Origin of the sequence: Bacteroides cellulosilyticus, from assembly GCF_020091405.1 — a bacterium.
In the GTDB taxonomy this organism is placed as follows: domain Bacteria; phylum Bacteroidota; class Bacteroidia; order Bacteroidales; family Bacteroidaceae; genus Bacteroides.
In genome coordinates, this window is sequence record NZ_CP081903.1 from 3,577,611 (window position 1) to 3,635,281 (window position 57,671).

The 57,671-nt window shown below is 39.4% G+C and carries 56 protein-coding genes (2 of these 56 cut by a window edge); 34 read left to right on the top strand and 22 right to left on the bottom strand.

The genetic code is table 11. The annotated features are described in order from the left end of the window. The 21 genes from K6V21_RS12865 to K6V21_RS12965 form a co-directional block, all read left to right on the top strand. A protein-coding gene (locus K6V21_RS12865) for a UpxZ family transcription anti-terminator antagonist (protein ID WP_224318829.1) crosses the window boundary here: on the top strand, positions 1 to 66 show its final stretch. 375 nt of this gene lie to the left of the window's left edge; the window shows 66 of its 441 coding nt (coding positions 376–441); its start codon lies beyond the left edge, outside the window; it ends in the stop codon at positions 64 to 66. 110 nt (positions 67 to 176) lie between these two features. Continuing rightward, the gene (locus tag K6V21_RS12870; protein ID WP_224318831.1) at positions 177 to 1,457 is read left to right on the top strand and encodes a lipopolysaccharide biosynthesis protein; all 1,281 of its coding nucleotides are present in this window, start codon (positions 177 to 179) and stop codon (positions 1,455 to 1,457) included. A 4-nt stretch (positions 1,458 to 1,461) separates the two neighbouring features. After that, complete coding sequence (locus K6V21_RS12875; protein ID WP_224318833.1) at positions 1,462 to 2,754, top strand: hypothetical protein; 1,293 nt, start codon at positions 1,462 to 1,464, stop codon at positions 2,752 to 2,754. Between the two features lie 52 nt (positions 2,755 to 2,806). Then, positions 2,807 to 4,147, top strand: a complete 1,341-nt coding sequence (locus K6V21_RS12880) for a nucleotide sugar dehydrogenase (protein WP_224318836.1) — start codon at positions 2,807 to 2,809, stop codon at positions 4,145 to 4,147. A gap of 170 nt (positions 4,148 to 4,317) precedes the next feature. Then, the gene (locus K6V21_RS12885; RefSeq protein ID WP_224318839.1) at positions 4,318 to 5,517 is read left to right on the top strand and encodes a glycosyltransferase; all 1,200 of its coding nucleotides are present in this window, start codon (positions 4,318 to 4,320) and stop codon (positions 5,515 to 5,517) included. Between the two features lie 121 nt (positions 5,518 to 5,638). After that, positions 5,639 to 6,055 carry a sugar 3,4-ketoisomerase gene (locus K6V21_RS12890; RefSeq protein ID WP_224318843.1) on the top strand — a complete coding sequence of 139 codons (417 nt, stop codon included), beginning with the start codon at positions 5,639 to 5,641 and terminating at the stop codon, positions 6,053 to 6,055. Beyond that, complete coding sequence (locus tag K6V21_RS12895; protein ID WP_022208050.1) at positions 6,042 to 6,488, top strand: sugar 3,4-ketoisomerase; 447 nt, start codon at positions 6,042 to 6,044, stop codon at positions 6,486 to 6,488. The genes K6V21_RS12890 and K6V21_RS12895 overlap by 14 nt, the downstream gene beginning before the upstream one ends. Next, complete coding sequence (locus K6V21_RS12900) at positions 6,463 to 6,924, top strand: acyltransferase (RefSeq protein ID WP_224318845.1); 462 nt, start codon at positions 6,463 to 6,465, stop codon at positions 6,922 to 6,924. Before K6V21_RS12895 ends, K6V21_RS12900 begins: the two co-directional genes overlap by 26 nt. 11 nt (positions 6,925 to 6,935) lie before the next feature. After that, the gene (locus K6V21_RS12905; protein WP_224318849.1) at positions 6,936 to 8,045 is read left to right on the top strand and encodes a DegT/DnrJ/EryC1/StrS family aminotransferase; all 1,110 of its coding nucleotides are present in this window, start codon (positions 6,936 to 6,938) and stop codon (positions 8,043 to 8,045) included. A gap of 156 nt (positions 8,046 to 8,201) precedes the next feature. Continuing rightward, positions 8,202 to 9,458, top strand: a complete 1,257-nt coding sequence (locus K6V21_RS12910) for a glycosyltransferase family 4 protein (RefSeq protein ID WP_224318852.1) — start codon at positions 8,202 to 8,204, stop codon at positions 9,456 to 9,458. A gap of 2 nt (positions 9,459 to 9,460) precedes the next feature. Next, complete coding sequence (locus tag K6V21_RS12915) at positions 9,461 to 10,108, top strand: hypothetical protein (protein ID WP_022208045.1); 648 nt, start codon at positions 9,461 to 9,463, stop codon at positions 10,106 to 10,108. Positions 10,109 to 10,117: 9 nt separating this feature from the next. Next, on the top strand, positions 10,118 to 11,230 hold the full coding sequence (locus tag K6V21_RS12920) for a 3-oxoacyl-ACP synthase III family protein (RefSeq protein WP_224318856.1): 1,113 nt from the start codon (positions 10,118 to 10,120) through the stop codon (positions 11,228 to 11,230). Next, positions 11,227 to 12,750 carry an amino acid adenylation domain-containing protein gene (locus tag K6V21_RS12925; protein ID WP_224318859.1) on the top strand — a complete coding sequence of 508 codons (1,524 nt, stop codon included), beginning with the start codon at positions 11,227 to 11,229 and terminating at the stop codon, positions 12,748 to 12,750. Before K6V21_RS12920 ends, K6V21_RS12925 begins: the two co-directional genes overlap by 4 nt. Next, on the top strand, positions 12,737 to 13,546 hold the full coding sequence (locus K6V21_RS12930; protein ID WP_224318860.1) for a GNAT family N-acetyltransferase: 810 nt from the start codon (positions 12,737 to 12,739) through the stop codon (positions 13,544 to 13,546). The genes K6V21_RS12925 and K6V21_RS12930 overlap by 14 nt, the downstream gene beginning before the upstream one ends. An 11-nt stretch (positions 13,547 to 13,557) precedes the next feature. Beyond that, complete coding sequence (locus K6V21_RS12935; RefSeq protein ID WP_224318861.1) at positions 13,558 to 13,800, top strand: acyl carrier protein; 243 nt, start codon at positions 13,558 to 13,560, stop codon at positions 13,798 to 13,800. A gap of 8 nt (positions 13,801 to 13,808) precedes the next feature. Next, positions 13,809 to 14,477, top strand: coding sequence for an SDR family oxidoreductase (locus tag K6V21_RS12940; RefSeq protein WP_224318862.1), 669 nt, complete (start codon positions 13,809 to 13,811; stop codon positions 14,475 to 14,477). After that, entirely contained in the window at positions 14,474 to 15,235 is a 762-nt protein-coding gene (locus K6V21_RS12945) for an SDR family NAD(P)-dependent oxidoreductase (RefSeq protein WP_224318863.1), read from the top strand. The genes K6V21_RS12940 and K6V21_RS12945 overlap by 4 nt, the downstream gene beginning before the upstream one ends. Before the next feature lie 57 nt (positions 15,236 to 15,292). Then, complete coding sequence (locus K6V21_RS12950) at positions 15,293 to 15,475, top strand: acyl carrier protein (RefSeq protein ID WP_224318864.1); 183 nt, start codon at positions 15,293 to 15,295, stop codon at positions 15,473 to 15,475. Then, entirely contained in the window at positions 15,475 to 16,074 is a 600-nt protein-coding gene (locus tag K6V21_RS12955) for an MBL fold metallo-hydrolase (protein WP_224322040.1), read from the top strand. The genes K6V21_RS12950 and K6V21_RS12955 overlap by 1 nt, the downstream gene beginning before the upstream one ends. 128 nt (positions 16,075 to 16,202) lie before the next feature. Then, the gene (locus tag K6V21_RS12960; RefSeq protein ID WP_224318865.1) at positions 16,203 to 17,423 is read left to right on the top strand and encodes a DegT/DnrJ/EryC1/StrS family aminotransferase; all 1,221 of its coding nucleotides are present in this window, start codon (positions 16,203 to 16,205) and stop codon (positions 17,421 to 17,423) included. Next, the gene (locus K6V21_RS12965; protein WP_224318866.1) at positions 17,423 to 18,010 is read left to right on the top strand and encodes a sugar transferase; all 588 of its coding nucleotides are present in this window, start codon (positions 17,423 to 17,425) and stop codon (positions 18,008 to 18,010) included. Before K6V21_RS12960 ends, K6V21_RS12965 begins: the two co-directional genes overlap by 1 nt. 122 nt (positions 18,011 to 18,132) lie before the next feature. Here the strand turns inward: K6V21_RS12965 and K6V21_RS12970 are convergent, their stop codons facing one another. Together K6V21_RS12970 and K6V21_RS12975 are read right to left on the bottom strand one after the other, a co-directional pair. Continuing rightward, complete coding sequence (locus tag K6V21_RS12970) at positions 18,133 to 19,452, bottom strand: ATP-binding protein (protein ID WP_224318867.1); 1,320 nt, start codon at positions 19,450 to 19,452, stop codon at positions 18,133 to 18,135. 116 nt (positions 19,453 to 19,568) lie between these two features. Then, positions 19,569 to 20,966 (bottom strand): MFS transporter, encoded by a 1,398-nt coding sequence (locus K6V21_RS12975; protein ID WP_217716342.1) that lies wholly within the window; start codon positions 20,964 to 20,966, stop codon positions 19,569 to 19,571. Between the two features lie 169 nt (positions 20,967 to 21,135). On the opposite strand from K6V21_RS12975, the gene K6V21_RS12980 reads away from it, so the two are divergent. The 3 genes from K6V21_RS12980 (at position 21,136) to gcvT (ending at position 25,033) form a co-directional block, all read left to right on the top strand. Next, entirely contained in the window at positions 21,136 to 22,548 is a 1,413-nt protein-coding gene (locus K6V21_RS12980; RefSeq protein WP_224318868.1) for an amidophosphoribosyltransferase, read from the top strand. Between the two features lie 159 nt (positions 22,549 to 22,707). Continuing rightward, positions 22,708 to 23,931: a peptidase T gene (gene pepT / locus K6V21_RS12985; protein WP_118295127.1), complete on the top strand. Its 1,224-nt coding sequence runs from the start codon at positions 22,708 to 22,710 to the stop codon at positions 23,929 to 23,931. A gap of 16 nt (positions 23,932 to 23,947) precedes the next feature. Continuing rightward, entirely contained in the window at positions 23,948 to 25,033 is a 1,086-nt protein-coding gene (gene gcvT, locus K6V21_RS12990; RefSeq protein WP_217716346.1) for a glycine cleavage system aminomethyltransferase GcvT, read from the top strand. 85 nt (positions 25,034 to 25,118) lie between these two features. Here the strand turns inward: gcvT and K6V21_RS12995 are convergent, their stop codons facing one another. The 3 genes from K6V21_RS12995 to K6V21_RS13005 form a co-directional block, all read right to left on the bottom strand. Continuing rightward, positions 25,119 to 26,639 carry a M48 family metallopeptidase gene (locus K6V21_RS12995; protein ID WP_118295125.1) on the bottom strand — a complete coding sequence of 507 codons (1,521 nt, stop codon included), beginning with the start codon at positions 26,637 to 26,639 and terminating at the stop codon, positions 25,119 to 25,121. Positions 26,640 to 26,771: 132 nt separating this feature from the next. Next, the gene (locus K6V21_RS13000) at positions 26,772 to 28,751 is read right to left on the bottom strand and encodes a sensor histidine kinase (protein ID WP_224318869.1); all 1,980 of its coding nucleotides are present in this window, start codon (positions 28,749 to 28,751) and stop codon (positions 26,772 to 26,774) included. Positions 28,752 to 28,891: 140 nt separating this feature from the next. Then, on the bottom strand, positions 28,892 to 29,146 hold the full coding sequence (locus tag K6V21_RS13005) for a type B 50S ribosomal protein L31 (RefSeq protein ID WP_007212861.1): 255 nt from the start codon (positions 29,144 to 29,146) through the stop codon (positions 28,892 to 28,894). Positions 29,147 to 29,405: 259 nt separating this feature from the next. On the opposite strand from K6V21_RS13005, the gene K6V21_RS13010 reads away from it, so the two are divergent. Together K6V21_RS13010 and K6V21_RS13015 are read left to right on the top strand one after the other, a co-directional pair. After that, entirely contained in the window at positions 29,406 to 30,413 is a 1,008-nt protein-coding gene (locus K6V21_RS13010) for an endonuclease/exonuclease/phosphatase family protein (protein WP_118295123.1), read from the top strand. A 281-nt stretch (positions 30,414 to 30,694) separates the two neighbouring features. Then, positions 30,695 to 31,699, top strand: a complete 1,005-nt coding sequence (locus tag K6V21_RS13015; RefSeq protein ID WP_007212863.1) for a class II fructose-bisphosphate aldolase — start codon at positions 30,695 to 30,697, stop codon at positions 31,697 to 31,699. A 72-nt stretch (positions 31,700 to 31,771) separates the two neighbouring features. On the opposite strand, the gene K6V21_RS13020 is transcribed toward K6V21_RS13015, so the two are convergent. From K6V21_RS13020 to K6V21_RS13050, 7 genes are all read right to left on the bottom strand, one after another. Beyond that, positions 31,772 to 33,268 (bottom strand): radical SAM protein, encoded by a 1,497-nt coding sequence (locus K6V21_RS13020; protein ID WP_309493904.1) that lies wholly within the window; start codon positions 33,266 to 33,268, stop codon positions 31,772 to 31,774. Continuing rightward, entirely contained in the window at positions 33,261 to 33,473 is a 213-nt protein-coding gene (locus K6V21_RS13025) for a hypothetical protein (RefSeq protein WP_118295121.1), read from the bottom strand. Before K6V21_RS13025 ends, K6V21_RS13020 begins: the two co-directional genes overlap by 8 nt. A 25-nt stretch (positions 33,474 to 33,498) precedes the next feature. Further along, a complete protein-coding gene (locus K6V21_RS13030; RefSeq protein ID WP_217716352.1) occupies positions 33,499 to 34,653 on the bottom strand; it encodes an HlyD family efflux transporter periplasmic adaptor subunit in 1,155 nt (384 codons plus the stop codon). Positions 34,654 to 34,674: 21 nt separating this feature from the next. Beyond that, positions 34,675 to 36,873 (bottom strand): peptidase domain-containing ABC transporter, encoded by a 2,199-nt coding sequence (locus K6V21_RS13035; protein ID WP_044264613.1) that lies wholly within the window; start codon positions 36,871 to 36,873, stop codon positions 34,675 to 34,677. 12 nt (positions 36,874 to 36,885) lie between these two features. Then, entirely contained in the window at positions 36,886 to 37,149 is a 264-nt protein-coding gene (locus K6V21_RS13040; RefSeq protein ID WP_044264615.1) for a hypothetical protein, read from the bottom strand. A gap of 80 nt (positions 37,150 to 37,229) precedes the next feature. Continuing rightward, the gene (locus tag K6V21_RS13045; RefSeq protein WP_224318871.1) at positions 37,230 to 37,622 is read right to left on the bottom strand and encodes a DUF3244 domain-containing protein; all 393 of its coding nucleotides are present in this window, start codon (positions 37,620 to 37,622) and stop codon (positions 37,230 to 37,232) included. A 148-nt stretch (positions 37,623 to 37,770) separates the two neighbouring features. Further along, the gene (locus tag K6V21_RS13050) at positions 37,771 to 39,651 is read right to left on the bottom strand and encodes a tetratricopeptide repeat protein (RefSeq protein WP_224318872.1); all 1,881 of its coding nucleotides are present in this window, start codon (positions 39,649 to 39,651) and stop codon (positions 37,771 to 37,773) included. A gap of 201 nt (positions 39,652 to 39,852) precedes the next feature. On the opposite strand from K6V21_RS13050, the gene K6V21_RS13055 reads away from it, so the two are divergent. Further along, complete coding sequence (locus tag K6V21_RS13055; protein ID WP_224318873.1) at positions 39,853 to 40,761, top strand: Rpn family recombination-promoting nuclease/putative transposase; 909 nt, start codon at positions 39,853 to 39,855, stop codon at positions 40,759 to 40,761. Positions 40,762 to 41,386: 625 nt separating this feature from the next. Here K6V21_RS13055 and K6V21_RS13060 read toward each other — a convergent pair. Next, positions 41,387 to 41,956 carry a YdeI/OmpD-associated family protein gene (locus tag K6V21_RS13060; RefSeq protein ID WP_217715924.1) on the bottom strand — a complete coding sequence of 190 codons (570 nt, stop codon included), beginning with the start codon at positions 41,954 to 41,956 and terminating at the stop codon, positions 41,387 to 41,389. 480 nt (positions 41,957 to 42,436) lie between these two features. Between K6V21_RS13060 and K6V21_RS13065 the strand changes: the two genes are divergently transcribed. The 7 genes from K6V21_RS13065 to K6V21_RS13095 all read left to right on the top strand — a co-directional run bounded on the left by K6V21_RS13065 (position 42,437) and on the right by K6V21_RS13095 (position 49,121). After that, a complete protein-coding gene (locus K6V21_RS13065; protein WP_224318874.1) occupies positions 42,437 to 42,634 on the top strand; it encodes a hypothetical protein in 198 nt (65 codons plus the stop codon). Positions 42,635 to 42,689: 55 nt separating this feature from the next. Then, the gene (locus K6V21_RS13070; protein WP_224318875.1) at positions 42,690 to 42,884 is read left to right on the top strand and encodes a hypothetical protein; all 195 of its coding nucleotides are present in this window, start codon (positions 42,690 to 42,692) and stop codon (positions 42,882 to 42,884) included. A 159-nt stretch (positions 42,885 to 43,043) separates the two neighbouring features. Continuing rightward, positions 43,044 to 44,363, top strand: a complete 1,320-nt coding sequence (locus K6V21_RS13075) for a radical SAM/SPASM domain-containing protein (protein WP_224318876.1) — start codon at positions 43,044 to 43,046, stop codon at positions 44,361 to 44,363. Continuing rightward, on the top strand, positions 44,360 to 46,669 hold the full coding sequence (locus K6V21_RS13080; RefSeq protein ID WP_224318877.1) for an outer membrane beta-barrel family protein: 2,310 nt from the start codon (positions 44,360 to 44,362) through the stop codon (positions 46,667 to 46,669). The genes K6V21_RS13075 and K6V21_RS13080 overlap by 4 nt, the downstream gene beginning before the upstream one ends. A 267-nt stretch (positions 46,670 to 46,936) precedes the next feature. Then, positions 46,937 to 47,305 (top strand): carboxypeptidase-like regulatory domain-containing protein, encoded by a 369-nt coding sequence (locus K6V21_RS13085; RefSeq protein ID WP_224318878.1) that lies wholly within the window; start codon positions 46,937 to 46,939, stop codon positions 47,303 to 47,305. 10 nt (positions 47,306 to 47,315) lie between these two features. Further along, on the top strand, positions 47,316 to 47,582 hold the full coding sequence (locus K6V21_RS13090) for a hypothetical protein (RefSeq protein WP_224318879.1): 267 nt from the start codon (positions 47,316 to 47,318) through the stop codon (positions 47,580 to 47,582). Between the two features lie 531 nt (positions 47,583 to 48,113). Further along, on the top strand, positions 48,114 to 49,121 hold the full coding sequence (locus K6V21_RS13095) for a PD-(D/E)XK nuclease domain-containing protein (protein ID WP_224318880.1): 1,008 nt from the start codon (positions 48,114 to 48,116) through the stop codon (positions 49,119 to 49,121). Between the two features lie 4 nt (positions 49,122 to 49,125). Here K6V21_RS13095 and K6V21_RS13100 read toward each other — a convergent pair whose 3' ends face one another. From K6V21_RS13100 to K6V21_RS13140, 9 genes are all read right to left on the bottom strand, one after another. Then, the gene (locus tag K6V21_RS13100) at positions 49,126 to 50,721 is read right to left on the bottom strand and encodes an MFS transporter (protein ID WP_118295112.1); all 1,596 of its coding nucleotides are present in this window, start codon (positions 50,719 to 50,721) and stop codon (positions 49,126 to 49,128) included. A 12-nt stretch (positions 50,722 to 50,733) separates the two neighbouring features. Beyond that, complete coding sequence (locus K6V21_RS13105; RefSeq protein WP_224318881.1) at positions 50,734 to 51,801, bottom strand: HlyD family secretion protein; 1,068 nt, start codon at positions 51,799 to 51,801, stop codon at positions 50,734 to 50,736. Positions 51,802 to 51,839: 38 nt separating this feature from the next. Then, positions 51,840 to 53,165, bottom strand: a complete 1,326-nt coding sequence (locus K6V21_RS13110; RefSeq protein WP_224318882.1) for a TolC family protein — start codon at positions 53,163 to 53,165, stop codon at positions 51,840 to 51,842. Further along, positions 53,143 to 53,583: a MarR family winged helix-turn-helix transcriptional regulator gene (locus tag K6V21_RS13115; protein ID WP_224318883.1), complete on the bottom strand. Its 441-nt coding sequence runs from the start codon at positions 53,581 to 53,583 to the stop codon at positions 53,143 to 53,145. Before K6V21_RS13115 ends, K6V21_RS13110 begins: the two co-directional genes overlap by 23 nt. A gap of 160 nt (positions 53,584 to 53,743) precedes the next feature. Further along, positions 53,744 to 54,091, bottom strand: coding sequence for a helix-turn-helix transcriptional regulator (locus K6V21_RS13120; protein WP_224318884.1), 348 nt, complete (start codon positions 54,089 to 54,091; stop codon positions 53,744 to 53,746). 14 nt (positions 54,092 to 54,105) lie between these two features. Further along, a complete protein-coding gene (locus tag K6V21_RS13125; RefSeq protein WP_224318885.1) occupies positions 54,106 to 55,773 on the bottom strand; it encodes a beta-1,6-N-acetylglucosaminyltransferase in 1,668 nt (555 codons plus the stop codon). A 7-nt stretch (positions 55,774 to 55,780) separates the two neighbouring features. After that, positions 55,781 to 56,434, bottom strand: coding sequence for a galactosyltransferase-related protein (locus tag K6V21_RS13130; protein ID WP_224318886.1), 654 nt, complete (start codon positions 56,432 to 56,434; stop codon positions 55,781 to 55,783). A gap of 124 nt (positions 56,435 to 56,558) precedes the next feature. Continuing rightward, positions 56,559 to 57,503: a hypothetical protein gene (locus K6V21_RS13135; protein WP_224318887.1), complete on the bottom strand. Its 945-nt coding sequence runs from the start codon at positions 57,501 to 57,503 to the stop codon at positions 56,559 to 56,561. Between the two features lie 3 nt (positions 57,504 to 57,506). After that, on the bottom strand, positions 57,507 to 57,671 hold the end of the coding sequence (locus K6V21_RS13140; RefSeq protein ID WP_224318888.1) for an HlyD family efflux transporter periplasmic adaptor subunit. Its footprint extends 813 nt past the window's final position; only the last 165 of its 978 coding nucleotides appear in the window; its start codon lies beyond the right edge, outside the window; it ends in the stop codon at positions 57,507 to 57,509.

Consider the following 57,671-nt stretch of genomic DNA (forward strand, 5'->3'; position numbering starts at 1 on the left):
AGTTGGGATGGCTTGTTCACTAGTGAGCAACAAGAGGTCATCAATGAATTAGATAAAATTGAGTAAGTGTCCCAATTGGTGTATTGCTTTTGAAATTAAGTCTTCTTACCATATATGTTGCTAAAGGCACTTACATATTTGCTCTATAGTGGTATGGAAGAAATTAAGAATTTATAATGAAATTAGTCAAAGGATTTATAAATAGAATTCGTACGTCAGATTATACTAAGTCCTTATTAGTATTAACTGGAGGAACCTTTATAGCACAATTAATCCCAATTATATTTTATCCAATAATAGGACGGCTATTTACACCAGATCAAATAGGAACAGCTGCAATTTTTTCTCAAATAGCGGCAATATTAGCTATCTTAGTTACTGGTGGATATACTTATTCAATTTTTATTTCTAAAAGTAAGGAAGAGGCCTTTAATATTATTGTATTAGTATTGTCATTGTCGATATTTGTGTTAAGTGTTATATGCTTAACTTTTTATTTCCTAAGGGATGAAATTCATTTATTATTAAATGAACCTCTTTTTGTGAAATTGTTTTTTATCCCAATATTGATAGCATTGTTCATTGTTATTTATCAATGTTATAATGAATGGTGTGTTAAAAATAAATATTTCAAACAGTTGTCCGTGAATAAACTAGTAAATAGTTCATCATTATCTATTGCAGAAACACTGTTTGGGTGTATGAATTCATTGGTCTTAGGTAACGGGAAGGTCTATGGCGAATTAATAGGCAGAGGTATCTCTGCATTCTCTTGTTTATTTTCTATGTTTGTGAAAGATAGAAATCTGTATAAAATCGTGTCATTATCTGTTGTTAAGGAATGTTTGACTAAATATATTAGATTTCCAAAATATGTAATGACTGGAAAATTGATTAATAGTGTATCGTGCGCTATACCTCTATTTTATTTAGGTGCGGTTTTTACTAAAGAGGAACTTGGTTTTTTTTCAATGTCGAATACGATAATAGCAGTTCCTATTTCCATTATTACAATAGCTGTTAGTGATGCATATCGGCAGAGGGCGAATGAAGATTATAACAATTATGGTTCATGCAGAAATATACTCGTTAAAACAATAGTTCCTATCTCTATCATTTCTTTAGTGGGATTTTCTATTCTTTTCATAATCTCTCCATTTCTTTTTGAAATTATTTTAGGTTCACAGTGGATAAATGCTGGCATATATACTAGATATTTAATACCTATGGTTGCCATATCATTTGTTACAGAAGTTATTCGTCCTACTTTAATAATTGCAAGTAAACAGTCATATGATTTTATATGGCAACTTTTGTTTTTGTTTTCAATGTTACTTCTTATTGTTATATCTAATTTATATAGAGACATTTATGTTTTCTTGCTTTTTTTTAGTGGAATAAAGTCATTACTTTTTTTGTTGCAGTTTTATTGGTGCTATAGATATTCGGTAAAATGACATTATGAAAATATTTAAGCATCAACGGATATCACTTTTTTTATTTCTTGTATTATACCGTATAGCACAGGAAATGTATTATGCAAAATTCATTGTGCCTATATATAGCTATGCCGGTTATATTAATGATGCATCATTATCCAGATATATTATATCGTGGGCTTTTTTCATAGGCATGGCCTTATTGTTTATAAAGGCAATGTTTGGAAAAGATCGTTTTTGGAGCAATGTTTCATTTGTGCTTCTATTATTGAAATTCACTCCTTTGACTATTCTACTTGGCTATATTAGTTATGAGAAAGCATACATCGTCACAAATTTTATCTTTTGGTTTATGTTTGTAGTGTTATGTAATAATATGCCATCAATAAAAATAGTGAGCAATGATTGTATTGAAAAGCACAATAGATGTTTAAAGAACTTGTTTTATATTGTTATTGGTCTATTTGTTATATCAGTTTTATACATTTCTATAAGATATACTGGTTTTCATCTTCATACCTCGTTATTTGATGTATATGATATTAGATTTGAACAAAGAGAAAATAGCTATCCTACGGTATTTAGGTATATTTTAGCGGCTTCAACACTATTATGCCCGCTAGTTATATGCTATTTGTTGGATAAAAAAAAATATTTTTTGGCATTTGTATTTGCAATAATTATCTATATAGATTTTTCTATTGTGGGATTAAAATCTATAGTTTTTGCAACTGTGATAGGAATTATAATAAGATTGTATTATAAGCAATACTATCTTAGGTATATTCCGTTATTAGCATCGATATTTATTCTTTTAATCTCATTTGTAAAAAATGCAACAATACAGTTAGGTGTTTCTTTTGTTTTTTGGAGAGTGTTTTATGTTCCATCTGGAATGGATTATGAATATTATACTTTTTTCAATCTGTTTGAACCGGATTATTATAGGAATAGCATTTTTAGCAGATTTGGCATGAATTCTCCCTATTCATCAACTAGTGTAGATATTGCTGTGGGGGAATACTTTTCACCAGAAGTGGAAGGCATAAGAGCTAATAATGGATTAATTAGTGAAGCGTATGCTAATTTTGGAAATGAAGGTTGTTTTATATTACCCTTTATATTAGTTGTTTACTTTAAAATTATAAGTTCATGTGCGAAAGGAGTAAATGAGTCATATATATTTTTTATAGCTGTGATATTTTCATATGCGATTATTTCAACTTTCATTCCCGCAACCTTTTTATCTAGTGGAGTTTGGGCTTTATTGATTATTCTTATATCATATAGAACTAATCCCCAAAAAACTTTATGAATATAAATGATTTGTATGATTCTATTCGTTGGTATTAGTAAGAAGTGAAAAAATGAGAAACTTTAAAGATCTTAAAATTGCTGTAGCTGGAACAGGCTATGTGGGCTTGTCGTTGGCTACTTTGCTTGCACAACATCATCAAGTGATAGCTGTTGATGTGGTATCTGAAAAGGTCGAAAAAATCAATAGGCGAATCAGTCCTATTCAGGATGAATATATTGAAAAGTATTTTTCGGAAAAGAAACTGAACCTGACAGCTACGTTGGACGGTGCAACGGCTTATAGTGATGCCGATTTTGTAGTGATTGCAGCTCCTACAAACTACGACCCTCAGAAGAATTTCTTTGATACGCATCATATTGAGGATGTGATTGATTTGGTACTAGAGGTTAATCCCGATGCAACAATGGTAATCAAAAGTACTATTCCGGTTGGTTATTGCCGTTCCTTGTACGTGAAGTATACTGAAAAATTTAAGGAGAAAGGGTGGGACACCACACACAAATTTCGTTTGCTCTTTTCGCCTGAGTTCCTGCGCGAAAGTAAGGCATTATATGACAACTTATATCCTAGTCGCATAATCGTGGGTTATCCCAAAATGATTGGTCAGTTTGATGAGGAGAATAAGGCTATCCATACCATTGGAGGCAATGATCTTGAGGAGGCGGCGCATGTTTTTGCTTCTCTATTGCAGGAAGGGGCTATAAAGAAGGATATTGACACTCTTTTTATGGGTTTGAAGGAGGCGGAAGCTGTGAAGCTTTTTGCCAATACTTATCTGGCTCTTCGTGTCAGTTACTTCAATGAATTAGATACCTATGCTGAAATCAAGGGATTAGATACACAAGCTATTATTCAAGGAGTAGGGCTTGACCCCCGTATTGGTACCCATTACAATAATCCCAGCTTTGGTTATGGCGGTTACTGCCTGCCCAAAGACACGAAACAGTTACTGGCTAATTATAACGATGTACCACAGAATATGATGACTGCTATTGTTGAGAGTAATCGTACCCGTAAGGACTTCATAGCTGACCAAGTTTTGAAAAAAGCGGGCTATTATAGTTACAGTGAACAAAATGGATATGATAAAACACAGGAAAAGGAGTGTGTGATTGGTATTTATCGTCTCACAATGAAAAGTAACTCTGATAATTTTCGTCAAAGTGCTATTCAAGGTATCATGAAACGCATCAAGGCTAAGGGCGCTACAGTGATTATCTATGAACCTGTACTGGAGGATGGTAGTCTTTTCTTTGGGAGTAAGGTAAATAATGATTTGGAGAAATTCAAGTTAATGAGTCATTCCATCATTGCTAATCGTTATGACGATTGTCTGGATGATGTGAAGGAGAAGGTTTATACTAGAGATGTATTTAAACGAGACTCGTAAAAATAATTATAATTATTGGCCCCAATAGACTTTTACTTATTATAAATCAGTTAAATTAATTTACTGAAATCGGTTCTAAAAATATTAATTTGAAGTAAATCGTAGTATTTTCTATGTTTTATAGCTAACGCAAAGCTGTATATACAGGGAATGCGAATTTGCATATGATTATGAATATTCTTCTATTATCAACCATTTACCCGCTTCCTTCAAGGGAAAATAAGGGAACTTCGGTATGTCATTACTTTACAAAGGAGTGGGTAAAAGAAGGTCACAATGTGCGTGTGGTACATTATCAGGCTGTATATCCTTTCTTTTACTATTGGGCAGCTCGGGTAGCGAGAGATTTGATCACTGCGAAAACAGGTGCGGTAGTTTATACAAAACGTGATAAGGGGGCGCAATATGAATGGGATGGTGTGCAAGTATTGAGAATACCATTATTCAAACCAATTCCTCATGGGAGATTTTTATCAATTTCTATCAGAAAATCTATTCAAAAAATAGTTAATAGTAATACTGAAGCTGATTTTATACCTGATATTATAGTAGGGCATTTTCCTAATCCTCAGATAGAGGTGGTTGCGAAGTTGAAAAGTATTTATTCTTCAGCAACAACTGCTATTATAATGCATGAGAATTTTGATCTGGAGGGTGTTTACGGTGAACGATTTAAATGTTTTTATAATAAAATTGATTTGTGGGGGTTCCGTTCAAAGAAATATAGAGAAGATTTCGAAGAGAGATATGGTAAGCTTAAGCATTCTTTTATCTGTTATTCTGGTGTTCCCGCAAGTTATATTACAGAAAGCAATACTCATTCATTTGAGAAGCCATTAAGTAAATTTATCTATGTTGGTGAGATGATTCAACGTAAATATCCGGCTGAAATTATCGAGGCTTTGGTTAATGTTTATGAGGATAAAAATTTTCACATTGACTATGTGGGCAATGGTCATGAATTGGAAACCATAAAATTGAAGATGAAGAAATATCATTTGGAGAGTCAAGTGACTATTTGTGGTAGGATTCCGAGAGATGAAATAAAGGCTAAGTATGACAATGCTGACTGTATGATAATGATTAGTCGTAGGGAAGTTTATGGATTAGTCTATTTGGAGGCTATGGCTCGTGGGTGCATTACTATAGCTTCTAAGAAAGAAGGGTTTGATGGTGTGATAGAAGATGGTGTGAACGGTTTCTTATGTGAAGCGGGTAACATTCAAGAGCTTGCAAATATAATTCGTAAAATTAATAAACTCACTCCGGATGAAAGGTTAGCTGTTTCAGAGAGAGCAATTGAAACTGCTCGTCGTTTGACAGATAAGAATGCCGCTGATTTATATTTGAATAATTTGATTGTTAAATAAAAATCACTTGAACATATAACGATTCCCTGTCTTATTCATCATTGAATTATCAGCATCCACATTTAATGGCTTGTCCATAACAACTGAAATAAAATATCCATATTGTATTCTAAATTATAAAATGTCAATCAAAGATTGTAAAATCATCGAACTCCCCAAATTCTTAGATACGAGGGGGAATCTTTCGTTTGCAGAACAGAACAATCATATTCCATTTGAAATCAAGAGAACATATTGGATTTATGATGTTCCGGGAGGAGAATGCCGTGGAAGTCACGCATTCAGGAATACGGAAGAATTTATAGTTGCACTTTCAGGAGGTTTTGATGTGATAGTGGATGATGGTGATAGGCAGAATAAGTTTACGCTTAATCGTTCTTATTATGGTCTTTATATTCCGAAAGGGTTGTGGAGAAGAATAGATAATTTCTCAACAAATTCTCTTGCATTGGAATTTGCTTCAACTAGTTATATTCCAGATGACTATATTAGAAATTATGACGACTATTTACAGTTAAAGAGCAATGGAGAAATATAGTGTATTTGATTGCTCAATGATTGAGCTGGACAAACATCACAGTGATCGTAAGGGTAACCTGACTGTAGTGCAGAATGGCGATACTCTTCCTTTTGATGTGAAGCGTGTATACTATCTGTATGATGTCCCGGGAGGTGAGTCTCGTGGAGCACACGCGCACAGAGATTTGAGCCAGTTTATGGTTGCCGCATCCGGTTCCTTTCGTGTAACCTTGGATGATGGCAAAGTTAAACGTTCTTTTTTCTTGAATCGTCCTTATCAAGGCCTATATGTAAAACCCGGTATATGGCGTGACTTGGATGATTTTTCTTCTGGTGCTGTTTGCATGGTTTTGGCTTCTGATGTATATAAAAAGGAAGACTATATTCGTAATTATGATGAATTTCTTGAATTTAGGGAGATTAGCAATGATACATCCGTTAAGCGATTGTAAGAATCAAAATGTTCCGACCTCTACTAATATCTGGCAGTACTGCGTAGTATTTCCTGAGGCCAGGATTGGCGAAAAATGCAATATTTGTTCTCATTGTCTGATTGAGAATAATGTGGTGATTGGTAATAATGTTACTATTAAGTGTGGTGTCCAAGTTTGGGATGGTATTGAGTTGGAAGATAATGTAATGGTAGGTGCTAATACGACTTTTACCAATGATATGTATCCAAAGTCGAAGAATGCGGATTGGGTTCTTCTTAAGACAAAGGTGTGCAAGGGTGCATCTATCGGTGCTGGTTCTACGATACTTCCAGGGATAACCATTGGTGAGGATGCCATGATTGGTGCTGGCAGTGTGGTGACAAAGAATGTGCCTGCCGGAGAAATTTGGGTAGGTAATCCAGCGAAATTTCTTAGAAAAATAGCTGATAAATAAAGAAAAACAAAATGATACCTTTTCTTTCATTAAAAGATGTAACCGCTCTTCACGGAGCTGAGATAAATGAGGCTGTAAGCCGTGTGGTTAACGGAGGTTGGTACCTTCAAGGCAAGGAGAACGAACGCTTTGAGGAGAATTACTCACAATTTGTTGGAGTACAATATACAGTTGGTTGTGCCAATGGCTTGGATGCACTGATTTGGATTTTCCGTGCATACATTGAGATGGGTGTAATGCAACCAGGTGATGAGGTTATTGTACCGGCAAATACCTATATTGCAACTATTCTTGCTATCACAGAAAATGGTTTGAAGCCTGTTCTTGTAGAGCCAAGACTGAATACGCTTGAGATTGATGAGGATAAGATAGAGGAAGTTATAACTTCTCGTACAAAAGCTATAGCTCTTGTGCATCTCTATGGTCGTTTGGCTTGGAGTGAGAAAATTGCCAATATTTGCAAAAAATATAATCTGAAGTTAGTAGAGGATAATGCTCAAGCGCATGGCTGTTTGACAGCTGATGGTTGCATGACAGGTTCGTTAGGTGATGCTGCTGGACATAGCTTTTATCCGGGAAAGAATTTAGGTGCATTAGGTGATGGTGGTGCTGTGACAACTAATGATTTGGAACTGGCCATCACTGTGCGTACTTTGGCTAACTATGGTTCACAGAAAAAATATATATTCAAATATAGGGGACGTAATAGTAGACTTGACGAGGTTCAAGCAGCTGTGCTGAATGTGAAATTGAAATATCTTGTTGAAGATAATACATATCGTAAAGAAGTGGCTAAATATTATATTCAAAACATTAAACATCCCTTGGTTTCTTTGCCGGATACATTATCTTATGGAAGTAATGTCTTCCACTTGTTTCCTGTATTGTGTGAAAAGCGTGATGAACTACATGACTATTTGGAGCGGAATGGTGTCGGGACTGTGATTCATTACCCTATACCTCCACATAAACAAGAATGTTACAAAGAGTGGGCCAACCTAAATCTTCCTATTACGGAATACATATCTGAACATGAGCTGAGTATACCAATTGGACCTACGATTTCAATGGAGGAGGTGAAGGACGTTGTGAAGTTGATTAATAATTTTTCAGTAAAGTAACTTTGTATAAATGATTGCATACAATATGGATCATTCTGGTATATTGGTAAGTAAATTTGTATGTAAATATTGTTTATTAGGGGATTTACCCTCCTTTTTTACTCCTTATCGTTGTGAATATAAGTACATCTAGTGATTGTTAATAAGTATTTCTATATGAGTAGCAAAATAAGAACAATTTGGATTGTAAATAAATATGCAATGCCGCCTCAATATGAATCCAGACTGCGTGCTATAAAGTTTGCCTATTATTTGACCGAATTTGGTTACAAGGTGATATTATTTGGATCAAGTGTCATGCATAACATGGATTTAAATATCATTGAAGATAACTCAAAATATATGAGGCGAAAGTATGGCAAGATTGATTTTGTGCATATTAATACGTTAATGTATAGTAAGGCATCTAAAGTAAGGAGAGTATTGAGCGATTATCTTTTCTTTAAGAGATTGGTGAATTTAGCAGATAACTTTGAATGTCCAGATTGTATTATTGCGACAGGAGGACCTCTCTTGACGAACCCATTATTGAAATATGCCCAAAAAAGAGGTGTTTCATATATAAAGGAAAGTCTAGATGTTTGGCCTGATAATTTTGTGGATTTTGGGTTAATTTCTAAATGGAACCCAATAGTGAAGTTGTTATTTGCTCAATCAAAATATAATTGTGCCAAATCAGACGCGCTTGTTTTTTCTTGGTCTGGTTGTTATGACTACCTTAAAAATAAAAGATGGGATGTTGACAACGGTGGTCCTATTGATTTGAAAAAGGTATTTTATATAAATAATGGGGTTGATCTTGACGATTTTGAAAATTTTAAGCAACAATTTATCATTGATGATCCAGATTTACGTTCTTGCCATAAAAAAGTTGTTTATTTAGGTTCATTAAGGCACGTGAATAATGTAATGCAATTGGTCTATGCTGCAGAAATCTTAGAAAATAAGAAAAAAGATGTGAAATTTCTAATTTATGGGGATGGTACAGAACGAGAGAAAATAATATCATATTGTAAAGAACATCAGCTATCTAATATTATTGTTAAAGATAAGTGGATAGATCCAAAATATGTTCCATATGTACTATCCAAAAGTTATCTAAATATATTAAATTACCTGTCATCTGATTTTGCAAAAAATGGTATAAGCTCAAGTAAAATGTTCCAATATATGGCTGCAGGTAAGCCAATCGTTTGTAATATTAATATTTATGATTGCCCTATTTCTAAAAATCGTATTGGTATTGCGAGGGAATATACTTCTTCAGCTGATTATGCAGAAGAGATATTAAAAATTTTAGATTTGCCTGAAGGAGAATATGCGTTAATGTGTGATAGAGCTAGGTTGGCAGCTAAAGAGTTTGACTATAAATTTCTTGCAAAGAAAATGGTTGATGTCATTAATAGTATATAAGAATGAGCAATATTAAATTCAGACTAGCTAAACCTTCTGATGCAAAACAAATAGCGAATGTGCATTGGAATGTAAGAGAAAGATATCAAAAAGGAATTTTTTTATCACTAGGAAAATCTTTTCTTCGATCTTATTATAAAGTGATACTTAATGATCCATACGAAGTTGTCGTTTGTGCAGAAAATAGTCAGAGAAAGATTATTGGTTTCAGCAGTGCAACTTTGGATGCGAAATATCAGGCTTTAACAATAAAGAAAAATATTGTTAGACTTGGATTTTCGGCATTAGGAAGTCTAATATTTCATCCTAGATTGATAATTGAAGTTATTGATCGATATAAGTCATTGGATAAAAAAAATAAAATAAAATTTATACATAATGAAGGCGTTAGAGGAGAGTATTGGTGTTGGTTAAAGAATGAAGATGATGGGGTAAAATCGATAGAAATGGGGCATGTTAAGGAGAATATTATTTATAATTTAGGTTATAGAGAATTGTTTTTTGAAGTGGATAAATTCAATAAGAGGGTATATAAATTTTATACAAAAATAGATAAGTCAGAGGTGGTGGAAGAGATTGTGTTACCAGATGGAAGAGAAAGGGTTTTATTTAAAAAACAACTAAAATCAGATAATGGTTTAGTTTTATAATTGTCTAATATGGCATTTTTTAATTTCAAGAATATTAAAGTTGCAGGAGTGGCATGTGCCGTTCCTAGTAATGAAGTTAAGACAGAAAGCTACAAGCCTTTGTTTGGTGATGTAGAGGTGGATAAGTTTATGGCGATGACGGGTGTAAGAGCCTCACGCCGTACTTCTGAATATCAAACTTGTTCAGATCTTGGTTATAGAGCAGCTAAAGAACTTTTGAAAAAGAATGGTATTAGTTCTGAAGAGATTGGGGCATTGTTGTTTGTATCACATAGTCCAGATTATCGTCGCCCTTCTACCGCTTTTGTATTGCAATATCGTTTAGGAATTCCTAAAGAAGCTGTTTGTTATGATATCAGTTTAGGATGTTCATCATTGGTCGTAGGTATGCAGACTATTGCTTCGATTATGACCACTAGTGACATAAAAAGAGCACTGGTTGTTGTTGGTGACACAGCTGGGAAGTCTGTTTATCCAACTGATAAAAGTTCGGCTATGCTGTTTGGCGAGGCTGGTGCGGTGATGTTGCTGGAAAAGACTGATAATGAATATGATGAAATAACAGCATTGCTTCGTAGTGATGGTTCGGGATATCGATATATGATTGTTCCGGGTGGTGGTTATCGTAACCTTCATGCGAATGAAAAAGTTGTAATGTGCGAAGATGGAAATGAACGTACATTGATGAATAGTTTCATTCAAGGCACTTCAGTGTTTACATTTACGATTTTTGATGTGCCTCGTCTTATTAAGGATTTTTTTACTCAAACGGGAACGACATCTGATAGTTATGATTGCTTTGCTTTTCATCAAGCTAATCTTTATATATTGAAGCAGATAGCAAAGAAATCCAGGATCGATTTTGATAAAATTCCTATCTCACTTGATCGTTATGGAAATACCTCTGGTGCTTCTGCTATCGTGTCGCTTTGTGATCGCTATGGAAATAACAATGAACATAAAGTTATCAAAGTGATGACTTGTGGTTTTGGTATCGGCATTTCTTTGGGTGCCACTTCGTTTGAAATAAATACAGACGATATTTTGCCAATTTTTGAGGATGATGAAATCTTTGAAGAAGGGCTTATTACTAATCCTAACCAATTATACGAAAAGAAATGATAACAAATATTCTTTCCTATCTTGATGCAATGGCACAACGCTTTCCTGATAAAACAGCTATTGCTGATGAAAAGACTTTTTTGACTTTTGCCGAATGGAAATATCAAGCTGAAGTCATTGGAACAGCGTTAGGTATTGCTACAGATAAGCAGATGCGTAGACCTGTACTGGTATTTGTCGATCGTCGGATAGAAGGACTTGTGGGATTTATGGGCGTAGTGGAGAGTGGCAATTTTTATGTACCTATCGACTGTAAGATGCCTGATCAGCGTGTAAAGCTCATCAATGATGTGCTTAATCCGATAGCGGCTATCACTACTACGGTTGCTGATGATAAGATACTTGACTTGATTGAGTTTAAAGGGGTGCGTTTCAATTATGCAGAGGTGATAGATAATGAGGTGGACAAGGCGTATATTGCAGATGTTCGATCTAAAGTGATAGACACTGATCCTCTCTATTCTATCTTTACTAGTGGTTCGACTGGAGTTCCCAAAGGAGTAGTAATTAGTCACCGTGGTGCTATTGATCTTGCAGAGTGGCTTGTCGAAACATTTGGATTTGATGAAACTGATGCACTTGGAAATCAAACTCCATTCTATTTTGACGGTTCGGTGAAGGATATTTATATTTGTTTGAAGTCGGGTGCTACGCTCAACATTATAGCCAAGAAGTATTTCACTTTTACAAAATTGTTGGTGAAGTTCCTTAATGAACGAAAGATTACAACTATCTTATGGGCTACATCTGCTGTAGTGCTAGTTGGTAATAGCCAAATACTAAATGATAGTGTTCCAAAATATATAAAACGTGTATTTTTTGCAGGTGAAGCAATGCCGGCAAAGCAACTGAAAGTTTGGATACATAAATTACCAAATGCTCAATACGTAAATTTGTATGGACCAACCGAAATTACTGTTGACTGTACCTATTATGTAGTGAATCGTGATTTTGATGACGATGAATACATACCTATTGGTAAAGCTTGTCATAATATGGAAGTACTGGTGTTCAATGATCAAGATAAGCTTGTAGGAGTGAATGAGATAGGTGAGTTATGTGTGCGTGGTACCGGTGTAGCTCTTGGTTATTATAACAACGAAATTAAAACTCATGAGGTATTTGTCCAAAATCCGCTTCATAATTTTTATGATGATAAAATCTACCGTACGGGTGATATCGTAAAATATAACAAACATGGAGAGATTGAATTTGTGTCACGTAAGGATTTTCAAATAAAACATATGGGGCATCGCATTGAATTAGAAGAAATAGAAGTCGTTGTTAATTCAATTGCAGATATTTCTAATGCTGCTTGTATCTTTGATCAAGAAAAGGATTCCATTATTCTCTATTATACAACTGTTTCAGGTGAAGAACTGGACATTATTAATTTGATAAAAGATAAACTCCCTAAATATATGTTTCCTAATGAAGTCTTTCACTTGAGAGTGTTGCCTTATAATATGAATGGTAAAATAGATCGTATAGAGTTGAAGAAGAATTATGATGCTCAATAAAATAAATACTATTGAACGATATGTGGAGATAGTTGAACAATATCGAAGTAAAGAAGGGGCTTCCAACGATTATTTGCAAAGAGAAGCGGAGACTTTGATAAATAACGGTGAACTTTTTGAAGTTTGTGATAGGCATAATGCTTTTCTTTTTGTGAAAAAAAATACTGGATTTAGAATGTATTATTATATCAATGATTTTAATGCAAAACCAGATTTTAATGAACTTAAAGATGTAGTGGTTGAAATTTTATATCGTGGAAAAAGTTATTTTCCACAGAAAGAAATAGAATTTCTTGAAAAGGTAGGGTTTAGGGTTAATCTTATTAGAGACCAGTATTTAGGAGTATATAAGGATTTGGAAAGACCAATTAAAATAGAAGGGGTGAAAGTCGAATTTGCAAAAAACTTATGGGAGATAGAAAAAGCTTGTAAGTTATTTAATGATTCATTTGATATTTTGAGTGGCGATTATATAACTTCTGATATGTATGAAAAATTATTGATAAATAATGCTATTTGGATTGCGCATGGCATTGATAATGATGAATTTCTAGGGGCATTGCATCAGACTTTTACAGGTAAAACAGCTTGTATTTCACATGTGGCAGTTATTCCTGAAGGAAGAGGTAGACACGTAGGACAGGTTCTGCTTGATACGTTTATAGAAAATAATATGGAAAATGAGAAACATCGTTATATGCTTTGGGTACAACATCAGAATACTGTAGCTGTTAGTATGTATCAGAAGAAAGGATTTAAGTATACTTTTAAATCGACAATATCATTAATAAAATAAATAATAGAACTATGGAGAAACTATTGGAAATATTGCAGCGTGTTCGACCAGATGTCGATTTCAACAATGAAACATTATTAATTGATGATGGAATTTTGGATTCAATGGATGTCGTGTCTATTATATCTGAGTTAGATGATGAATTTGGCGTACAAGTTCGTATTAATGAACTAATTCCCGATAATTTCAATTCAGTTGAAGCGATTTGGAATTTGATTCAGAACTTGAAAAATCCTAAAGAAAATACTAAATGATAAATCCAATGGATTTGACTGATAAGCGTATATTGCTTATTGGAGGTTCAAATGCTTTAGACGAAGCAATTTTTCGTCAGATCAAAGAACTTGGTGCGAAAGTCGAAGTGTATGAAGAGAGAAATACAGCACACATTGAGCCATATATCAAGCAACTCGTAAAATCCAATGGTGCCTTTGATGGTGTTGTATTTGCTATTGTACACAGTGATTTTAAACCACTTCAATTTGTTAAACCTGGAAATTTGAATGAAATTTTGAATGACAATTTCAATGTTTTTATTGAGGTCGTACGTTCGCTCAGGAAAGCAAAAGGGATGGAAAACGGAGCAAGTATTGTAGCAATGTCCTCTATTAGTAGCATCAAAGCTATGAAAGCAAAGATGGCTTTCTGTTCTTCAAAAGCTGCTTTGGATGCAGCTGTTAGGTGTTTGGCTGTTGAATTTGCCAATGATGGTATTCGAGTGAATTCTGTCCAAAAAGGTGGAGTTGACGCTGATTTTGAAAAAAATCATATTCAGAGTATTAGTGCTATTAATGGCGGTTTAGTACAGCAGCAGATTTTGGGGTTGACAAAAGCTGAAGAGGTAGCAAATGTAATCGCCTTTTTACTTAGTGATGCTACTAAAACGATTACGGGTACATCAGTAGTAATAGATGGAGGATATATATTATGAATAGTGCTATAGATTTTACAAATAAGACTTTTGTTGTGGCTGGTGCTGGTGGCATTGGTGCTGCTACAGCTAAAACACTTAATGCTTATGGTGCTCGAATTCTTTTATTAGATTTCAATGAAAATAATCTCAATAGAACTTTACTAGAACTCAAAGGTGAAGGAAATAAAACATATATATGTGACTTCTCGGCAATCCATACTATTGAACCTTGTGTAAACTCCATTATTGAAGAGAATGGTCCTGTGGACGGATTGGTATTTTGTGTTGGAGTTGGTGTAGTGCGTCCCTTAAAGTTGTCAAAATACGAATTTATGCTGAAAGTGATGAATATTAATTTTTTTTCATTCATAGAGATGATAAGATGTTTTTCTACTCGTAACGCATATAATTTACAAGGTATGAATGTTGTTGGCGTTTCAGCAATTGGTGCTTTTCTTGGAAATTCAACGAAAACTGCATATTGTGCATCTAAGGCTGCTATGAATTCTGCTGTTCGCTGTATTGCAAAAGAATTAGCTCCTAAAAATATTCGTATAAATACAGTTGCACCTGGTGTTACTGATACTCCTATGGCAAGAATGTCTGAAAATTATGGGGGGGATTCTGAGGAATACAAACAGATACTACACCGACAGTATTTAGGCATTTGTCAGCCCGAAGACATTGCAAATACAGTGGTTTATTTAATGAGTGACTTGTCTAAAATGGTTACAGGTAGTTGCATTAGTGTTGATGGCGGTAAATTATCATCATAATAATTAAATCTTTTTTTTACAATGACTATTGAAGAAAAAATTGCAGTTCTAGAAGATATGCTGGAACTAGAGAATGGTACATTGACTGTGGAGACGAAACTTTCTACGGTAGATGAATTTGATTCTATGGCGAAACTTTCGCTTATTGTTATTTCTGATGAAGAATTCGGAAAGAAATTAACAGGTGAACAGCTTCGTGAGTTCAAAACCATAGGTGATATTCTTACATTTTGGGAATAATGCTCAAGGTTAAAAAAATCATTAACGATGCCCCTTCTTCAAATATGTATGTACTATTTGAGGAGGGGCAGAATAATGCTTTTCTTATAGATGTGAGTGATGTAAAAGTGTTGTTTAATGAATTGCCGAAAGATTTGAATATTCGAGGGATTTTTCTTACACATACACACTTCGACCACATTGCAGGCATAAATGAGCTTGTTTCACGATTTCCTAGTTGTAGTATTTATACATCAAAATATGGAGAAGAAGCATTGTATGACGATAGGAAAAATTTTTCGTTTTATTATGAACATTCTACCATATATGAAGGTCAGAATGTGATACTCCTTTCAAGTGGTGATGAAGTTCAATTATTTAATAATGTAATGTTATACGTAATTGAGACACCTGGTCATTGTCCAAGTTGTTTGACTTATTATACGGATAACTATATTTTCACAGGAGATAGTTATATTCCTAATGTTAAAGTTGTAACTAAATTACCGTATGGTGATAAAATAAAAGCAGAGACTTCTATTGAACATATTCTTTGTTTGGCTGAAAGCAGAATTGTTTATGCAGGACATGATGTGGATAAGTGGAAAAGTATTTTGTAGATTATTATCATAAAAATAAGATATGAATCAGCAAATGCCTTTTGGCTCAAACAATGCAATAAAGCGGAAATATTTCTCCTGCGGACTTACATATTTGATTCATTTAAAATAATTCAATATAGTAGATCATGAAAATTCCATTTTCGCCCCCTTATATTGACGAGGCGGTCATCAACGAAGTCGTTGATTCGTTACGTTCCGGCTGGATAACTTCCGGTCCTAAAGTAAAAGCATTGGAAGAAGAAATAAAAGTATTCTCTAATGCAAAAGAAGTGCTTTGTGTAAACTCATGGACTTCGGGAGCTATTATGATGCTTCGTTGGTTGGGAGTAACTGCTGAAGATGAAGTAATTGTGCCGGCGTATACATATAGTGCTACGGCATTAGCAGTCCTTCATGCGGGTGCAAAGCCTGCTATGGTAGATTCCGGAGAGGATTTCAATATCTCTGTGGATGCTATTCGAAAAGCAATTACGCCAAGGACCAAGGCTATTATTCCGGTAGATATTGCAGGCTTCCCTTGTGATTACGACCGTATCATGAGACTCGTTAATGAACCGGAAATACGCAATCTGTTTCAGGCGACGTCATTGGTACAGGAAAAATTAGGACGTATTCTTGTAATGAATGATGCGGCCCATTCTTTGGGAGCTTATTACAGCAAGAATCAGCGTACAGGATGCGAAACGGATATTGCTATCTTCTCTCTTCACGCCGTAAAGAATGTGACGACGGCCGAAGGAGGAGCCATCTGCCTGAATTTGCCCGAACCGTTTGATAATGCGGAACTCTACAAAGAATTGCGTATGATGAGTTTGAATTGTCAAACTAAAGATGCTTTTTCCAAATCCAAAGCCGGTGGTTGGCGTTATGACATAGTCGGTCTGGGAATGAAAATAAATATGGCTGATGTAAATGCAGCTATCGGTTTGGCTCAGATACGGGAATATCCTGAACTACTGAAAGAACGTAAAAGAGTATTCAATACCTATTCTAAAGCATTTGCTGATTGTGACTGGGCTATTTTGCCACCTTCTGAAGATGGAGAAAAAGAAAGCTCATATCATATCTATGCATTGCGTATCAAAGATTTCACAGAGGAACAGCGTGATCGTATGATTGATGAAATCGCGAAAAGTGAGGTTGCCGTGAACGTCCATTTTATCCCGATGCCGATGCTTTCCTTCTTCAGCTCATTGGGATATGATATAAAGAACTATCCACAAGCTTATGAGAATTTTAAAGGTGAAATCTCCTTGCCCATTTATCCACAGTTGGATGAAGAAAAGCTGGACTTTATAATCAAAGCTGTAAAAGATGCATACCTTAAAGTGACTGTTGATAGGTGATGATTCGTTTTTTTGATATTTTATTTTCCTTTCTGGGTATTCTATTCTTATCTCCTGTTTTCCTTTTCCTGTATATTGCTATCCGTCTGGAAAGTAAAGGTGGTGGTTTCTATAAACAGCTACGTGTGGGACGTGGAGGGACGGATTTTTATGTCTATAAGTTCCGCTCAATGCGTATAGGAGCTGATAAGCAAGGTTTGATAACTGTAGGCGGACGAGATCCCCGGATTACCCGTATCGGGTATTTTATCCGCAAATATAAATTAGATGAACTACCTCAGTTATTCAATGTATTGAAGGGTGATATGAGTCTGGTAGGGCCGCGTCCGGAGGTTCGTAAATATGTGGAACTCTACACTGAGGAACAGCGGAGAGTGTTGTCTGTTCGCCCGGGAATTACGGATTATGCATCTATAGAATATGTAGATGAAAATACGATTTTGGGACAGGCTGAGGATGCGGACAAAGCGTATGTAGAGCTGATACTTCCGGATAAGATACGCTACAATATGAAATATATTGGGCATCAGTCTGTAATGGAATATTTCAAGATTATATTTTTGACTATATGGAGCATTGTTCGTTGATGAGACGTACCATTGAGATAATGAAATGGCTATTTGTTCCACATTATGTTTGGAAGAAGTAGTATTGAATTGAATGGTGTAATAAAAAAGGTCGAAACCGATAAAGATTTCGACCTTTTTTATTACATATCCTCCAACGTCAAGCATTTTCCCTCAATCTCATATTTGAAAAGTACTTTTTTATGAATCGCTTCTATCTTGCTTTGGAACAACTCAGGTTTGAAATTCTTTCGCAATCGTTTAACTTCTGCAATAAGTGCTTTTTTCTCAAATAAATAAATCCCCACTATATCTATCTCATTAGCATTACCTTTAGTTTCCCACCAAGAGCCGATATTCAGAAATTCCCCGCTCTCTATCATTTTCTGGCGAAAATAGTCCTCTAACATGAAACCTGAATAAGTAGGATAGTCTCTTTTAATAATACTACTTAATCCACTGAAATTCCGTATCTCCAGCAATGATTGATATTTATCGAAATACCGGAACCAGAAACGTAAAAATGGATCGGATATTTCATACCTTACGGTTTGCGTCCCTTCTTTCGAGAATATAGGGCGCTTTTTGGAAACTATGCTATAATCTTCTTCCAGGCGTTTCAGATATCCGCCTAGGCTGATCCCTAACTTCGCTTCCATTTCAGTAATCGTATTTCTTCCCTCGGCAATAGCTCCTATAATAGAGAAATAATTGCCGTATTTCTTTCCGAATTCTTGTATTAATAAAGTGTTTCCTTCATCTATAAAGGGAGAGTCGGGCTGTACCATGAAGTCAACCATGCTTTCCATTTCAGTTGTTCCGGCATCCATTAATAATTCTATATATTTAGGGACGCCTCCGGTAAATGTGTAGAGTGCCAGTAAGTCATCAGGCGTGTAGTCAGGTTTGTAATCATGTAGTATTTGTTTGATAACATCAGTGGTAAAGGGATACAATTTCAAAACTCTGTCACTCCTTCCATATAATGGTTCTTTGGCATTCTTGAATATCTGCTCCATTAATGTGTATACAGAGCCACTGACGATGAGGTTGACATTTGTTCGGGTACGGAAACGGTCCCAAATGTCCTGCATGCCACTGTAAACGGAGGGATTGATATTATAGAATTCCTGAAACTCATCGATAACTAAATTGAATTTATTCCGGATGCCCTGTTCCATAACAAACTCAAAGAGTTCAGTGAAGTTGTATATCTTTCCGGGAATAGTTATATTTAAAACTAGGGCAACGGTTTCTGCAAACTTAGAGCACAAATCGGCCTCATTGCTTCGTTTGACGAACCAATAAAGAGTAGGAGTGTTTTCGCAACTCTTAAATATCAGGCTTGTTTTGCCTATGCGTCGACGCCCTGTCAAAACTGTTAGCTTTGAATGTTCTGAAAAAGCTAACTCACGCACTTTTTGCAGTTCGTCCAATTCTTTCTCGCGGTTGTAGAATTTCATAATGAGTTTCCTATTGTAACGATGGTTAATTTCACGGTGGTTAAATTAACCGTGGTTACAAAAATAGGAGATTTTATGGAAACATACAAGATTACACCTCTGTTTCTGATATTTTTTTATTCTTTCAACACCGATGCTTGTGACAACCTCAAACTACTCACCACCGCCGCAATCAGTGCAAATACACTCCCTGTTATCAAGCATACTTCCGTACTTTTGCTTCCTACCACCCAACTGAATAGAAGTGCTACAAGCGTAGTTCCGAATGTCTGCCCCATGAGCCGTGCCATTCCCATCATTCCACTGGCTCCACCGGAACGCTGTTTGGGTGCGGAAGCAATCATTGTACTGTTATTCGGTGTCTGAAAGAGTCCGAATCCGACTCCACAAAGAGCTAACCGTAAACAGATACTGACAATCGATGATTCTGCGTCCAACATCGAAAGCGAGTAAAGACCTATACAGAATATTCCCATCCCGATACTTCCCAATATTCCCGGGTGAATACGTTCTACCAAGTAGCCGGCGGCCGGTGCAGCAAACAGTGTGGCGAGAGGCCAAGGAGTCAGTAGGAGTCCCGTCATGACTTCGCTATGTCCCAATGTGTTTTGCAGAAAGAAGGGCAGCGAAATCATAGCCAGCATCTGCGCGGTGAATGAACAGATGGAAGTCAGAATCGAGAGCCTGAAAATGGGGATTCTCAGTAAGTCTAACGGCAACAGGGGGGACTCTTGCCCCAACTGCCGACGTACATAATATGTTCCTACGACAATCAATATCACTGACTGGATTATCAGATAATCATAGCGTTCATGATGCGCAAAACCATCCAATGTATAAATCAATAATCCGAAGGTAATAGCATTAGCCACCGCACTGATAACGTCAAACTTACGTTTCGATAGTTCCTTTTGCTCAGGAAGATACTTGATTCCCAATATCAGGGCAATGATCCCCAATGGCAGATTTATCGCAAATAACCAGTGCCAGGAAGCTATTGACAAAATACCACTGGCAACAGAAGGACCTGCCGCCGCTGATATGGCAATTACCATTGCATTAATCCCCATTCCACGTCCTATCTGTTTTTTCGGATAGATAAGACGAAGCTGGGCTGTATTTACACTGGTGATAGCTGATGCACTGAATCCCTGGAAAATACGGGCGGTTGTCAGAGTCCAGAAGGAATCGGATAAGGCACATATAAGTGATGTCACACAAAATAAAGCAATGCCGGAGAGGAATACCTTACGATATCCGAAGATTTCGCCCAATGCAGAAAAAGAAAGTAATGACACTACAATAGCCAATTGATAACCATTGACAATCCAGGTAATCACAGAGTCCGAAGTTCCAAAATCATGTGCGAGGGTAGGGAGGATTACAGTACTGATGTTGATATCGAGCACTGACATGCAGAGAGCGAATCCAATGGCCACTACCGCCCATATTCGTTGCGGAAATGGCAGCCCGTCCGTTTCGTCTATTTCCTGTGATTTTCCATCCTGAACCATATAATTTCTTTTATCTGCGAATTAAACAAAACGTTCAATCAGCTGTTCGGAAACCTGCATAAAAATAAGTTTTTTTAGAAATTGTCTCGTAGGAAAGTAACGTGGAGAAGAAACTTCTTTGTACCTTTGTGCCCGTCAATACTAAAATCAATAATAAATAATAGGATTTATGGGAGGATTTTTCGGGACAGTCTCCAAAGCGAGCTGTGTGACGGATTTATTTTACGGTACAGATTATAATTCACATTTAGGAACTAAGCGGGGCGGACTTGCCACGTATGATGCAGAAGAGGGCATGTTTGCCCGATCCATTCATAACCTGGAGAGCACTTATTTCCGAACCAAGTTTGAAGACGAACTGGATAAGTTTAAAGGAAATGTCGGAATAGGAATCATCAGCGACACAGACCCGCAACCCATCATCATTAACTCCCACCTCGGACGCTTCGCCATTGTAACAGTAGCCAAAATTGTGAATCTGGAAGAAATAGAAGCAGAGCTACTTTCCAAAAATATGCATTTCGCCGAACTGAGTTCAGGCAATACCAATCAAACCGAGCTTATCTCACTACTCATCATACAAGGAAAAACTTTCGTAGAAGGTATAGAAAATGTTTACCGCCGTGTCAAAGGTTCTTGCTCTATGCTGCTGTTATCAGAAGATGGCAGTATCATTGCAGCTCGTGACAAGTGGGGACGCACTCCGATTGTAATTGGCCGGAAAGAAGGGGCATATGCTGCAACCAGTGAGTCAAGCAGTTTCCCGAATCTGGATTATGAAATAGACCGCTATCTCGGTCCGGGAGAGATTGTTCGTTTGACTGCCGATGGAGTGGAACAACTGCGGAAGCCGGAGGAAAAGATGCAGATTTGTTCTTTCCTGTGGGTATATTACGGTTTTCCTACTTCCTGCTATGAAGGTCGCAATGTAGAGGAGGTACGTTTTACCAGTGGTTTGAAGATGGGACAGAGCGATGATTCTGAAGTAGATTGTGCTTGCGGTATTCCTGATTCCGGTGTAGGTATGGCTTTGGGCTATGCCGAAGGAAAAGGAGTTCCTTATCATCGTGCCATTTCTAAATATACACCGACATGGCCGCGCAGCTTCACTCCCAGTAAGCAGGAGATGCGCTCATTAGTGGCGAAGATGAAACTGATACCGAACCGTGCCATGCTGGAAGGTAAGCGCTTATTGTTCTGTGACGACTCCATAGTACGGGGCACACAATTACGGGATAATGTGAAGGTACTGTATGAATATGGTGCCAAAGAAGTACATATCCGCATTGCTTGTCCACCGTTGATTTATGCTTGTCCGTTTGTAGGTTTCACGGCATCCAAGAGCCCGTTGGAATTGATTACACGCCGTATTATCGCAGAACTGGAGGGAGATGCAGACAAGAATCTGGAGAAATATGCCACTACCGGTTCTCCGGAATATGAGAAGATGGTCAGCATTATTGCCGAACGCTTTGGCCTTACAACTTTGAAGTTTAATACTCTGGAAACTCTCATCGAGTCCATCGGATTGCCGAAATGTAAGGTTTGTACACATTGTTTTGATGGAAGTAGTTGCTTTTAAGTAACTCTAAATACTAACATTTTGTAAAAAGGGGCGTGAATTGCTTGGCAGTTCACGCCCCTTTTTCTACCTTTACGGCAGAACTATTGACTACTGTTGATAGATAATTGGTAGTTTATGTTCTCGATCATAAATCATAAATCGTAAATCATAAATAATATGGCTTTAGTAGAACGTTTTTTGAAGTATGTAAGCTTCGACACCCAGTCCAGTGAAGAGACAGAGGTGACTCCAAGTACTCCGGGGCAAATGGTATTTGCCAAATATCTGAAAGAAGAATTAGAGTCTTTAGGTTTGGAAGACATAACGTTGGATGAGCATGGCTATTTGTTTGCCACACTTCCGGCAAATATCGATAAGCCGGTACCTACTATTGGTTTTATCGCCCACATGGACACCAGTCCCGATATGAGTGGCAAAGATGTATCTCCCCGCATTGTTCAAAACTATGACGGTTCGGACATCGTGCTCTGTGCGGAAGAAAATGTAGTTCTTTCTCCGTCTCAGTTCCCCGAGCTGCTGGATCATAAAGGTGAAGACCTGATCGTGACCAATGGCAAGACATTGTTGGGAGCAGATGATAAAGCAGGTATTGCCGAAATCGTTTCTGCGATAGTGTATTTGAAAGAGCATCCTGAAATCAAGCATGGCAAGATTCGTATTGGTTTCAATCCGGATGAGGAAATAGGATTGGGCGCACATAAATTCGATGTGGAGAAGTTCGGTTGCGACTGGGCTTACACAATGGATGGCGGTGAAGTAGGAGAGTTGGAGTTTGAAAACTTCAATGCGGCATCTGCTAAAATCACCTTCAAAGGTCGCAATGTGCATCCGGGTTATGCCAAAAATAAGATGATTAATTCAATTCGTGTAGCCAACCGTTTCTGTGCGATGTTACCTGCTCATGAAACGCCCGAACATACTGAAGGTTACGAGGGTTTCTACCATCTCATCAGTTTCAACGGCGATGTAGAGCAGACTACAGTGGCTTATATTATCCGTGATCATGACCGTGCACGTTTCGAGAGCCGCAAGAAGAAAATAGAACGCTTTGTCAGTGAAATCAATGCTGAATATGGTGAAGGTACGGCAACGCTTGAACTCCGTGACCAATACTATAATATGCGTGAGAAGATTGAACCGGTAATGCATATCATTGATACGGCTTTTGCCGCAATGGAGGCTGTAGGTGTGAAACCGAATGTGAAACCTATCCGTGGTGGTACGGATGGCGCGCAGCTTTCTTTCAAAGGTTTGCCTTGCCCCAATATCTTTGCAGGTGGTCTGAACTTCCATGGACGATATGAATTCGCTCCTATCCAGAATATGGAGAAAGCGATGAAGGTCATCGTGAAGATTGCCGAACTTGTTGCTATAAAATAATTTAATACCTTAAGACATGAAAACCACTCCGTTTACAGAAAAACATATCTCGCTGGGTGCTAAGATGCATGAGTTTGCGGGATATAATATGCCGATAGAATATTCCGGTATCATTGATGAACACCTCACAGTTTGTAACGCTGTGGGTGTATTCGACGTTTCCCACATGGGAGAATTCTGGGTGAAAGGCCCCAATGCATTGGCTTTTCTTCAGAAAGTGACTTCCAATAATGTGGCTGCCCTGATTCCGGGCAAGGTGCAATATACCTGTTTTCCCAACGAAGAAGGCGGTATTGTAGATGACTTGCTGGTTTATCATTATGAACCGGAGAAATATCTGTTGGTAGTGAATGCCTCGAATATAGAAAAAGACTGGAACTGGTGCGTTTCGCACAATACGGAAGGCGCTGAACTGGAAAATGCTTCCGACCACATGGCTCAACTTGCCGTGCAGGGCCCGAAGGCCATTCTTGCTTTGCAGAAGCTGACGAGCATAAACTTGTCGGAACTGCCGTATTACACCTTTACGCATGGTGAGTTTGCCGGTGAGAAAGATGTGATTATTTCCAATACCGGCTATACCGGTGCAGGAGGTTTTGAGCTTTACTTCTATCCCGAAGCTGCCATGAAGATTTGGAATGCCGTGTTTGAAGCAGGTGAAGAATTTGGTATCAAGCCGATTGGCTTGGGTGCACGCGATACGCTTCGTCTGGAAATGGGCTTCTGCCTGTATGGCAATGATCTGGATGATACGACATCTCCTATTGAAGCTGGTTTGGGATGGATTACCAAGTTTGCTGAAGGTAAGAACTTTATCAATCGTCCGATGCTTGAAAAGCAGAAAGCGGAAGGTACTGTCCGTAAGTTGGTCGGTTTTGAAATGGTGGACCGTGGAATTCCCCGTCATGGATATGAGCTGTTCAATACAGAAGGCGAAGCTATCGGAGTAGTAACTTCAGGTACAATGTCACCTACTCGTAAGATTGGTATCGGTATGGGCTATGTGAAACCGGAGTATAGTAAAATAGGTACGGAAATTTGCATTGATATGCGTGGACGTAAGCTGAAAGCAGTAGTGGTTCGCCCGCCATTCCGTAAATAAGATGAGTCTTTCTCACCACAGAATTCCAAGATTTGCGCAAGTCTTGGAATTCTGTGGTGAGAAAGACTTTATAACATTCTTTTCTTTATAGTCTGCTGATCTTATCTAATAATTGATTAGCCCAAGCTATTTCTTTGCTTGTCCATTCTTCCTCTTCTCCTTGCATTCCTTGTTCCTGATACCGGGAAAGTAATTCCAGATATTCCTTCAATGTGCCGGCGGCTTTAGCCTGTTTATTCATGCGCATTAGCAATAGAATTTCCTGTTTATATATGTCAAGATTCGGACTGTCTCCTGCTAATTCTTTGGCTTTCCAAAGCAGGGTGGCACATTCTTCGTTTACCTCTTCTGTGTTGTAAAGCGCCATCCGTGATTTTGCTAAGATAACGTAATCATGGTCGGTGGCCAGATTGTTATTGATATTCTTCTGTATTAATCTTCCGGCTTCTTCATACCGTTGGTCTGCCATATTCATGGCTGCGTTGAAAGTTACTACGTCCGATGTCGCTTTGAGATAAGGATGACTGATTTGATTTTCCGCTTGGTCGGCTTTGTCTATTCGCTTTTTCAGGTTGTCGATGCTGCCGTAGCGAAGCAGCTTATGACCGCGTTGCTGTATATTATAGTACCCGATGACTTTGGAAAGTGCAGACGCCAATCCATCGGGATTCATCCCCTTGAATTCCAATAACTCACGTGCAACCCGGTCGGCTGCGTATTCCTGGTTATTCTTGTAATTCATTCCCAGGCGATTCACTACATTTACATTCAGCAGGGCGGCAACGCTTCCGATGCTGGCAACAGCACCTACACCTAAAGCTGTATCATCGTCATCCCAGTATGCCACTTCCAGGGCTACTTCGGCAGTGACGGCAAGAACCGTTCCCCAAAAAGCTGCCCGCTTGGCACGGCGTTCAGCACGGTAGATGTTATTAATCTGATGGTCCAGTACGAAATGAGACATCTCATTGGCAATAATGGCGGCAAGTTCATCCTCCGAATCAAGTGTGCAGAGCAGGCCGGTACTAATCAGCATTGTTCCGTTGGGCAGCATGTAAGCATCCGGTTCGGGCGACTGGATGATGCGTACATTCAACCTTTCACTGCGGTTGGGATCGATGCCGGTGGCAGTCAGTTTCGCAAAGATATTCTGTACGTATGAAGTGATGAAATCATCCTCATAGCCGATCTCTTCCAGCTTGTACAGGTAATCCCGGCATTCTTCGTCCACTTCCTTGCGCAACTTAGAGTTATATCCGCGTTCGCTGAAATATTCATACAGATGTTGCTTCAGATAGGTTTGCTGCCAAAACTCCTGATTGGTTTCGGGAGGTGAGAGTTTAATGGTTTTCAGGGCAGAAGAAGGTACCGCAAATTGCATACCGTTGATTTCGGTTGCATAGAAAACATCGGAGCCTAGTTGTTCTGCCGATTTCATTTTCACTACCTTGCGGATCACTACGGGAGTGCCGGCAGGAAAATTCTCATACTGTTGTTGTAGTTCGCCTTTTATGGCAATTGGGCCGCTCAAGTCTTTCTGCCTGGCAGCAAATCCTGCTGTAGAGAAGAGGACAGCGAGGAAGACGAAAGTGATAAGACGTTTCATATTGGTTCGTTTATGGTTCGTACTATTGACTTATTATCAAAATTGCTGATACAAAAATAGGAAAGAGTTTTCTCCCTTCCCTATTCTTTTCCCTACAAAAAGGTAGGGAATTTCCTATTCCATTTTTATATCTTACTTTAATGGGTGTTCGAAGGTGAATAAACATCCGTCATGGTAGGTATCGTCTAAATATACCCGTGCTTTTATACGCTCTGCAAGAATCCGGCATAAGGATAATCCTAATCCGGCGCCGGGTATAAAAGAATCCACTTTATAAAATCGTGAGAATATTTTTTCTTTTAGTTCGCTTTTCACGCCAATGCCGGTGTCTCGTACGTGGAAGTATAACTTGTTATTTTTGTTATCTACCTCATAACTTAACTCTACTTCGCCACTTGAAGTGAACTTTAGTGCATTATGTAGCAGATTGATAAGTATCTGATGTACGATATCCTCATTAGACGAAAGTATATAGTCTGTCTGGCATGGGGTATAGTAAAATTTCACTTTGGGTTGGATATATTCCTTCATTTCCTGAAGTAATTTATTTGCAAACTTGTTTACCGGAATATCCTGATAAGTCAATCTCTGGTCTCCGCTGTCAATATTGGCAATGGAAATCATGTCGCTGATGATCTTCAGTAGATTATCACTATTCTTTTTGATAGTGGCACTGATTTCCCTGGTTTCTTCCTGACTCATTGGTATTTCTGCAAGGCACTCGGAGAAACCTACAATGGCATTCAGGGGTGTCCGCACCTCATGATTCATATTCTGGATGAATGCTGTTTTCATGAGTTGAGCTTGTTGTGCCTTCTCATTGGCTTGTTGCAGTTCCTGAGCTTGTTTCCTCAGTAAGCGGTTGTTTTTCAGCTTATGACGGTAGAATTTGATGCCGATGATTAATGCGGCTACTAACACAACAATCAGGGTACAAGCATAAAAGAATTGTATATTGCGAGCTTTCAGACTCAGGTCTCTGGCTTCAAGTTCCAGTTTATTCAGATTATAGCGGGTGGATAATTCATTGAGCTGCTTCTGGGTATCATTCTTATACAATGAATCACTCAAAGATACGTATTTACGTAGCATAAGATAAGCTTCGTCATATCTGTGAGACTGGTGTAAAGCGGAGGCCTTGTTATTATACATCCTCTTGAGGTTTGTCATGTTGTGGGAATTCTGATAATATTCTGCACAAGAATCCAGATAGGCAAGTAATATATCAAAGTCACCTTTTAAAGTGGCATATTCTTTTTTAGTACTATATAAATAAATGCGGCTCACATGTGGCGATTTCCGGTATAAATTCTCCATTTCAGTCAGATACTTTCGTAGAACGATAGTATCCTGAGGTTCAGTGAATACTACTGAAGCCATATCTTTTATCATTAAGATACGGGCTGTATCCATATTGATAGTAGAGGTGTTGAGTGATACATCGGCCAATGAGTCTAAATGATAAAATACATTCTGGGCTTCTTGTTTTTTATCCATACTCATCAGAATTACCATATAATTGGCACATAATGGGGTATATTCATCCCAGAATTTTAGTTTTTCAAACAATTGCATGGCTTGTGTAATATATGGCAGGGCTTTGGCATAATTTTTATTTGCTCCATAAAAGTTGGCTATTTCATTCAGGCTGAATGCCAGTCCCACTTCGCTTTTCCTGTCCAGTGCATCATTGTACATCTTATCCAGCTCCCTCATATCATCTTCAGAAGCGTTGGAATATATGATATTTGCGCATAAAAGACTCCAGCTCCTATAATACTCAGCCTCATTATGGAGACGGAGCGATAAATCCTTGATGATAGGAGTATATTTTTTCATACTGTCTACATCACCATGTTTGTAGTGAAAATAATTTCTGTCCTTATATAGATAGAATAGATCGGTTGTCTTATCTCCTTTTTTATTGTCGATATCTTTCTTTATCTTTTCCCAGTGAGAAAGATATACTTCCGGCTGGTTATAATAGGTTTTTAATTTAGAGAAAGCAGGAGGGATGGAATCCTGATTGAATTTCACTTCTTTCTGTGCTTTTGTTTGTGTTGAAAGCAAAAAAGTACAGAGTATCACTATCAGATACAGACCGTTTCTCATTGCAAAGTATTGTCCTGCTATTTTGGGAATCTTTTTTGAGATACAAATATAGAGAAATTTGCCAGTATTTGTGTATGTACGTATATAAAAAAGGGAGACTTTTTTCAAAATCTCCCTTTTTTTGCTTTCATGAAGCAGAATTATTTCTTTTTACGGTCACCGTAGCGGCTCATGAACTTATCAACGCGACCAGCTGTATCCACCAATGTAGATTTACCAGTATAGAACGGGTGAGAAGTGTTAGAGATTTCCATCTTTACCAACGGATAAGTTTCACCTTCAAACTCGATGGTTTCTTTCGTATTTACGGTTGAACGAGACAAGAACATGTCACCATTAGACATATCTTTGAATACTACCGGACGGTAATTTTCAGGATGAATACCTTTTTTCATTTCAATATTTGTTTTTTTAATTATTATATTCGGTTACTATTTTGGTAATAAATAGTGTAATGGTCTTATTTTTCAGAGCGCAAAGATAGTGCAAGTCGCAGATAATACAAAATAAATTCTGATTTATTTTTGCTTAAGGTGCAGTCTACCTTTGTTTAAAGGCAGTGTATTTCTCTGAATTAGAAAAAAGTTCCCTCAAAAAATAGGTTTATCGCTTTTTATTTCAGATTTTTGCATGGTATTTTAATTTATATTCAGCATGAAGAAGCTACTTTTCTTAATTTCCCTATGGCTCTGCGTCACTACGGCAGGTGCCCAGCAGAACGAGCGGGATCTGTATAGTGTTGCGTTTTATAATCTTGAGAACCTGTTTGATACGATTCATGATGCAGGTAAGAACGACCTTGAATTTTTGCCTTCCGGCAGTTATGTATGGACGGCTGAGAAGTATGAGGCCAAGTTGAAGAACCTTGCCAAAGTCCTGAGTGAAGTGTCGCGCGATCGCGTACCGGGAGGACCCGCCGTTATCGGTGTAGCCGAAGCTGAAAACAACCGGGTACTGACAGATTTGGTAAGCCAGCCGGCTATATCCAACTATAAATTCGTGCATTACGAAGGTCCGGATAAACGGGGCATTGATTGCGCTTTGCTTTATGATCCGGAACAATTCACTGTTACCAATTCCAAACTGGTGCTTTCCACTCCTTTTGAGGGAGACACTGTGCACCTGACGCGTGGCTTCCTTATTGTAGACGGACAGATGGCAGGCGAACGCGTTTGTTTCATCGTCAATCACTGGCCTTCCCGTGGAGCTAAGTCTCCGGTGCGTGTACATGCAGCCAAGCAGGTACGGGCATTGACAGACTCCCTGATGCGTACGGACAAGAAACTGAAGCTGATAGTCATGGGGGATATGAACGACGATCCTATGGACGAAAGCATGGCGACACTGGGTGCACGCAAGTATGCGAAGCAGGTGAAAAAAGGCGAATTCTATAATCCCTGGTGGGAAACCCTTGAAGATAAAGGTGTGGGAACATTGCTCTATCGTGGCAAGTGGAACTTGTTCGACCAGATTGTAGTCTCCCGTCCTTTGCTGAAAGCCAAGAAAGGTTTGAAGTACGATCATAATGAAGTCTTTATCCGTGAGTATCTTTTTCAGCAGGATGGCAAGTACAAAGGCTCTCCCTTGCGCACGCACGGCGGACGTGTTTGGTTGAATGGCTACAGCGACCATTTACCCACTATCATTTATTTGAAAAAGTAATATATAATAATGTGTAAACGAAGACCGGGAAGCTAAACTTGCTTTCCGTTTTTTTTGTTATCTATATAAAGGTATGCAGAAGAGGCTGATAAAGGCTACAGATGAAAAGAGTTTGTAACATAGAGATTACAATATTCTGTTAAAATCATCCAATAGCTTTAAAATAGAATTGTTTCAATAGGGATAATACGATAATTTATTCCCAACCTGTTCTTCCATTTGAAGGATAATGCTTACTTTTGCGTAGAATTTTTATTCACTAACAATAAACTTTAAACAAAATGATTAATTACAAAGATTTAGGGCTCGTAAACACAAGAGAAATGTTTGCGAAAGCTATTAAAGGTGGATATGCTATCCCGGCTTTCAACTTTAATAATATGGAACAGTTGCAGGCTATTGTAAAGGCTGCTGTTGAAACCAAATCTCCGGTAATCCTCCAGGTATCTAAAGGTGCTCGCCAATATGCTAACCAGACATTGTTGCGTTACATGGCAGAAGGTGCTGTAGAATATGCAAAGGAACTGGGTTGCAAACACCCTGAAATCGTTCTTCACCTCGACCACGGAGATACATTCGAAACTTGCAAGTCTTGTATCGATATGGGCTTCTCTTCAGTTATGATCGACGGTTCTCACCTGCCTTACGAAGAAAACGTTGCTTTGACGAAGAAGGTAGTTGACTACGCTCATCAATTTGATGTAACTGTAGAAGGCGAACTTGGTGTATTGGCTGGTGTAGAAGACGAAGTTTCTGCTGAACATCATACTTATACTGACCCTGAAGAAGTAATCGACTTTGCTACTCGCACAGGTTGTGACTCTTTGGCTATTTCTATCGGTACTTCTCACGGTGCATACAAGTTCAAACCCGAACAATGCCACGTAGATCCGAAGACTGGTCGTTTGGTACCTCCTCCTTTGGCATTCGAAGTATTGGATGCTGTAATGGAGAAACTTCCGGGATTCCCCATCGTACTGCACGGATCTTCTTCAGTTCCTCAGGAAGAAGTTGAAACTATCAACAAGTTTGGTGGCAAGCTGGAAGCAGCTATCGGTATTCCTGAAGAAGAACTGCGTAAGGCTGCTAAGTCTGCAGTTTGCAAGATCAACATCGACTCAGACTCTCGTCTGGCTATGACTGCTGCTATCCGTAAGGTATTCGCAGAAAAACCGGCTGAGTTTGACCCGCGTAAGTATCTTGGCCCGGCTCGTGACAACATGGAAAAGATGTACATGCATAAGATTATCAACGTGCTTGGTTCAGACGGTAAATTGGCTGAATAATCCACGAATTTTAAAATTCTAAATAGGAAGGCTGCTCTTGAAAAAAGGGCAGCCTTTTTTTGATCAGTTCCTTTAGTAATCAAGTCTATTGGTCATTTCCGGGGCAAAGGCGCATCTCGGATCGGGATAATCCCAACACTCTTTGCCGTATGCCTTGATGATATCGCTCCAGCACCGGTTTCCGTATTTAAAGCAATCTTCAAAACAGATGCAAGTACGGCATCGGCTATGATTCCCGATATCGTTGCGGGAAAGGTTGCAGAGATGCAGCGTCTTCTCCGATTTCCAGATGTCTTTCAAGCCAGATTCCCTTGCATCCCCGATAATGAACCGGGAGTTCCAGTACAGTTGTTCGCAAATAGTGACCTTCCCGTCCGGGAGAATGAATAAATGGTTGTTGAGTGCAGAGCAGGTGGCACCGCTAAACTGCATGCTTCCTCCTTCGTCCGAGTAATACTGTTTCTTTATTGCACCTTGGTTCAGGATAATCCTGAAATGCGCATTGAGGGCGACCGATTCTTGTAAGAAGCGGAAAATATCGCTAATCTCCTGATGTGAAGGCTTTAGTTCGGCAAAGCTCCGGTAGTTTGTGGTGATAGAGTTACTGACCGGAGTGAGACGCCAGTCTTGCAGGTTCTTCAGGGTTGAGAGGAATTGAAACAGCTCACTAAGAATCTGGCGGTTACAATTATAGGTTGTCAGTACAGAAGACACTTGGTATGGCAAATCGCTTTGATCGAGCATCCGGAGTCCTTGCATCATCTGTTTGGCGTAGGATTTGCTGACGGATAAAGACTGATTTAATACCATGGCATCGATGGCATCTAATGACACCTGTATGATGTTCTTATACCCGGTTTGTTTCAGCTTTTGCAGACATTCGGCATTGAATGGCATTTTGGTGGATATGAATTCAGGTTCTATGCCACACTTCACCAGTTCCGTAAGGATGATGTCCCAGTCTTTGTGCAGAAATATTTCTCCGCCTATCAGATTGATTTGTTGCACGGGCAATGTTGCTGCTTCCCGTATCAATTCCAGAATACGGGAAGTTGTCAGCACGCTTTGCACTTGTGTGCGGGTGTCGGCATAGCAATACCGGCAGTGAGTCATGCAGCGGTTGGTCAGCATTAACGTCAGCGTCAACGGACCGGAATATAGCCGTCTGGTATATGTGTCGACTGTCGTACCCGTAGGATTGCAGGGAAATAGGTTTTTGTAGTGATATTCTGTTCCTGCTTTTTCAATAGGTATGATCAGTTGTCTGGGAAAACATATTTCCCGTCCGTTCCATGTGGTGAAGAACGCTTCCCGGTTCTCTATAAAAGGCAGCATCAGTTTTTCGGTTTTCAATACGTCGCAGTGAAAGAAGCGTGCCAGTAGTTGCCAGTTCTCAGCCAGACTCCGTTTGTGGGTAAAGAAACTGAGCATTGCCGCGTGGGCGGGATGGATAAAAGACATCCAGTCCGGCGAGGCAACTCCCCTGATGTTTGTTTTGGAAAACAGGATGAACCGATATATATCGTCCCTTAATCCATAATTGGGATTAAGCACATATACATCATTCACTTTTGATGTCTTTGTCACCGATGCTTTCATTGAAGACGGCACCTGTGAAGCAGCCCAGGCCACAATTTCCCTGAAGCTTTTCATCTATTCCACCTTGCAGGTCGAACAGTTCGTCCATGTTCAGCAACTCTTCCTGAGAGCAGTTTTCGTCCTTGCTTGCTCCGTGTTGCTGATCGTTGCTCTTTCCGGAATTTTTAGTTTTCATGATGTCAAATGTTTAGAGGTTACTATTAAGTTTGTTTCTCCGGCTGTTTCAACAGCCTGTATAGCGGGGTGAAGACGCGGCTGAGTATACTCCGGTCCGAAGTGATGATTTCGGCTTTGCCGGAGAGACCTATCTCATATTCTATCTCATCTTTGGTGGTCGTATTCAGTCCGTGGGGAAAATTGATTTCCACTGCGTAGTTTTTGCTGTAGGGCACATACGCTATTGAAGCTACTTCACCGGTGAGATACCCGTAAGTATGTGCCGGATATTTGCTTAACTCGATGTTCACTTTATCGCCGGGGGCTATTTCCGCCACATCTTCCTGTGAGAGTTTGATGCGTCCTATCGGTTGCCCCTTTTGTTCTGATATCACAGAACAAACCGTATCGCCTTCATTTATCACATTGCTTATCCCCCAGCTTTTTCCCAGTATCACCGTTCCGTTGCTGCTGCTTTTAATTAAGTATTTGGCTTCCCATATTTTCAGGCTGTTTATCATATTCTCGTATGCCAGTTCCAAGGCTCTCCGGTTCAGTGCTACTTCCTTTTTGTGTTCCATTCTCAGGTCGAATAGCTGCCGTCTGGTGTTCAGTATATTCATTTCATTCTTTTCCGGCTGCTTATTCAGCAATGCCAGTTCCTCTTTCAGGAATCCTTCCTTTTGCCGGAATATGTCAAATTCGTCATAAATCAGGCAGGTGCGCACGGCATTTGTGAACTGCCCGTAAGCACCGGTCATTTCTCCCATGATGAGGTCGAATGGAAAACTATTCAAATATTTTATGTCGTTGGTGCGGTAATATGTTTCCACGTCTCCCAGTACCCGGCAGAATCTTTTCACATCCTGCATGGAGGCTGTGTTGCGCAGAATGCCCAGTGTGTCGTTGAGTTTCACCTTTTGCCGGTCTTCTACGAAGAAACGGTCTATTATCCCCGATTGGTTTGCCGTTATCCATGCTGTCTTCGATAGGTCGTCGATGGCTATGCCTGTCCTCACAGTGTCCGGATACGAGAACAGGGCGGCGAAGGTTATCAATAGTACTATCAACCCGTAGATGATGTGGCTTCCCGTATGTATCAGCCAGTTGGGCATATCGCCCAGTATGTCGTTGTTCTCGCGGCTGTACAGTTCCACTTTGTCGGCCTCGTTGTTTTCCGGTTTATAGATTTCTTCCATGAGGTGTTTTTTTTGTTTGTATTAAGCATTCAGTTCCAGTTGGTTTTTCACCAATCCGTAGTAGTCTCCCTGACGGGATATCAGCGTTTCGTGGTTGCCCTGTTCGGTGATGTTTCCATCTTTCAGTACCACAATTTGGTCGGCATTCCTCACGGTGCTGAGGCGGTGGGCTACGATGACTACTGTGCGGTCTTTGAAGAACTGGTCCAGATTCCGTTGGATGGTTTTCTCATTATCCGTATCCAGTGCGTTGGTTGCCTCGTCAAAGAACAGGTAATCGGGGTTGCGGTAGATGGCTCTGGCTATCAGTATGCGTTGTTTCTGCCCCTGGCTCAATCCTTGTCCGGTGTTGCCTATGCGGGTGTTGTACTTCAAGGGCAGGCTTTCGATGAAACTGCGTATGTTGGCCATGTCTACGGCATAGATCAACTTCTTCTTGTCTACGATGTCATCTTCGGGGGCGATGTTGTTGGCTATGGTATCATTGAAGATGAAGCCCTCCTGCATTACTACTCCGCAATGCTTGCGCCATTGCTTGAAGCTGAGGTCTTGCAATGACTGTCCGCCTATGCTCACCTTTCCCTCTGTGGGCGGATAGAATCCCAGCATCAGCTTTATCAGGGTTGTTTTTCCGCTTCCGCTTAGCCCTACGATGGCGGTCGTCTTTCCTGCGGGGATATCCAGCGATATTCCTTTGATAATCTTCTTCGATTTCTCCGAGCCGTAGGTGAAGAATACATTCTGCAACTGTATGGGCTGGTTACCCATTACTTGTTCCGCATTTTCCTGACCATCTTCCTCTTCATTGGGTTTGCTGTGTATCTCACCCAGACGTTCCAGGCTGAGCTGTGCATCTTGTGCCTGCTGCATGAAGGATACGAATTGCTCTATCGGACCCTGCATCTGCCCGATGATGTATTGTATGGACAGCATGATACCCAGTGTGATGTCACCGTTCAGTACGGCAGTGGCAGATAGTACGGTGATAAGTATATTTTTCACTTCATTGATGAGCACGGCGCCCACTTGCTGCCATTGCCCCAGGTTGAGCGACTTGATATTGATTTGGAACAGGGAAGCCTGTATGTTCTCCCATTCCCATCTTTTCTGTTGTTCGCACCCCAGCAGCTTGATGTCCTGCATGCCGTATATCATCTGCATCAGGTTGTCCTGATTGACGGACATTTGCTCGAAGTTTTTCCGGTTGAGGTCGGCGCGCTTGCGCATGAACAGTTTCACCCAGCCGACGTAGAGGATGCTAAAGAGGAGAAAGAGGAAGAATATTTTCAGGTTGTACACGGCAAGCACTGCACCGAAGATGATGATGGTGATGGTGGCAAACAAGATGCTCAACACGGACTGGGTGAGGAACATTTCTATGCGTTTGTGGTCTTCGATGCGGCGGATCAGGTCGCCTGCCAGCTTACTGTCGAAGAAGCGCATGGGCAGGCGCATCAGCTTGACGAGAAAGTCCGATATCAGGGCTACATTGACGCGTGTACTGATGTGCAGCAGGATGCAGCGGCGGATAACTTCGATCAGCGTGCGGCTGAACACCAGCATGAGTTGTGCAGCCAGTATGAGTTGGATGAAGTTGAGGTTGCGGTGACCGATGCCTTGGTCTACGATGGTTTGCGTGAGGAAGGGGAAGGCGAGTTGCAATACACTGCCTGCCAGAAGGCCCACTATCAGTTGGACTATCATTTTACGGTAAGGATGTACGTAGCGCAGCAGATGCCACAGTGATATGCCTTCGTATTTGATGGGTGTTGTTTCGTAGAATTGCGGGGTGACATCAAGCAGCATGGCTATGCCTTTTTCTATGCCGCCTTGCGTGGTGCTGATCCAGCATTTCCTCAATTCCTCTTCTTCATATTTCAGCAAGCCGTAAGCCGGATCGGCAATATAGAAATAAGTTTTCCCTTTCTTTTGAACGATTTTGTAGAGCACCACGAAGTGTATCTGATTCCAATGCAGAATGCAAGGCAGCTTGGATTGTTGCTTCAGTTTTTCGAGGGTGGTGCGTATGCCTGTGGCACGCATACCTATGCTGGCGGCGGCTTCGCTGATGCCTTGCATATTGACTCCGGTGCGCTGTATGAACGATTGCTCGCGCAGTTGCTGCACGGAGAATTTCTTTCCGTGGTATCGGGCAATCATTCGCAGGCACGAGGGGCCGCAGTCCATACCGTCCAACTGTTTATAGAAGGGGAATTTCATAGTAGGCTGGTTTTATTGATTCTGAAATTGCTGGCAATTGTTGCAACACTTTCCACCCATCAAGGTGCAGAAATCTTTCTCTCCGTAGTAGTATGTCTGGTTATAGCAGTTATAGAGTATATCCAGCATCAAGTCTTTGCGCAGGAAGGTTAGGTACTCGAAGAGGGCGGATCGGGATAGATTCAACTTTTCTGCAAATTTCTCAGGGGTGCCTGTACGTCGATGTGCAATCAACGTATTCATATAAATGATTTTCTGTAGGTCGACGTTTTTCATAATCGGTGTGTTTTAGAGTTGTTATTAAGGGAAAAGGGAAAGAAAAAGGAGAGGCTGAATCTTAGCCTCTCCTTTTTGTGTTAAAGCTGGAATATACCTTGCAAGTAACCACCGTAATCGTTGCTGATTTCGATAGTGTAACTACCTTGAGGTAAGCTGTCGAGAGAAATAGAAACAAAAGATGTTTCGGGAGCTGTAAAATCACGTTGCCATACGGGCTGGCCGTTGGCGTTGACAATAGTGATGTTTACGTCATAGTTAGGGGAGGTGCATTTCAAAGTTAGCTGGTCACCGCCGATGGAGGCGGTGAAGGGGATGGGAGAGAGACTTCTTGTGTTTGACATCCATTGTCCTTCAAAAACGACTTCTGACTCAATATCGGAATTTCTGATTTCTGCCTGTATTGGCTGCATTGGCAAACTACCTATAATAAGGAGCATGCAGATTGATAAATAACATACATAGTTTCTCATAATTGTTGTCTTTTGATTTTCTGAAAACAAATTTAGCGGTTAATTATTGAATTGTTATGGACACAATATGGACATGTTGATCTTGATAACTCGCTAATAAATAGGAAAGTATGAAAAAACTTTTATTCGAATCTGGACATGCTATGATTTAATACTCCCATATCCAGATATCAATGAGTTGTGATTTGTCGAAGTTGTCTCCAAGTTCCTTTATAATCTGCTCTTTTATCCGTTGTTTCCGTTTAGAGACAGAGGCCGGAGAAATATTCAGTATCTCTGCCATGTTCGATACAGAAATGCGCAACTTAATAAGACAACATACTTGCAGGTCATTTTCGGTGAACGATGGGAATTGTTCTTTTAGACGGAGAGTGAAGTTGTTGTATAGCTTATTTATATTTTCTTCCACTTCCGCCCATTGAACGATTGTGAGTTGTTTGGGCGATTTTATGAGAGAATCCAACGGCTTTATATATGGAATTAGTAATTTGCACAAGAATTCTTCACGGTTACGCAAGCGTGAATTTTCTTCTGCCATAGCATCGAAAGATGTTAATTGCGTTTTGAATTTTCCTTGCATCTTTTGTGAATATTCCGCCATGTTCTGTTGTAATAGAATGGTTTCTTTTTGTAGATTCTCATTCTTTCTTTTGAGTTCATCCAATCCATTTTGTTGCTCCAACATTGTCTCATGCAATTCTTCGTTTGCAGCCAACTGCTCAGAGAGTTGCATTATATGTACTCTATTTTGCGCCATTTGCATTTCATTTTCATGTATTCGCAGGCTGTAGATGCGAAGCTGTTCTTCCTGCATCTGGATGGTACGTTCTTTTTGTATCAACTTACGCTGATAAAGGAAAATGAGGCATGCTATGACTATTACTATAAATAATAGAATATATAAGTTGTTCCGTATAATCCGTTCGTTTTCTATTTGCAATGTCTTTTTTTCGTTCAGTAGCTTTTCATGATCATACTTCTCTTTCATTGCTATGATTTCTTTGCCATGTTTTATTTTGGTAATCGAATCTATACATGTGTAGAATTTATCACAATATATCATAGCTTTAGCATAATTCTGAGGTACAGTACGATTGAGATAATATAGCGCTTGATATGCACCACATGCCGTATATATATTATCTGAGGTGGCAGCTTTATCAAGATAGTATTGAGCGGAGTCATTCATTTTTAGCTGACGATAGATATTTCCCACTGTTAAATAGTTTGGCAGGGATTCTTTATCTTTATTTATATGTAATGCTTCTAAGGCATATTCAAGAGCTTGTTTGTAATCTTTTGAATATGCTGCGCAAACAACTGCAAGTTCATTTAATGCAATAGTAGCTGAGATTTTATCATCTGCTTTTATTGCAACATCTAATGCATCCTTATAATAGCTAATGGATTTGTCCACATCTGGTTTTATAGAATATGCTCTGCCTAAGTACGATAAAGCAGAAGAAATGTATACTTTATTATTTGATGACTTTGCAAAGTCATAAGCTTTTTGAAATGCAGTAATTGCATAATCTACTAAAGAGCGATATACATATATGTCTCCTATTCCGGCATATATTAAATGCGCCAATTGATAATCTTCGGTCTTTTCTATTTCTGTAGCAGCTTTTAAATAATATTTCAAAGCGGTTTCAGCGTCGTGTTTTTCATCATTATAATATATACCTTCCAAATATCCCGCAAGTGCTTTCCTTTGTGGATTTTCTTTTTGTTGAAAATACTTATAGCCAATTGATATTAAACTGTCAGATTCCAGTTCTATATAATTCTTTATTTTCGCTTGCGATAGTAACAGACACCACGTAGCATATTGATATTTATCAGCGGCCTTGGGTGGTGTCATTTTTTCAAGAATATGTAGTGCGCTATCGGGATATGCATACATACAATTTTCTGCTTGCGCCAGTTCAGGAAGTAGAGTTGGTGAAGACTCCGTGTGGGTGTTTGTGCATGATAGTACAAGTAAAATCCCCCAGATACAAATAATATATTTATTAGATAAGAACATAGTAGTAATCTATTTGAAAGCAAAAATAAATTATTTCTTGAAAAAAGCAAAATGTTGTACTACATTCTTTCGTTCGTCACTTCATTTTTTTTTGAGATGTATAATGAATCGTTTACCATGGGGTAACAAATAATCACTTCCCGACACGGTGGAAACAGAAATAATGCTTACCTTTGTGCGTAAGCAGAAAAAACAGAAGTCATGGAACAGAAAGACAAATATATACGTTTTGATTGGGCGGTGAAGCGCTTGCTGCGCAACAAAGCCAACTTCGGCGTGCTCGAAGGCTTCCTCACCGTGTTGCTGGGCGAGCCTATCCGCATCGTCGAGATACTGGAAAGCGAGGGCAACCAGCAACGTGAAAGCGAGAAGTTCAACCGTGTGGACATCAAGGCGCGCAATAGCAAGGATGAAATCATCATCGTTGAGGTGCAGAACACGCGCGAGATATACTATCTGGAGCGTATCCTCTTCGGCGTTGCCAAGGCCATCACGGAACATATCGAGCTGGGAGAGCTTTATTCGGAAGTGAAGAAAGTGTACTCCATCAGCATTCTCTATTTCGACATTGGCAAGGGGAACGATTACCTGTATCACGGTCAGAACTCCTTTGTGGGCGTGCATACGGGCGATTTTCTGGAGGTCACTACCAAAGAGAAGGACGCCATCGTGCGCAAGCTGCCTGCCGAAATCTTCCCCGAATACTTCCTGATTCGTGTGAATGAGTTCAACAAGGTGGCCGTCACCCCGCTTGAGGAATGGATAGAGTATCTGAAAACCGGCATCATCCGTCCCGATACGAAAGCTCCCGGACTGGAAGAGGCACGCCGCAAACTGATTTATTATAATATGGACAGGGCGGAACAACTGGCGTATGACGAGCATATCAATGCCGTGATGATTCAGAATGATGTGCTGAGTACGGCGGCGGAGGAAGGAAGAGAGGAAGGATGGCAGAAAGGTATGCAGGAGGGCAGACAAGAAGGCATGCAGAAAGGCAGACAGGAAGAGAAAATAGAGAATGCCCGAACAATGAAATCCTTGAATATCTCCTCTGAGGTTATCCATCAAGTAACGGGTTTAGCCATCAAAGACATAGAAGAATTATAAATAGCACAAGATACTATTCATTTTCGTCTCGCCCGATTTCCGTTTTATGAGAAGCAGGCGGGACGTTCTGTTTTCCGGCGTAGAGACAGAGACATGAACCTAGAATATTGGGGGGTAAATAGATAAGTAATAATTTTAATCAATAACAAGTATTCCATTAATAACTGTAATCAGCGTTTTTAAAGAATAATAGCTACATTTTTTAAGAATGTTCTCCGCGTTTATTAACAGCGCAAAAAACGGTAATTAAACCTGATTTGGATATATTTCAACAAAAAAGGCAGTAATCCTTGTGAGGAAATACTGCCTTTACTTCTTTTATACTCGTTGCTATTTAGGTATATATTTGATATCTGTTTTTTTTGAAAATATTGTCAGATTTATTACTTTTATGATGCTTTGCTGTAAGGATATTGCGGTATTCTTTGGAATAGAACGTTCTGGAAAATACATTCCGGTAAGTTCCGAGAAAAGAGAAAGTAAGTTTTTCCATTTGCTAAAGTTTTAGGTGTATATTAGAGTTCTGTTTTTAAACTTCTACAAAGATATTACATCAGAAAGGTGAAGTCAAGTGTTTCAGCCTTCATTTTAAATCGTTTTTCTATTTATGATGCTAATCTTTTGATTAATAGTATTTTTCAATTCCGCCAAATCCTGCTATTGTTTTATTGTCTTTTGTTTTGCTGATGAAGTTGTTTAACCGCTTCTCAAATTCTTCAGGACGTTTTCTCGCAGCCTCGATGTACGCTATTCGGATTCGCTTATATGCTTCGGAAAATGGTTGATAGTTTTTCCATACCGTTTCATTTTCTTTCAATTTATCAATTATATCATTGGGAAAAATGAAAGGCTCAGATAAAATACTTCGCGTTTTTTCTTCAAATTTTGGGTGTATCATTTTATTTTCCAATAGCCATTTAAGTCTTTCTTTGTTGGCTTGCGAGTAAGTGCTTTTAGGGTTTCTGGGTGTGAAACGCTGAATTTTATGATCTTTGTCAAATGGTTTTGTTGTACTGTCAATCCAATCGAAGCAAAGGGCTTCTTCAACGGCATCATTGTATAAAATGCTTTTTTTGCCGGACGACTTATAGGGAAATACAAACCATATTTCACAGGAGGTTTCAAAGTTGTCCATTAACCACCTTCTCCAATCTTCTCGATTCTCAAAATACTTTATTTTATCTTCTGTAGTCATAGCAAGTTATTCAAACTAATCATTTTACTGCTTTACTTTCGTGGTAATGAAGCATTTCGCAATTTACTTTTTACCTCAACAATTACTGTACGTAGCGCAACTACCATTTTATACGATGCTAAAAAACATGCAGGTTCCGATGGCTTAATGGCTTATTATAGCTGCCAAAAATACTAAATATTGAAGAAACAGCCTCAATTATCTTTTAAAACCTTTGCCATGATTTGTTTTGAGGTATCTTATATATAAAAAAACGTGTGGGCTTGATCTGTTCTTTGACTTCAGTATAACTAAGGTAATTCTTCACTATAGAACTAAAACTTGGCATGAGGTCACTTCACAAGTTTGATAATGGACTTAATGCGAAAATATATTTGTTTCTTAATATTTTATCCAGTCCTGTTAAACTGGACTGGTACTATCTACATTTGTATTGTGAGAATAAGTAACTCGAATTATCAATTTAAAGTTTAGACTGTTATGAAACAAGAAGAAAAACGGCAACTGGCCGGTGAACTGAAAAATGCGGCCGAGGATGTGTTAAGTTTGGATGATATGGAGAAGGTTGAAGGTGGTGGATTGGTTAATCCTAGATGCGTAAAGAACAAAGTGGCACAATGTGCCAGTTGTACTCAAACAACGATTAATGATGCGAAAGAACTTACAAGCCAATTTTAGAGAATGGTATGTAAGATCGGTAACTTAAATATTAATATTAAATTTTGAATTAATTATGGAACAAGATGAAAAAAGAAAATTAGCTGATGAATTGAGAAATGCAGCTGACGATGTGTTGAATTTGGACGATATGGAAAAAGTGGCAGGTGGCCTTCTTGATTTGAAATGCGTGAATAACAATGTAGCTTTATGCGGTTGTACTCAAACGAGTACGGAGAAGCTTCAACAAGCTACAAAAGATCAGGGATAGATAGAAATATCTATAATTGTATGTGTCAAAAAGCAAGAATATTGCCATATGATGAATAGACTTGTTTTTGACACATCTTTTTTTGTACAAACAAAGAACTTAGAGCATGTGGGATAAGTAATTGAGGGAAATATTCTTTTTATATTAAAACGATGAAATATGATTGAAAGTAAATATAACTATTATACACAAGATGGAGATAAGATGATTTGTCTGAATGGTATCTCTAAAATGGTTTTTTCTGTTCCAATAGATACTTTTAATTTTATAAAGGAGATATTGACGGATGAAAATAAGCAGGTACAAGAGCCTGCCATAACAGAAAGACTTGTGGAAATGCATTTCTTGGTAAACGACAACAAACAGGAAATCGATACTCTGCTGGAGAATAAAAGAAAGGATGCAAATAGTTCTATTTATCAATTGATTCTCAATCCCACCCAAGATTGTATTTTTAGATGCTGGTATTGTTACGAGACTCATCGGGAAAGTAAGATGAGTGACACCACGATAGATAATATCAAAAGGCTTGTGATAAAAGTGTTGGACCGGGAAGACATTGATAGAATAATGATAGGTTGGTTTGGCGGAGAACCTTTAATGTATTTTGATGATATTGTTTATCCGTTGTCTATTTTTATCAAGAAGGAAGCTGAAAAACGAAATAAATCTTTTTCTTGTAATATGACAACAAATGGCTTCCTGCTGACAAAAGAAGTTGTAAGAAAATGTAGTCTGATAAATTTAAACTTGCTACAGATTACCTTGGATGGCGATGAGAATAATCATAATAAAACCAGAAATAAGAATGGAGAACCCTCTTTCGAAAAGATAGTGGATAATTGCATAGACTTCTGTTCTTATCTTCCGGATAATCGTTTAGCATTAAGGATTAATTATACTGATAAAATAATCCAAACTGATTTTGCAAAAGTACTTGACGTAATTCCGGAGAATATACGTCCTCAGATCGATGTTATGTTTAAAAGAGTTTGGCAGACATATGACAAGAAGGTGCAAAAGACACCTTTAGGACTACTCAGTAATGTGGAAAAACTGAAGAAGATGAATTTCGGGTATAACTATGAAACGGATTTTAGTTTTATAGGAGGATGTTTATGTTATGCTGATAGAAATAACTATGCTAATCTGAATTTTGACGGCAAGGCCTATAGATGTACTGCCGAAGATTATAATTCATGTAACGCATTGGGTTATTTGAATGATGACGGTGACATAATTTGGGAAAATGAAACAGTGAAAAACTTTTGCTCAAAACCCTATATTGAGGATACCAAATGTATGGAATGTAATTTATTGCCTATATGCGGTGGACCTTGTTTTAAACGTAAATATCAGTATATCACCAATAAAACAGATTTCTGTATGGTGGATAAACTGGATACTGACCTGGATCATTTTGTGAGAGAATATTATGGATATGTTCAGAAGAAGAAACATAGAATATTAGAAGTATGAAACGATTAATTATTAGCTTGTTCCTGATGATATATGCTTTAGGTTATATTATGGGGCAAAATATTACCGGATGTTTGGTTGATGATAATAAGGCTCCTATTTCATACGCTAATGTCGTACTATTATCTCTGCCTGATTCAATCTTTTTAGGAGGTGTTGTTACAGATGATTCGGGTTACTTCTGTTTTGAGAAACCCGACAGTCGGGGGAAATTGGTACGTATATCCTCTATTGGCTATGAAACTGCCGAGTTTCTTCTGACTAAAAGGGAATTGGGGACATTGATATTGAAAACTGCCACTATGATGTTGGATGAGGCTGTTGTTGTAGGCAGACGTCCTACTTATTCATTGAAACAGGGAACTTTGACAACTAATGTTGAAAATACTCTGCTAAGCAGCTTAGGTACGGCTAATGATGTTCTGAAGCGTGTTCCCGGGCTACAAATAAACGATGGGAATGTAACTGTTTTTGGGAAAGGAACTCCTTTGATATATATTAATGGACGCCAAGTAAGAGATTTGTCTGAATTGGAGCAACTCAATTCGAAAGAAATAGCTAAAGTTGAACTGATCACTAATCCCGGAGCGGAATATGATGCAGAGGTGAAAGCCGTATTGAGAATAAAGACAGTGAAACCTGTTGGAGAAGGAATTGGTGGAAGTGTCCGAACTGCATTGCAGAAAGGAGAATTATGGAGTAATAATCAGCAGGTTGCATTGAACTACAGAAAACAAAAACTGGATATATTCGGATCTTTATATTATGATAAAAAAAGAAGAATAGAGAAGCAGGAAGACTTGCAAACCGTGTATGCTGATCAGGTGTTAGAGATAAACGGAAAATCGCGTTCCCCTCTTTCTCTGGATTATATTCAGGGAGAAGGCGGATTAAATTATCAACTTGATGATAAAAATTCGGTAGGTCTGCGTTATACAATTAATCATAGTTCATCAAAGAGTTCTGTCCCTGATAATTATGAGGTGAAATTGGATGGTGCGGCCTATGATCATCTTGATTTTATGAACAGAATGAACGGGGATGGTGATACCCACAAAGTAAATGCTTATTACACCGGGATGTGGGGATCTAAGTTGGGAGTAGACTTAAATATTGACTGGCTATATGGGGATAGTGAAAACAATCAAAATATTACAGAACATAGTACGACAGAAGGTGAACGAACCGTTCACGCACGAAGTGCTTCCCGTAATAATTTATATGCCGGGAAATTAGTTTTTTCCTATCCGATAGCTAAGGGGACATTGAAATTTGGCCCTGAAGTAAGTTTTACTAATCGCCATAGTAGCTATGTGAATAAAGAACAAATTTTAGAGGACTCGCACAGTAAGGCCACCTCTGACAATCAGTCTGTTTTTATCAGTTATGATGTACCGATAAACAAGGTGTACTTGTCGGCAGGACTTCGCTACGAACATGTTTCTTTTGCTTATTACGAGGAGGATATAAAGCAGGAAGAACAAAGTAAGGATTATAATAATATATTTCCCAGCTTATCCATCTTCTTTCCGGTTAAGGAATGGCAGTTTTCTTTAGGTTATGCTGCCCGTACGAAGCGTCCTACTTATTCGGCTTTACGTAGTGATATACAATATGCCAACCGCTATACCTATGAGCGTGGTAATCCATCGTTGCAGCCGGAGACGGAACATGATATTTCATTTCAGACGATGTATAAGTATGTTCAATTTTCTGTTTACTACTCTTATACAAAAGATGCCATCCTTTCTGTAACTTATCCTTATAAAGAAGATAATCTGGTCACTGTATTCGGAATTGAAAATGTTTCCAAGTGGCAAGCTTATGGTGCCTCTTTGTCCGTTGCTCCTAAAATTGGAATCTGGGAACCTATCTGGAATTTTGAATTCATGCGGCAAGTATTGGAAGGAAAATATCTGGGTAAGCAAAAGCATTTTAACCGTCCGGCAATAGCGGCCAGTTTAACTAATCAGTTTCGTTTGCCGTGGGGACTCATATTTTCAGCCGATATATCTTGTTCTAATAAATATCACTCGGGATATGTTTTGAATAAGGCCAATATGTGGGTAGATTGCGGATTAAGAAAAGCTTTTCTTGGTGGAGCCTTGAATGTTAGTTTGCAGGCAAATGATATTTTTGCTTCTATGAGGAATTCTTTTATAAATTATGGAGAGATTATGACTTTTGATAAATGGAACTATAATGATAGTCGCCAAGTGAGATTAAGGGTTTCTTATCGTTTCAATGCTTCACGTAGCAAATATAAAGGTACAGGTGCCGGTATGGATGAGAAGGCAAGATTATGAAGACAGTGTATATAGTATTGGTTAAATAACTTGATTTTGTTAATTGCAATCACCCCAAATAGCAATAGCCTCCGGATTTTTCACGTGAGGCTATTTTTATAGTAAAAAGATATGGAATGATCGAAGCAGATACCGATTTATCTACATTTATTCGAGAATATTATGATTCACGTAAAAAGAAATTAGTAAAATATTGTTGAAACAAAATGGATTGAATAGCTTTGTAGGATTATCCTTCCGAATTGTAAAACCAAACATATTGTAAGAATGAAAACACACATCATTTATCTACTTTTTACTTTCTGTATCTTATCAGGCATTTATGCACAAAATGTGAGTATATCCGGTAGAGTTACTGACGGGAAGGGTGAACCTTTAGCATTTGCAAATATCGTTATCGTACAGGATAAGGACTCTATGGTATTTGTCGGAACGGTTACGGATATGGAAGGAAACTTTATGCTCGAAACTACAAAAGAAAATCTGGTTGTTAAGGTCAGTTATCTGGGATATGTGACTACATCTGTGACGGTAAAGCAGAATGTTCTGAATACAATAGAACTTGAAGAAGATGCCAACTTGTTGGGTGAAGTAGTTATCAAAGGGACATGGAGATGCTATCAGTGTATTGGGTAAAGGTACTCCAGTGATTTATATCAATAATCGTCTTGTCAGGAATGATAATGAATTGGAGAGGTTGAGCTCTACACATATAAAGAAAGTTACTGTGATTACTAACCCCGGACCGGAGTATGATGCTTCTGTCAGCGCAGTGGTTCTGATTGAAGCCATACGTCCACCCGGAGAAGAGATAGGCGGTGAGGTTTTCGGAAGAATGGATGTCAGGAGCAAAGTTTCTGCCGATGGAGCGGTGTATCTGAATTACCGTAAGAATAAATTGGACCTGTTTTAGTTTCTGACTGGAACTCTATATTGATAATGAGATTTATGGCCATTGAAATACTGATTCAACGACTTAACTCCTTTAACTCCTAAAAAACAATATTTGCGAAACTAAAGTAATGTAGTGTCGCATTTGTATTGCAATGTTGCTGTATATGCTTTGCGTAACTGCTGCATATTGCTTGCATAACTGCTGTATATGCTTTGCAGTGATACTGAATATGCTCTGCAGCGATACTGTATGTGCTCTGCAGTGATACTGTATAAGCTTTGCAGTGATACTGTATGCGCTTTGCAGTGATACTGTACGTACTCTGCAGTGATACTGTTTCCGCTTTGCAGTGGTTCGGTGTTATGGATGTAGGGAAACGGAACAGTGGTACATTGATTATCGACCCTAATTCCTTTAATAAAAATATAGTGGGGGATGTGGGTGTTTGCTTCGATAAAGCCCCATTTGCAAGCCCTTTTATGCACATCTTAAGAGAATTTTTTCATATCTGTAAAATGGATTATTTTTTATGATTTACAATGGTTTACGTTGGAAAATAGCCTAAAACTTAGTGCTGACAAACTGTTTGTCGTCACTTACAATCACTTTGTCGTCACTGCCGTCAAACCCCTACTGCCAAAGGGTTTGACGGCTATCAGTGCTGGAGTGCTGACAACTTATAGAAAAACTTTATTTAAGCTGATATTCAATTGTGATATGACTTTCTATTATCTGCGTTATCAAACGGATTTTCATCGTGCTCCCGATGAAATGGTAGACAAGAATATCCGTACCGACTATAGTAAACTGAAAATGCTGGCACGCATTGACCATGATACCACGTATGAAGGTAGTCGTATGAGCACTATCGAAGAGATTGCTGCAACAGGTGAAATTATGGTGGACTTGCATACTTCTTTTCCTGCCGAACGGGTGGCGGATATAGACAATTTCCGCAGTCTGTTGTATTATTATGGGTTGCTCACCATGTGTGGCACGCGGGGCGACCGCTTGAAGATGTGTATTCCCAATAACTGTGTACGTGAGCAATATTTCGGTTTCCTGCGCGATTATTATCAGCAGATTCATCAGCTAAATCTTTCTCATCTGAAAGATTTGATAGATGACCTAACCTACGACGGTCAGTGGAAACCTTTCTTTGAAACGATGGCTAAGGCCTATCGTGAAAGTTCCTCTATACGCGACACCATAGAAGGCGAACGCCATCTGCAAGGCTATTTGAAAGCATATCTTGCCCTTGCCTCCTATTATCTGGTGAAGCCTGAACTGGAAATGAACTATGGTTATTGTGACTTCTTCCTGTTGCCTGACAAGCAACGTTATCCGGATGTGAGGCATAGCTATATCCTGGAACTGAAATATGCTGCCCGTACGGCAACCGACTCTGAACTGGAGGCGCAAGCCGGAGAGGGACGTCGGCAATTGCTGCAATACAGTGAGGACAAGATGGTGCGCGGCCTTGCCGAGGGGACAACACTGCACCGATTGTTACTGCAATTCCGTGGCTGGGATATGGTGAGATGTGAGGCAGTCTGAAGCTTTATACCATATCATCTCCCGTCTTCACCACAGCCACCTTCAGTGTCTTATGGAACGGGATGAAAGCGGAAACTATTGCGATGGTCAACGCTGTGATTAACAAATACCCGATAATGGTTTTTATTCCCAACAATAAACTTTGTTGTTGCAGGATGGCGTAGAGGCTGTTGGTGGCTATCTGGCTGGCTTCGTTATATCCATGTCCCTGTGCCAGTGCATTGTTCAGTGCCTGGCTGTAGCGTGTGGAAGTCACAGGATTAGTCAGTACCATGTTCTCCGAGAGGGTATTTATTCCCTTCATCTGCAAATGATAAAGTGCATTGCTGAAGAATGAGGCGGATATGGCAGGAGCCAGTACCGAGCGGAAAGAAATCAGGAAAAAAGCATTCGATAGCATCAGTTTGGGGTCTAAATCCTCTACTACATATACACCAAAAGCGATGAAGAGGCTCATCATAGCCAGCCCGCGCAGGAATACCGGAAGGTAAAGCATCTCATAAGTAGAGTAGGGGGTGACGCCAAAATAGAGTATCGCCAAATAAATGACGTAGCAGAACATTCCTCCTGAAATGAGGAAGCGGAACCGCCACCGTTGCCAACGGAACCACCAGAAACAGATGATGGCTCCCATTATGAAACCGGGTATGAGCAGCAGGCTCAGCGAGTTGGCGTGTACGCTATCTACTTTAATAATACTGTTCAGATAGTTGGTGATAAGTGAACTGCTGGCACTGAAAAACATTACCAATACCATGAAAGTATATCCGATGATGGACTTATGATGATGGAGAGGCTTTAGGCTGACGTAAGGCTTTTCTTGTGTGCGCTGCCGCTGTACAAAGAGATAAATAAGCAGCGGAATGGTGAGAACGTACACTTTAATCTTTATAGAATCAAACCAATCCAGCGTTTTCCCGTAAGTAAATACATATATGCTGAATAGTAGTGCTGCTGCTATGATGAACATGCTTCGTCCGTCTATATCTTTATATGGAATACGCATAGGGCGCTTGGCATACCGGAAGAATAATAAGATGAAAATAATGGCAATGAGCATCAGTAGAATGGTGAAGTAGTACATATATTGCCATTGATAATAGTAGGCCAGTTGCGCCGTCAGCGCCATTGAAATCTGTCCGCCGGAGAAAACGATGGGGTAGAAGTAGGCGTAGAATTCGCTACGTACATTCTTCGGGCTGAAGAACGGGCGAATCTGAATGATGAATTCCAGCATGATGAAAGCTTTCAGAAAACCGATGAAAAAGCTGCAAATAATCGTAATATCCATGTTGCCGACCTGGGCGCAGACGAAGCTGAGAATGATTTGCAGTAATAAATCGGTCAGTAGCAAGGTCTTTGGGGTGGCTATAGCACGAATCTTAGGAATGATGGGATAAGCTACCGCCATACCTGCCGCTGCCGCATAATACCCCATTGTGATGTCTTCGCTGAGTATCCCGAGGGTACTGCTGACTTCCAGCATGCTTCCCGTATAGGTTCCGTTGAGCATAATGATAGGGAACATCACCACGAACATAGTGACAATACCCAGCCATTGCGGTACCCAGGGGCGGAGTGGAAGGTTCAGTTTTACCATCAGTGGATTTTTTTATTTTCTCAGTGCTTCGGTTTCTACCATCATGCCTGCGCGGAGGCTTTTCATCTCTTCGGGAGTGGCATCGTCCAGCTCGATGCGAACGGGAATGCGTTGCTGCACTTTCACGAAGTTGCCGGCTGAGTTATCAGTCGGAACCAGGGCGTACTTGGAACCGGTTGCTTCGGATATGGCGGTAACTGTGCCGTGAAAGATATGCCCGCGGAAAGCATCGACCTTGATGCGTACTTTCTGCCCGATGTAGATGTGGGAAATCTGCGTTTCTTTGTAGTTGGCGGTGATCCATTTGTCGTTGCCCCGTACAAGATAGGAGATGGTTTGCCCAGCTTGTACGAATTGTCCCGGTTCGAGGGTACGGCGCCCCATATATCCATCGTAAGGAGCGGTGACTATCGTATAAGAGAGATTCAATTTTGCCATATCCAGATCTGCTTCTTTGCGGAGGATATTCGCCTCGATGCCAGTGGATTTCTTACTTGTTTCGGAGTATTGGGATTTTGCCGCTTCCTTTTGTTGCAGCAGGGCCTGATAGCGTGCTTTCGTTGCTTCGTAGGCGGTTTTTACCTGTTCATACTGTTGCTGGCTGACGGATTCTTCGGCAAGCAGGTTGGCATAGCGGCGATAGTCCTGTTCCTGCTGCCAGAGCTTGGCCTTGGTTTCTGCAATGTTGGCTTCCTGAATGGCTACATTTACTTGCGAGGTCTGAATGCCGGAGCTTAATACGTCTTTTGCACCTTTCGCATCCATCAGGGCAGCTTCCGCATCCTTTACTTTGATGAGATATTCCCGGTTGTCAAGAATGAGAAGGGTGTCTCCGGCATGTACAGGCTGGTGCTCCGTGAAGCGGACTTCCTTGATATAACCCGAAGCGCGGATATTGAGCGGAGCTATATACTGGTCTACTACGGCATCATTGGTGATTTCGTAATGAACGTATTTCCAGAAGTAATTGATCGTCCATGAAATTCCCGCCAGTGCAAGGAGGATACATACCGTATTGAGGGTGATATTCCTTATTCTTAATCTCTTTAGTTGCTTATGTTTCTTTTGTAATTCGGACATAGACTACAATTGTAAATTAATAATTAAAAAATGAAGCATTAAAGCATGCCACAGGTTCGCTGTAATTCATAGTAAGTGTAAATGGCCTGCGTACGGGCAACGGTCAGTTGCAGTTCAGCATCCAGCCGCACGCTGCTTGCATCCAGCAGGTCGGTGAGGATGGAAAGCTGGTTCAGGTAGCGGTTTTGCACAATCCGGTAGTTTTCTTCTGCCTGGCTGACAGAGAGCTTCAGAGCTTCTATTCGGTTCAGAGCCTCTTTATGGCGGGTGTAGGCAGTCCGGATCTGAATACGGACGTTCTGCATCAGGAGTTCTTCGGCATACTTTTGAAGTTGTACCGTCTGCCGGGCTTCGTGCATCTTGTGCTTATTCTGATAAAGAGATGACAGGTTGTATGAGAGGCTGAGACCGATGTTCCAGTTGTTGTTGTACATGTCAGCCAGCGTAGTGCTGAGTGGGCGTGCAAGGGTGTTGCCCGCATGCAGTGACAGGCTGGGAAGGTAGTTTGCTTTAGTCAGCCGGATATCGTTTTCTGCCAGCAGGGTTTGTTGGCGGACAATCTGCATGCCCGGATAGTTGTTGTAGGCTAATTGTACATATGTATCATAATCAGACACATTGACGGCGGTATACAGTAAAGTGGTGTCCGGTGTTATCAGCTGTGATTCGTCTAGTCCCAACAGAATATCAAGTTGCTGCGAAGCTATGGCGATGCTGTTGTCAGCTTCCTGATAGGCCAGACGGTCGTTGGTCAGTTGCAACTCACTGCGGATTTCATCATTGCGGGTGACTATGCCTTCTTTTTTCATCCGGCGGATATCTTTCAGTCGGTGTTCGGACTCTTCGATATTGCGTGCCAGCACTTCCCGCTGTTTGTAGTAACTGAAAAGCGTCATGTACTGTTGCAGTAGTACCAGCTTGATTTCGGCTTCGTTGTCGGCACTGGTCAGGGCGGCTATTTGCTTTTTAAGTTCGGCCTGATGTATTTTTGCTTGTATCCTTCCTCCCTGGTAGAGGGGCTGCGTCAGGTTGATGTTATAGTTTTGTGACCAGTCCGGCGTTTCGGGGCGCACGGGATGTGAAAGTCCCCGCTGAAAGATGACAGGCTGGCCTATGATTCCGGCACTGGCACCTACTTGGATATCAGGCAATCGGTCTGTGTATGCAGACTTCTTTTGATCATTATAGATAACCTCTTGTAGTTTGCTCTTTTTAAGTTGAAGACTGTTTTCTGTGCCCAGACGGAAAAGTTCGTCTACGGATAATAGATGAGCATTCTCCTGAGCGGTTAGCCACAACGGAGCTACAGCAAGTGTGTGAATGAGTAAGAGGCGAAGAAAATTAGAACTGATTGAATATCTCATAGAGTGTCTCTAGTTGATTGGAACATGCGTTTAGGTTCTCTATTCCCATCAGTTGGCCCGTCTGGGTATAAAAATCCTTGATGAGCGGGCGTACACGGTTGGATATCTCTTCTCCTGCGGGAGTGAGGTATACAAGTCGGTTACGGCGGTCGTTAGGGTCTTCCTGGCGCATGATCCAGCCTTTCTTTTCGAGGTTTGCCATCAGATTAGTCATGCAAGCTTTGTCTTTGGCTGTCTTTTCGGCTAATGCCTGCTGGCTGATTCCTTGTTCCTGCCACAGGGAACTCAATACTTGTAACATTTCAAAGGTGATATCTATGTTATTGCGTTTCAAAACGCGTTGCAGAGCTTGGCGGAATGCCATGCGGGTTCTTAGCATTTGCTGGATAAGCCCGCGGGATGAATTGTAATTCTCCATTGCTACGTTGCTTTTTATTTTTCGGGCGCAAAGGTAGAGCTTTTTATTGGAATTAGTCAAATGTTTGACTAATATTTGTAGGGAGAACATTTGAAAGGGCTACACACCAAGCAACATTTTTGATACAATTTCTTACGATGTAATGAGTATGAGTGAGGTTTTATACAGAGGTAATGAACTCGTTCAAACTGACATCTGTAGGCAATCCGATTTTTCTTTTAATCCGTTGTTTTGCCTTAACCACACCTGCAGTGCTTATGCAAATAGTTCTTGCTACTTCCGCACTGCTGTATCCTAAATAGGTGAGGATACAAATTATTCTTTCTCGCAAAGGCAGAACCATGAGTATCCTTTCTAAACATTCTCCACTGCGTCCGGAAAGCCAGAATAATATTTCTATGATATCAATCCAGCTTTCTTCCGGTCTCACAATATACTTACCCGGCATACCTTTCAGGCATGCCAGATTATATAATGCTGAAGAGTAATCTTTGATATAACTTTCCATGTACTATATCTTTATTATTCTGAGTATTTTAGCGGATGAAACAGCTTATTCGATAGATGATAGGATTTTATGTCATGGAACTGAGGGAAACATCGCATAGTTCCTCCCGGATATTTTTCACAAAACAAATCTGTTGATAGATAGAATCTGTTTTCATATCCCGGCAGTACAAATCTTCCGGTTCCTCCAAAGTCTGCAATTGTGAAACCAGAGTGGAAGAGGGAGGAAGGAATCAATACTTCATGATGTCCGCAATTTTGGGCTTTTAAGAATTCATCCAGGAATTTGAGGGCTTTCTCTGAAATTCTATAGATGGGATTGAAAGAGCGAAGTCTTTCTCCAAGCGGAATATCCATGGTTTTTCCTTGATAACTATTCCACCAAAACCATTCTTTCTCTTCTTCATATCCCATAATGTGAGTGCTTATAAAATCTGTATTGATGTCTGAAAACCCATCAAATAGAACGGTCCATTCGCCCGAAAATTCAACATCGTATTCTATGTTCCAGTAATGTCGATATCCGGAATGTTTTAGATAGAAATAGAGCAATGCAAAGTGATTGCTTCCCGGAGTGATGGTTTCCTCTATCGGTTCATATTTTAACTCATTGAGCATATCTGTAGTAAATATGCAATAGTCCATACCTTCTGGGAAATGAATCTCACTTTCATCTTCATGGTTCAGTAACAACACGACATCTCCGTACTTTTTAAACCCTTCTTTGATACGGAAATACTTCTCATTGATTGACTTGTGCATTTCATGTGCAACAATGACTACTATATCTTTCATATCTTTAGTTTCATCATTTGTAAATAGGTGACGGTTGATGCATTCCATGAGCTTAGCGGAGACTTTATAGTCTAATTTGCGGGCAAAAAGACGGTTACTGTTAATGATTTTCCACCAATGAGTTTCGTTAAGAACGATTGGAGAACATTTTCCGTCCCATAGAATGCAACGTTGATTGTTATTTTCTACCTTATCTGCGAAGATTGAGTTTAATATTACAGTGTGGAAGTATACTTCGTCCGCGGCGAATGTATATTTCAGCCGATTATAGAAACGTCGGAATTTCCGTTTGTTTTCGGTCATATGTTTTGCGCATTCATAGGTTATGGACATCCAGTTGGAGCCTCCATATAAATGTTCGAATTGATCGGGTATATGTCTTTTATAACCTATTTTTTTTTGTAAGGTAATGAATTTCTCAATGATTTTATACCCTTTGCGTGTGTTGTAATCAAACCAGTCATTTAGCCGGTAGTATACAAACCTGTCATAAGTGCCATGTTCCCATTTTTCTACCGGCAGTTTCATGTATTCAATAAACTCTCTTCCATTGTTATTTTTGAAAAAAGATTTAATGTCGTCTAATTTCTTTATGGGATAATCTTGCCCACTCATAAAGTGGATATAGTCAATTGAATTGTTCTTTACGATTTCTTGCAATAACAAGAGTTCGGCTTTCAGTATATTGAAGCCGCCCCAGTTTATTCTATATTTTTGATAAACTCCGGCTATTTGGCAATTGTTTTTAAGTCGTTCTATTTCTTCTTTAGTTATAATGCTTTTTTTATCGATATGGATATAGAATTTGAAATCTTCATCGAATAGCCCGATAAGATTCTTCAGTTGCTCTATGTCTTTGTGCCAAAGTAGCAAAATAGCATGTTTCATCTCTTTATTATTTTATCCAGTTCCATGTTTTAATGTACTCTTTCAACTCATCAGGCTGCATACTGCATACGTGGCAGTATTCTTTTTTAGTTATATATGCCACTTGCTCGTTACCATCACTGCTATTATTTCCTCGTGAATGGTATAGGTGGTATAGAGCCCCCGGTATTTTTATCGGCTTCTTGTTAAGAATCATCAATCTTTTATAGCGTTCCGCATCCTCCGGTCCCCATCCTATGAAATGTTCATTTTCCCATCCACATTCTTTATACAGTCTGACATTAACCAAAAAAGCTCCTCCTACAGAATAGTAACCACACATCAGGAACTTCATCATAGGGGACTTTTCTAAAAGACTAATTTTTAAGTTCTTGCAAAAGAGTGAAGAAAAGAATTCGTTAATGCTCCAAAAACAGCCGTCATAAGGATATGCCATAGTCGCCTGTTCTTCAATGATTGTCTTGTATGCCTTACTCAGTTGAGTAATAGGAGCAATGGCATCCGTATCCCAAATGGCGGCTATCTCTGTGGTGGTCTGTGCCAGCATTTTATTGATATAGTATGTTCTATGAAATGTCGGGTTTTCATCGTATATGAAGTGATAAACCAATCCTTCAATTGAAGGCAACTCTTTTAGATGCTGTTCTTTATCTGCTTCCATTACTATATAATTACAGCGGATATTTTGTGCATAAAATTTCAAAATGGTCAATAGATTACGTTCTCTATGCGAGGAGTCTATACGCACGGGAATGCAGAATGTCAAGTTCTCCAAATTTATTTTCTTACTGTTCCTCATAATCTTCTTGCTTTGTGTGGATTAATAAGCCGAATCCCCATCCGCATAGTGTTTCTATACTGATATTTCCCTTCCTGATTATTTGTGTAACTTCGTAGTGAAAAGAAGGAGTTTGCTCGTTGAGCTGTTCCAAGGCTGTATTAAAAATCTCCGGCTGGCTATATAGCAGGCTATAAAAGCCTAAGTTGCCTAAAAACTCTATATAGAAATTTATTGTATGATTTTGGGGCAAATTATTTACACTTTTGATAAGTGCATGGTAAATATAGTCATCCAATGGCACTTTGTTTTTGATTTGATGATATATATTCTCTGTTGACTTTATTAGATTTTGTGTTTGATATGGATAAATATGCTCTTTATCCATTTTTTTTAGAAAGAAGAGAATGGAGTGAAGCATTGGTAAAGATATATCCATGGGAGAGTATATATCTTTTATCGTACAATGCAGCAGTCTGTCACATTCGTCTATCAATGCAAGCAGTCTCTCTTCTATAACGTATCTTTGGAGCGAGTCTTCTTGATTGAACAACTGTGTCAGGTAAATGCCGATAGAAAATAGAGGCTCTTTTTCAGGCAGGTAGATTGGCATTGTTATACTTTGGTATAAATAGTCGCTCCACACTACCTTGTGCATATTGGTGGTAATACTATTTTCTTCTAATACTTCATTATTGGATAAGTATTTCATTCCCCATGCTATACCTATTTTCCCGTCAAACAAGCGATTGGGCAATTTATTGGTGGCATTAATAACTTCAAGCAGCATTGTTGCAGATAAACTTCTGGCTTTTCTGTTATTCTTATATTCTGAATAGAGTGCCATAAATATGCATATTTCCATTAGTCCGCCTTTCAAGTAGGGTGGGAGGCACTTCCGGTCTTCGTTAATCAAGCGTTTATAAACATCATCAACTAGTTCTCTTTTCATATATCACAGTTTTAGATTCAATAATCTTTCAAGTAGGTTTTTCTCTTTTGTCACTATGGAGGCTGTGCCTTTGATGGTTTTTATCAATGGCAGTTCTTTTCCGTAGTTTGTTTTCAGATTGTGTGGCAAAGATATTTCCAGTACATAATATCCTTCTTGGTCAGGTAC

Coding starts and splice junctions, on each gene's coding strand:
- K6V21_RS12870 (WP_224318831.1), top strand. CDS start 177: ATGAAATTAGTCAAAGGATTTATAAATAGAATTCGTACGTCAGATTAT.
- K6V21_RS12875 (WP_224318833.1), top strand. CDS start 1,462: ATGAAAATATTTAAGCATCAACGGATATCACTTTTTTTATTTCTTGTA.
- K6V21_RS12880 (WP_224318836.1), top strand. CDS start 2,807: ATGAGAAACTTTAAAGATCTTAAAATTGCTGTAGCTGGAACAGGCTAT.
- K6V21_RS12885 (WP_224318839.1), top strand. CDS start 4,318: ATGAATATTCTTCTATTATCAACCATTTACCCGCTTCCTTCAAGGGAA.
- K6V21_RS12890 (WP_224318843.1), top strand. CDS start 5,639: ATGTCAATCAAAGATTGTAAAATCATCGAACTCCCCAAATTCTTAGAT.
- K6V21_RS12895 (WP_022208050.1), top strand. CDS start 6,042: ATGGAGAAATATAGTGTATTTGATTGCTCAATGATTGAGCTGGACAAA.
- K6V21_RS12900 (WP_224318845.1), top strand. CDS start 6,463: ATGATACATCCGTTAAGCGATTGTAAGAATCAAAATGTTCCGACCTCT.
- K6V21_RS12905 (WP_224318849.1), top strand. CDS start 6,936: ATGATACCTTTTCTTTCATTAAAAGATGTAACCGCTCTTCACGGAGCT.
- K6V21_RS12910 (WP_224318852.1), top strand. CDS start 8,202: ATGAGTAGCAAAATAAGAACAATTTGGATTGTAAATAAATATGCAATG.
- K6V21_RS12915 (WP_022208045.1), top strand. CDS start 9,461: ATGAGCAATATTAAATTCAGACTAGCTAAACCTTCTGATGCAAAACAA.
- K6V21_RS12920 (WP_224318856.1), top strand. CDS start 10,118: ATGGCATTTTTTAATTTCAAGAATATTAAAGTTGCAGGAGTGGCATGT.
- K6V21_RS12925 (WP_224318859.1), top strand. CDS start 11,227: ATGATAACAAATATTCTTTCCTATCTTGATGCAATGGCACAACGCTTT.
- K6V21_RS12930 (WP_224318860.1), top strand. CDS start 12,737: ATGATGCTCAATAAAATAAATACTATTGAACGATATGTGGAGATAGTT.
- K6V21_RS12935 (WP_224318861.1), top strand. CDS start 13,558: ATGGAGAAACTATTGGAAATATTGCAGCGTGTTCGACCAGATGTCGAT.
- K6V21_RS12940 (WP_224318862.1), top strand. CDS start 13,809: ATGGATTTGACTGATAAGCGTATATTGCTTATTGGAGGTTCAAATGCT.
- K6V21_RS12945 (WP_224318863.1), top strand. CDS start 14,474: ATGAATAGTGCTATAGATTTTACAAATAAGACTTTTGTTGTGGCTGGT.
- K6V21_RS12950 (WP_224318864.1), top strand. CDS start 15,293: ATGCTGGAACTAGAGAATGGTACATTGACTGTGGAGACGAAACTTTCT.
- K6V21_RS12955 (WP_224322040.1), top strand. CDS start 15,475: ATGCTCAAGGTTAAAAAAATCATTAACGATGCCCCTTCTTCAAATATG.
- K6V21_RS12960 (WP_224318865.1), top strand. CDS start 16,203: ATGAAAATTCCATTTTCGCCCCCTTATATTGACGAGGCGGTCATCAAC.
- K6V21_RS12965 (WP_224318866.1), top strand. CDS start 17,423: ATGATTCGTTTTTTTGATATTTTATTTTCCTTTCTGGGTATTCTATTC.
- K6V21_RS12970 (WP_224318867.1), bottom strand. CDS start 19,452: ATGAAATTCTACAACCGCGAGAAAGAATTGGACGAACTGCAAAAAGTG.
- K6V21_RS12975 (WP_217716342.1), bottom strand. CDS start 20,966: ATGGTTCAGGATGGAAAATCACAGGAAATAGACGAAACGGACGGGCTG.
- K6V21_RS12980 (WP_224318868.1), top strand. CDS start 21,136: ATGGGAGGATTTTTCGGGACAGTCTCCAAAGCGAGCTGTGTGACGGAT.
- pepT (WP_118295127.1), top strand. CDS start 22,708: ATGGCTTTAGTAGAACGTTTTTTGAAGTATGTAAGCTTCGACACCCAG.
- gcvT (WP_217716346.1), top strand. CDS start 23,948: ATGAAAACCACTCCGTTTACAGAAAAACATATCTCGCTGGGTGCTAAG.
- K6V21_RS12995 (WP_118295125.1), bottom strand. CDS start 26,639: ATGAAACGTCTTATCACTTTCGTCTTCCTCGCTGTCCTCTTCTCTACA.
- K6V21_RS13000 (WP_224318869.1), bottom strand. CDS start 28,751: ATGAGAAACGGTCTGTATCTGATAGTGATACTCTGTACTTTTTTGCTT.
- K6V21_RS13005 (WP_007212861.1), bottom strand. CDS start 29,146: ATGAAAAAAGGTATTCATCCTGAAAATTACCGTCCGGTAGTATTCAAA.
- K6V21_RS13010 (WP_118295123.1), top strand. CDS start 29,406: ATGAAGAAGCTACTTTTCTTAATTTCCCTATGGCTCTGCGTCACTACG.
- K6V21_RS13015 (WP_007212863.1), top strand. CDS start 30,695: ATGATTAATTACAAAGATTTAGGGCTCGTAAACACAAGAGAAATGTTT.
- K6V21_RS13025 (WP_118295121.1), bottom strand. CDS start 33,473: ATGAAAACTAAAAATTCCGGAAAGAGCAACGATCAGCAACACGGAGCA.
- K6V21_RS13030 (WP_217716352.1), bottom strand. CDS start 34,653: ATGGAAGAAATCTATAAACCGGAAAACAACGAGGCCGACAAAGTGGAA.
- K6V21_RS13035 (WP_044264613.1), bottom strand. CDS start 36,873: ATGAAATTCCCCTTCTATAAACAGTTGGACGGTATGGACTGCGGCCCC.
- K6V21_RS13040 (WP_044264615.1), bottom strand. CDS start 37,149: ATGAAAAACGTCGACCTACAGAAAATCATTTATATGAATACGTTGATT.
- K6V21_RS13045 (WP_224318871.1), bottom strand. CDS start 37,622: ATGAGAAACTATGTATGTTATTTATCAATCTGCATGCTCCTTATTATA.
- K6V21_RS13050 (WP_224318872.1), bottom strand. CDS start 39,651: ATGTTCTTATCTAATAAATATATTATTTGTATCTGGGGGATTTTACTT.
- K6V21_RS13055 (WP_224318873.1), top strand. CDS start 39,853: ATGGAACAGAAAGACAAATATATACGTTTTGATTGGGCGGTGAAGCGC.
- K6V21_RS13060 (WP_217715924.1), bottom strand. CDS start 41,956: ATGACTACAGAAGATAAAATAAAGTATTTTGAGAATCGAGAAGATTGG.
- K6V21_RS13065 (WP_224318874.1), top strand. CDS start 42,437: ATGAAACAAGAAGAAAAACGGCAACTGGCCGGTGAACTGAAAAATGCG.
- K6V21_RS13070 (WP_224318875.1), top strand. CDS start 42,690: ATGGAACAAGATGAAAAAAGAAAATTAGCTGATGAATTGAGAAATGCA.
- K6V21_RS13075 (WP_224318876.1), top strand. CDS start 43,044: ATGATTGAAAGTAAATATAACTATTATACACAAGATGGAGATAAGATG.
- K6V21_RS13080 (WP_224318877.1), top strand. CDS start 44,360: ATGAAACGATTAATTATTAGCTTGTTCCTGATGATATATGCTTTAGGT.
- K6V21_RS13085 (WP_224318878.1), top strand. CDS start 46,937: ATGAAAACACACATCATTTATCTACTTTTTACTTTCTGTATCTTATCA.
- K6V21_RS13100 (WP_118295112.1), bottom strand. CDS start 50,721: ATGGTAAAACTGAACCTTCCACTCCGCCCCTGGGTACCGCAATGGCTG.
- K6V21_RS13105 (WP_224318881.1), bottom strand. CDS start 51,801: ATGTCCGAATTACAAAAGAAACATAAGCAACTAAAGAGATTAAGAATA.
- K6V21_RS13110 (WP_224318882.1), bottom strand. CDS start 53,165: ATGAGATATTCAATCAGTTCTAATTTTCTTCGCCTCTTACTCATTCAC.
- K6V21_RS13115 (WP_224318883.1), bottom strand. CDS start 53,583: ATGGAGAATTACAATTCATCCCGCGGGCTTATCCAGCAAATGCTAAGA.
- K6V21_RS13120 (WP_224318884.1), bottom strand. CDS start 54,091: ATGGAAAGTTATATCAAAGATTACTCTTCAGCATTATATAATCTGGCA.
- K6V21_RS13125 (WP_224318885.1), bottom strand. CDS start 55,773: ATGAAACATGCTATTTTGCTACTTTGGCACAAAGACATAGAGCAACTG.
- K6V21_RS13130 (WP_224318886.1), bottom strand. CDS start 56,434: ATGGAAGCAGATAAAGAACAGCATCTAAAAGAGTTGCCTTCAATTGAA.
- K6V21_RS13135 (WP_224318887.1), bottom strand. CDS start 57,503: ATGAAAAGAGAACTAGTTGATGATGTTTATAAACGCTTGATTAACGAA.